The following is a 56,260-nucleotide window of genomic DNA, read 5'->3' as shown; positions in this document are numbered from 1 at the left end:
CGGCCATTTGCCGGGCCTGGGCCGCGACGCTCAGGTCCTGCGAAGAGGGCTGTGCCGGGGCGAGGGCCGCGCGCTGCACGGTCTCCGCCTTTTCCAGGGATGCCCGCGGGTCGCCCGGTACCGGCGAGGTGTCGATGGAGACCTCGCCACCCACCGCGTACATGCGCCCGGCCGGCCCGCGCTGGTAGTCGTAGCGCGCCCCGCCGCGGGCGGGGGGGCCGGCGGCTGCCAGATGGGCCCGCTCGTGATTGCGCACCTCCTGGTCACGGGCGCGCAGATATTGCAGCTGTTGCTGCTCCCGGCTGTTGTCGCGGGCCTCGCCCTGGCGGGCGGCGGCATTCTGCTCGGTATCCTCCACCGGTCGCGCACTGGCCACGGGGGCGGCCACACCGCCACCGCCCACCCGCGGGCCGGCGTAGCGCTTCGCGGGCGTGGTCTGCAGCGAGGGGGGGAAGCTGGGGCCGTCGAGCATCAGGAGACCTCCGGCGGGCGACGGGTCAGGCCTTGACGTCCAGCAGGCTGCCGAGCAGTCGGTCCTCGGCGGCCAGCACCTTGACCGAGGCCTCGACCTGTCGGGCGTTTGCACGGCTTTCCACCAGCGGGGCGGCCACGTCGCGGGTGCCGGCCGGCGGCGTGCCGTTCAGGCGCTCGGCACTGGCGATCTCGGCGGCGTTCTCGCGCAGCCCGTTCATGCCGCGCTGGATACCCAGCAGGGCGTTACCGGCGACCGGTGAGATCGTGGCCATGGTGGAACCTCCGTACACACAATAATGCTTCGATTCTAGCCGATCAGGCCGGTGTTTGCAGGGTCAGGGTGCCAGCAGGGCGAGGACCCGTCCACGGGCCCCCGTCTGCTCCCGCAGCCATTCCCGGCCCCGTGCCCCCAGGGCGGTGGCGGCCTCCGGGTCGTCGAACAGGGCCATGGCCTGCGCCGCGAGGCCGTCCACGTCCTCGCCGCCGGCCACCACGCCGGCGGCCAGCGCCGCCGCCGTCAGCGGGTCGCGTCGGTTGGGGCCGACCAGTACCGGGCGGCCGGCTTGCAGGGCGACGGCCAGGTCCGGGGCGGCCGTGGCCTCCGGCGAGAGGGTGCCGCCGGCCACCAGCAGGTCCGGGCAGACGTACAGGGGCTGGCGCACCTCGGCGCTCTCGATAAAGTACACCCGGTTCTTGCGCGGCACGAAGGAGGTGTAGAGCCGCGAGTGGCGGATGGTGGGCATGCTGTACTTGATGGCATCGTGATAGACCCGCTCGTGCTGGTCGGGATCGGCCAGCGAGAACAGCATGATGGCGGTCTTCTTGCGCAGGATCTCGAACAGCATGCCGTAGGCACTGGTCACCTCGACGGCGTCGGCCAGGGCCACGTAGAACACGGGGTGCTGGCGCTCGCGGTATTCGCGGAAGCGCTCACACAGCGCCGGGTCGAAGTCGGGCTGCGGCAGGGCCTCGAGGCCGGGCAGGGGGTCGCCGGTGGCCATGGCGCCGGGAATGGCGGCGGCCTCGGCCGCGCTAGCTGCGGTGACCACGCGGCAGCCGGTAGCGGCCGCCTGGGCGTCCCGGGCATTGAGCCAGAGCTTGTCGCCGCCGGCCGCGCGCACCAGATCGAAGCGTCCCCGGGCCTCGCCGAGCACGATCAGACGGGCCGGGCGCAGCTTCTTCAGACGCTTGCGATCGGCCCCGTGGTCCTCCGGCAGGTCGACGGCGGCGAAGCGGCCACGGTACGCACCCGGCCCCAGGTTGCCCACGCCGACGTTGCCGAGGCGGTCTGCCAGGTCGGTCAGGAAGCCGTCGGCACGGTGCAGGGTGTCGGTGTCGGCGATCACGAGTGTCGCGCCGACCAGCTCGCGCGGGATGCGTCCGGCGGTCAGGAAGTCGGTCAATGCCATGCGTCTGGGGTCTCCTCGTTGCGCGGGCGGATTATACCCGGCGTGGACGGGGAGCCAAACCTGATGCCGGACGGGATGGTATGATCTGGCTACCTGTAAATGGATGCTGTGGAGTGAACGAGATGAAAGGCACGCTGATGGCGCTCGGGTTGATGCTGCTGCTTGCAGCCTGTGACGACCCGCGCCAGCTGGCGACGCAGGACCTGCCCTGGGTGGTGGAGTCCCTGGCGGACGGGGGGTCGCGCGTGTTCGGCGTGACCCTGGGCGAGTCGGACCTGCGCACGGTGGCCCAGACCTTTCGCGCCCTGCCGGAGATCGCCCTGTTCCGCGAGGCCGACGGCGGGCTGTATCTCGAGGCCTATTTCGGCCGCATCACGCTGGGCGTGCTGGAGGCCCGCGTGATCGCGCGGCTGGCGGCCGACGAGGCGCAACTCGCGGCCATGGCCGACCGCGCGCCGAACAGCGAGCCCATGCCCAGCGGGGCGCGCAAGCTCGGTCTCACCGAGGCCGACATCCGTTCGGTGTACGACCTGCCGGTGGGGGCGCTCACCTATATCCCGACGGCGCAGTACGATGCCGCCATCGTGGAACAGCGCTTCGGCCCGCCGGCCGAGACCCTGCGCCTGAATAACACGCAGACCTACTGGCTCTATCCCGACAAGGGGCTGGCGCTGCTGCTGGGCGAGGAGGAGCGCGAGGTGCTGGAATACGTCCCGCCACGCGACTTCCCCGCACTGCGCGAGCGCCTGCAGCAGACGGTCGCAGGGGATACGGCCGCATGACACAGCCCTTCTGGCAGGCCAGGACGCTGGCAGAGATGACGCGGGCGGAATGGGAGTCGCTCTGCGACGGCTGCGCGCGCTGCTGCCTGCACAAGCTGCAGGACAGCGGCTCTGATGATGCCCATGTCTACTACACCGACATCGCCTGTCGCCTGCTGGATACCAACAGCTGTCGCTGTAGCGACTACGAGCACCGCCTGGAGCGCGTGGACGACTGCATCGACCTGTCGCAGGAGGACTTCGCGCAGTTCCACTGGCTGCCCTCGACCTGCGCCTACCGGCGACTGGCCGAGGGTGGCGACCTGCCGGTCTGGCACCCGCTGCTCACCGGCGACCCCGCCTCCGTGCATGCCGCCGGTCAGTCGGTGCGCGGGCGCGTCGTCTGCGAGAGCGCGGTGGTGGACGAGGACTACGAGGATCACATCGTGGCCTGGGCCGAATGACCCAGAGCATGAACACGACCCGGGGCAGCGCATGAACCGGCCGGACGGGTCCCCCTTCGCCCCGCTGGCCACGGCGCCCGAATCGGTGGCCATCGTCGGTGCCGGCATGGCAGGGCTGGCCTGCGCCACCTCGCTGGTCCTCGACATCCCCGAGGTGCGTGTCTTCGAGCGCGGCCTGCATGCCGGCGGGCGCATGGCCAGCTACCGTGCCCGGGGTTACGAATTCGACGCCGGCACCCAGTACTTCACCGCCCACGACGAGCAGTTCTGCGAGGCCCTGGAAGGCTGGCTGCTGGAGGGCGTGGTGCAGCCCTGGCAGGGCTGGGTGGTCGAGGTGGATCGCGGCAACTTCATGAGCCGCGACGCCATGCCCCGCTACGTGGGCACGCCCAACATGGGGGCCCTGGCGCGCCACCTGGGCGAACTCTGCGAGGTGCGGGTGGGTACCGAGGTGATGCGCCTGGTGCCCGAAGGCGAGGGCCTGCGCCTGATCGACCGCCTGGGGGAGGACCTGGGCCGTTACGACCTGGTCGTGCTGGCCCTGCCGCCGGCAGCGGCCCTGCGTCTGGTCGAGCCGCTGAGCCCGGATCTGGCGGGCCGGCTCGCCGGCGTGCAGATGACGCCCGGCTGGACCGTGCTGCTGGGCTTCGACGAGCCGCTGGATCTGCCGTACGATGCGGCCTATGTCGCGCGCTCGCCGCTCAACTGGGTCGCCCGCAACAGCAGCAAGCCGCGCCGCGCCGAGCGCGAGGCCTGGGTGCTGCATGCCACGCCCGAGTGGACGGAGACGCGTCAGGAGATGGCGCCGGAGGACGTCATCCAGGCGCTGCTCAAGGCCTTCGCCGAGGCCACCGGTCAGCGCCTGCCCAAGCCGCGCGTGCGCGCCGCCCGCTTCTGGCGCGAGGCCATGCCGCTGGGCGGGCAGGACACGCCCTTTCTGTTCGATGCCGGTGCGCGCCTCGGCCTGTGTGGCGACTGGTGCATCTCGCCGCGGCTGGAGGGGGCCTTCCGTTCGGGCTGGTCGCTGGCCAACTTCGTGCTGGATGGCTGCGGCTGATGGCGGGACGTGAGCCCCTGGCGGAGCTGCGCCTGGACAAGTGGCTCTGGGCGGCGCGCTTCTTCAAGACCCGCGCGGCCGCCACCGCGGCCATCGGGGGCGGCAAGGTGCATGTCAACGGCCAGCGTGTGAAGCCGGCCCGCACCGTGCGGCCGGGTGACCGGCTGGAGATCCTGCGGGGCGAGGAGCGCTACGAGGTCGTGGTGGAGGCCCTGAACGATCAGCGGCGTCCCGCCGCCGAGGCCGCCGGCCTCTACGAGGAGACGCCCGAGAGCCTGGCGAAGCGGGAGGCCCTGGCGGAGACCCGCCGGCTGGACCGCCTCGCGCGGGTCGAGACCGGCGGTCGGCCGAGCAAGCGCGACCGCCGCCGCCTGCGCGATGCGCTGGGCAAGCAACGAGGATAATCACGACGTGAGTACCACACCGGGAACCAACTGCAAGTCGTTGAAAGACTTGATACGATACCTGCTTCGTTACCCTTTCAGATTGGCCGGGGCCGTGTACAACAACAACCAGAACGCCGCCGAACCACGCGTCTACGCCCGGTCCGAGCACCCCATCTCCCGGGCCAACATCAGCCAGAATGCGCTCAAGGTCCTGTACCGCCTGCACGAGGCGGGCTACCAGGCCTTTCTCGTCGGCGGTGGCGTGCGCGACCTGCTGCTGGGACGCGAACCCAAGGACTTCGACATCGCCACCGACGCGCGTCCCGAACAGGTGCGCGAGCTGTTTCGCAACTGCCGCCTGATCGGCCGGCGCTTCCGCCTGGCCCATGTGCACTTCGGTCGCGAGATCATCGAGGTGGCGACCTTCCGTGCCCCGCACGAGGACGACGACGAGGCGAGCGAGGCCGCCGCCGTCACCAGCGACGACGGACGCATCCTGCGCGACAACGTCTACGGCACCCTGGACCAGGATGCCTGGCGCCGTGACTTCACCATCAACGCCCTTTACTACAACATCGCCGACTTCTCGGTGGTCGACTTCGTCGGCGGCATGAAGGACCTCGAGGCGGGTCGCTTGCGCCTGATCGGCGATCCCGACACCCGTTTTCGCGAGGACCCGGTGCGCATGCTGCGCGCCGTGCGTTTCGCCGCCAAGCTCGGTTTCCGCATCGACCCGGCGGTCGAGGCCGGCATGCACGAGTTCGCCGACCTGCTGGCCGAGATCAGCCCCGCGCGGCTGTTCGACGAGGTGCTCAAGCTGTTCCATGGCGGCAGTGCCGTGCAGACCTTCGAGATGCTGCGCCACTACGGCCTGTTCGAGCACCTCTTCCCGCTCACGGAAGAGGCCCTGGCCCACGAAGAGGAGGGCTTCCCCGTCACCTTCGTGCTGAATGCCCTGGCCAACACCGACGCCCGCATCAACGAGGACAGGCCGGTGACGCCGGCCTTCCTCTTCGCCGCCCTGCTGTGGGAGCCCCTGCGCCACGAGGCGGCGGCCATCATGGCCGAGGACGGCGTGCCGGAGATCCCGGCCCTGCAGCAGGCGGCGCACAACATCATGAGCCTGCAGCAGCGGGCCACCTCCATCCCCAAGCGCTTCGGCATTCCCATGCGCGAGATCTGGACCCTGCAGCCGCGCTTCCGCCACAAGTCCCGCGGACGGGCCCTGCGCCTGGCCGCCCACCCGCGCTTTCGTGCCGCCTACGACTTCCTCTGCCTGCGCAGCCGCTCGGGCGAGCTGCCGCCGGGGGACTGCCAGTGGTGGACCGAGTTCCAGGAGACCGACGCCGCCGGCCAGCAGAAGCTGCTGGCCGGTGCCGGCAACGAGGGCAAGGGCAGCGGCAAGCCCAGGCGCCGGCGGCGTCGTCGCCCGCCGAAGAAGGGCGGAGGGGGTGACTGAGGTGATGCAGGGCACGACCGCCTACATCGGCCTGGGCAGCAACCTCGACGACCCGGCCGCCCAGGTGGCCCGGGCGCTGGAGGAGCTCGGCGGGATCGAGGGGGTGACGCTCACCGCGGCCTCCCGGCTCTACCACAATCCGCCCATGGGCCCACAGGATCAGCCCGATTACGTCAATGCCGTGGCCTGTCTGCAGACGCGGCTGCCGGCCGAGGGCCTGCTGGAGGCGCTGCTCGCCATCGAGCAGGCGCATGGTCGCGTGCGCGGGGGTCAACACTGGGGGCCGCGCACCCTGGACCTGGACCTGCTCCTCTACGGCGATGCCGTGATCGAGAGCAAGCGGCTCACCGTGCCGCATCCCGGCCTGGCCGAGCGCGCCTTCGTGCTCTATCCCCTGCAGGAGATCGCGCCGGATCTCGTCATTCCGCGTCTCGGCGCCCTGGACGCGCTGTGCGCGCGCTGCCCGCGGGACGGCCTGCGGGTGCTGGAGACGGACGCCAGGGAGTCGGAGGCATGAGCCGCGACCTGCCCGGCTATATCGTCATCGAGGGGCCGATCGGCGTCGGCAAGACCAGCCTGGCGCGGCGACTCTCGGAGGATTTCGGCACCGAACTGCTGCTGGAGGGGCCGGAGGAGAACCCCTTTCTCGAGCGCTTCTATCAGGACCCGCGTGCCGGGGCCCTGCCCACCCAGCTCTTCTTCCTCATGCAACGGGTGCGCCAGATGCAGGCGCTGCGCCAGGCGGACATGTTCCGCCCGGTGCGCATCGCCGACTTCCTCATCGAGAAGGACCGCCTGTTTGCAGGGCTCACCCTGGACGCCGACGAGCTCGCGCTCTACGAGCAGGTCTACCAGCAGATGACCATCGACGCCCCGGTGCCGGACCTCGTCGTCTACCTGCAGGCCCCGGTGGACGTGCTCCTGCGACGCATCGCGGGGCGTGGCCGGCGCTACGAGCAGACCATCGACAGCGCCTACCTGCAGCGGCTGTGCGATGCATACACGGAATTCTTCTACCACTATAATGACGCGCCCCTGCTGATCGTGAACGCCAGCGAGATCGATCTGGTGAACCGCGAGCCGGACTACCAGGCCCTGCTGGAGCAGATCCGCACCCAGCGCAGCGGCCGCCACTATTTCAACCCGCTGCCCTTCGCGATGTAAGCGCCAGGCAGCGGGCCAATCGCACTGCCAGAGACTGCCCATGAGTCGACACCAGGACATCCGCCGCACGACCGTCACCCGCCTGCGCAAGCTCAAGGCCGAGGGGGAGAAGATCGCCTGCCTGACGGCCTACGAGGCAGGCTTTGCCCGCGTGCTCGATGCCGCCGGCATGGACGTGATCCTGGTCGGCGATTCGCTGGGCATGGTGGTGCAGGGGCACGAGACCACCCTGCCGGTGACGATGGAGGAGATGCTCTATCACACCCGTTGCGTGGCGCGTGGCTGCGAGCGGGCACTGCTCATGGCCGACATGCCGTTCATGAGCTATCCCACGCCCGAGCGGGCCCTGGACAACGCCGCCCGCTTCCTCAAGGAGGGCGGGGCGCAGATGGTCAAGCTCGAGGGCGGTGCCGCCCAGGAACAGACCGTGCGGCTGCTGGCACAAAACGGCATCCCGGTCTGTGCCCACCTGGGCCTCAAGCCACAGTCCATACACAAGCTGGGGGCCTATCGCGTGCAGGGCCGGGAGGCCGCCGCCGCCGATGCCATGGTGCGCGATGCGCTCTCGCTGGCCGAGGCGGGGGCCGACCTGCTGCTGCTGGAATGCGTGCCGGCGGCCCTGGCCGACCGTATCCGCGACGCCGTGGCCATCCCGGTGATCGGCATCGGCGCGGGGGCGGGCTGCGACGGGCAGATCCTGGTGCTGCACGACGTGTTGGGCCTCACCGGCAACATGCCGCGCTTTGCGAAGGACTTCCTCGCCGGTGCCGAGGGCATCGAGGCTGCCATCCGTGACTACGTCGACCAGGTGAAGACCGGCCGCTTCCCCACGGCCGAACACGCCTTCTGATGCAGCGCGAGGTGACCATCGCCGGCCTGCGCGCGGCCGTCGCCGACTGGCGTGGCCAGGGGGCGCGCATCGCCCTGGTGCCCACCATGGGCAACCTGCATGCCGGGCACCTGGCCCTGGTCGAGCGGGCCCGCGCACTTGCCGAGCGCGTGGTGGTCTCGATCTTCGTCAACCCCCTGCAGTTCGACCGCGCCGACGACCTGGCCGCCTACCCGCGCACCCTGGAGGCGGATGCCGCCGCGCTCGCCGCGGCCGGCGCCGACCTGTTGTTCGCCCCGCCGGAGGCCGAGGTCTACCCGGCCGGTGGCAGCCTCACGCGCGTGGAGGTGGCTGGGGTGACGGAGGTCCTGGAGGGGGCCTCCCGGCCCGGGCACTTCACCGGGGTGGCGACGGTGGTCGCCAAGCTCTTCAACATGGTGCAGCCGGACGTGGCCGTGTTCGGCGAGAAGGACTGGCAGCAGCTCCTGGTGATCCGGCGTCTGGTCGCCGATCTCGACTTCCCGGTGGCCATCGAGGGCCTGCCCACGGTGCGCGAGCCCGACGGCCTGGCCCTCAGTTCGCGCAACGGCTATCTCAGCCCCGAGGAGCGGGCCCGTGCGCCGCGGCTCCATGCCATCCTGCGCGAGCTGGTCGAGGCCCTAAAGGCCGGTGAGCCGGACCTTGCCGGGGCCGAGGCGCATGCCGCCCGGGCCCTTGAAAAGGCCGGCTTCCGCCCCGATTACATCAGCGTGCGCCGCGCGGCCGACCTGGCCCTGCCCGGACCCGGGGACCGCGAACTCATCGTGCTCGCCGCCGCCTGGCTCGGGCGCGCGCGCCTGATCGACAACCTCCCGTTCACGCGGCCCTAGGCGATCCCGATGGCCGCTCCCGGGCGGTGTGGCGGGGTTTGCCGCAGGCGGGCGAATCCCGCATAATTGCCAGCCCGGCCGATCGGTCCGGGTCTGACGTTCAACAGCGATACCGAGGTTTCACAGGCATGCATCTGACTCTGCTCAAGGCCAAGCTGCACCAGGCGCGCGTGACCCACGCGGAGCTGGAGTACGAGGGCTCCTGCGCGATCGATGGCCGCCTGCTCGACACCGCGGGTATCCACGAGTACGAGCAGATCCACATCTACAACATGAACAACGGCGAGCGCTTCACCACCTACGCCATCCGTGCCGAGGAAGGCAGTGGCGTGATCTCCGTGAACGGCGCCGCCGCGCATCTCGCCGCCCCTGGCGACCGCGTGATCATCTGCGCCTATGCCCAGCTCGACCAGGCCGAGGTCGCCGACTTCAAGCCCAACCTCGTCTACGTCAACGAGCGCAACCAGATCGCCCGCACCAGCCACGCGATCCCGGTGCAGGCCGCCTGATCCCCCGGCGGGCGCCCCGTCGCCCGCCATGCGTACCCCCGGCACCGGCCGTCCCGCCCTCGGGCGACCTGTGATCGTCATCACCTTTTGCACTTCTCCCCTGTGAACCCATTCAAGTTCCGCCCGTCCTGCCGTTGCCCGGCAGGCGCCCGTCATTACCATGACGATCAGGGGGGAGAACGCATGAGAGCAAAAGGGGAACGCGAATGACGAAAGTCATGATTGCTCTTGCCATGATGATGTGCGGCGTGCTGATGCTGGGCATGACCCAGCAGGCCGTCGCCAGCGATTCGGTCGCGCTCTACGAGCGCGGGCTGGATCAGCTCCACGGCAGCAACGGGGCAGAGCCGAATCCGCAGGAGGCCGTGCGCTGCCTCACACAGCTCGCCGAGGAGGGATGGGCCATCGCCCAGTTCAAGCTGGGCGAGATCTATCACCGCGGTATCGGGGTGGCGAGCGACCGGCTGGAGGCCTTCCGCTGGTACGCACGCGCCGCCCAGCAAGCCTATCCGCCGGCCGAGGAACGGCTGGTGGAGCTCAGGGAGGAGATGGACCACCGGGAGCGACGCGACGCCGAGCGTGTCGTCGCCGCCCTCGGCAAACGGACCTGAGGGTCGTGTTTAATGGGATTTAGCTTGTTTGCTTTGCATTGTCCGGCATTAGCCCCCTCGCCAGAGGGGGCATTTTTTTGCCCGCGATTCCTGTCCGCGGGGCGTTCTAGCCGGTGTTGCGCATGCCGGCGGCAATGGCGTTGATGCTGCGCAGCAGCGGGCTCAGCCAGGCCGCGTTCATGGTCGCGTCCAGATCGATGGCCCGCGTGCGGCGGATCAGGGTGATCTGCACGTGGTTCAGCGGGTCCAGGTAGGGATTGCGCCGCGACAGCGACAGGGCTAAGGCCTCGTTCTCCGCCAGCAGGTGATCCTCTTCCACCACCTCCAGCACGTTGCGCACCGTGCGTTCGTACTCGCTCCGTACCTTCTCGAAGATGCTCCTGGCCTGCTCCGGATTGCTGCTGAGCTGTGCATACTCGGCGGCGGTGCCCATGTCGGCCTTGAACAGCGACATCTGCACGTTGCTCAGCAGGGCGCGGAAGTAGGGCCAGTCGCAATACATCCGGCGCAGGCGTTCGAGGTTTTGCGGGTCGTCCGCGCGCACGCGCTCCAGGGCCGAACCAATGCCATACCAGGCGGGCAGGGTGTGGCGCGACTGCGCCCAGCCGAACACCCAGGGGATGGCGCGGATCGAGGCCTTGGAGCGGTCGGTCTGCTTGCGGTGCGAGGGGCGCGAGCCGATGTTGAGCTGGCCGATCTCCATCACCGGGGTGACCTCGTAGAAGTAGTCGAGGAAGCCCGGCGTGTGGTCGGTGAGGTCGCGGTAACTGTCCTCGCCGTACTGCGACATCCTTTCCATCAGCTGCAGGGAGCTGGCCGGCTGCTCGCTGGACTTTTCCACCAGGCCGCGGCTGGCCTTGAGCAGGCCGGTGGCACCCATCGTGAGTTCGTAGGCGGCCGTCTCCAGGTTGCTGTACTTGTAGGACAGCACCTCGCCCTGCTCGGTGAACTTGATCTGTCCATGCACCGTGCCGGCCGGCTGGGAAAGAATGGCCTCGTGGGTGGGGCCGCCGCCGCGGCCGACGGTGCCGCCGCGGCCATGGAAGAGGCGGCATTCCACGCCATGCGCATCGGTCAGGCGGATGATGTTCTGCTGTGCCTGGTACAGGTTCCAGGAGGAGGCGATGATGCCGCCGTCCTTGCAGGAATCCGAGTAGCCGAGCATGACCTCCTGCAGGTTGCCCGAGGCGCGCAGCAGGGCGGCATAGGTCGGGTTGCCGAGCAGGTCGGTGAGCACCTGCTCGACGTGCTTGAGATCCTCGATGGTCTCGAACAGCGGCGAGATCAGGATGTCGCAGAACCACTCGCCATCGCGGCGACCGGCCAGGCCCGCCAGGCGGGCCAGCAGCATCACCTCCAGCACGTGGCTGGCGGTGTGCGTCATGGAGATGACGTAGGTGCCGAAGGTCTCGGGACCGGCCTCCTCGCGCATGCCCGCCATTACGGCGAAGGTCGCGAGCGTCTCGCGGGCCTGCTCGCCCAGGGCCTCGGTATCGACCGCCGGCAGGCTGTCCTCGCTGATCAGCCGGCTGAGTGCCGCCAGGCGTCCGGCCTCGTCGAGCCGCCGGTAGTCGGTGTCAGGGGCGATCTGGGCCAGGATCTCGGTGACCGCGCTGGTATGCACGGTGGATTCCTGGCGGATGTCCAGATTGAGCAGGTGGAAGCCGAAGCTTTCCACTAGGCGGATCAGGTCCTTCAGCCGGCCGTTGGCGATATTGCCGTCGCCGTGGCTGGTGAGCGAGTCGCGCATCACGTGCAGATCGGCCAGGAGTTCGGCCGGCGAGGCATAGGCCACGGAGGGCAGTACCGCCCGTTCGCCATCCAGGCGACGGCGCACGGTCTTCAGCGTCTCGCGCAGGCGGTAGGCGATGAAATAGAGCTTGCGGCGGTAGGGCTCGGTGCGGAAGCGGTCGGGATAGCCGCCGAACACCAGGTTGCTGATGCCCTCGTCCTGTTCCAGGCTCTGCATGAAGGCCGCGGAGGGCTGGCAGAGCAGAATCGAGTGGGTGAGGATGTGGCGCAGGGCATCGATGTGGCGCAGGTATTCCTCCAGCACCTCCTGCATCTGCAGGCGCACGGCCAGCTCGGTGACCTCGGGGGTGACATTGGGATTGCCGTCGCGATCGCCGCCGATCCAGGAGCCGAAGCGGATGAAGCTCGGCACCTCGATCACCGGCGAGCCGTCCTCGCGCAGGCCGTAGGTGCGGCGGATGGCCTTCTCGAAGAAGCGGTAGGTGGTGGGTACGGCCTCGAACAGGCTTTCCTGGAAGTAGAACAGGCCGTACTTGATCTCGTCGCGCACCTGCGGCTTCTTGGTGCGTACCTCGTTGGTGCGCCATAGGATCTGGATCTGGCTCTGCAGCTCGTCGATGATGTCCTGACGCTCTTCCCTCGACAGCTTCGGGTTGTCGAGCTTGTTGCTGGTGAGGAAGATGCGGCGCTGCGCCTCCATGATGGAGCGGCGGCGTGCCTCGGTGGGGTGCGCCGTGAACACCGGCATGTAGCGCAGTTTCTCGATCAGCGTCTGTACCTGATCGGGGTCGATGCCCTGTTCATGGAATTCGCGCAGGGTGTGATCGAAGGAGCCGCGCCACAGCGGACCGCCGGCATGCAGCTGGCGACGGCGCCAGCGATGCGCCCAGGCTTCCTCGGCGAGATTGACCAGCATGAAGTAGATGCTGAAGGCGCGAATCACCTGTTCCAGGGTCTGCACGTCGAGGTCGTCGATGAGCTGCATCAGGCGCCGGCGTCTGGCCTGGTCGTCCTTCTTGCGCAGACCGATGTAGCCCTTGCGCAGTTTCTCCACCGCATCGTAGACCGCCTGTCCCGCGTGGTCGCGCAGCAGGTTGCCCAGCAGTGTCCCCAGCAGCTTCACGCGTGAGCGCAGCTCCTTGTCCTGCGGGCCGGTGTGCGTTCTCAGTGCAGCATTCATAGACAAAACAGTCCCCCGCGGCCTGTGGCCGGTGGTGTTCGCGATCGGAATGAAGTCCCCCGCCGGGGGCGTGGGTGATGCGTGCCCCGGGCAAAAACAGCCGCACATTATAGCTTGCCGGGCCATGGCGATGCCAATGCGGCCGCGGAGAGGAATGATCCGGGTATCCCCCGGAAAGGCTAATTCGTCTTTTTCATCAGTGACTTGTAGAGCGAGATGTAGTCGCGGGCACTGCGTTCCCAGCTGAAGTCGCGGGTCATGCCCTGTTGCGCCAGGCGGCGCCAGGCGGTGGGCCGGTCGTAGAGCGCGATGGCGCGCAGCAGGGCCTCGCGCAGGGCCAGGGGGTCGTCCTGTTCGAAGTGGAAGCCGGTGGCCGTGCCGTTTTTCAGTGTGGCGGCCGTGGCATCGACGACCGTGTCGGCCAGGCCGCCGGTGCGGCGCACCACGGGCGGGGTGCCGTAGCGCAGGCTGTACATCTGGTTGAGCCCGCAGGGCTCGAAGCGCGAGGGCATGACGAAGATGTCCGCGCCGGCCTCGATCAGGTGGGCATGGGCCTCGCTGTAGCCGATGTGCCCGGCCACGCGGTCGGGGAAGGTGGCGATGAGGTCGCGTACCCGCCGCTCCAGGCCGGCCTCGCCGGTACCGAGCAGCACCAACTGCAGGTCCTGCTGGGCGAGCAGCGGCAGCACGGCGTCCAGCAGCAGGTCGATGCCCTTCTGCTCCACCAGCCGGCCGATGAAGGCGAGCAGCGGCGTGCGCGGCCGCGGCTCCAGGCCGAAGGCCTCCTGCAGGGCATGCTTGTTGCTTGCCTTGTTGGCCAGGGTCTCGGCATCGAAGGGCGTATGGATATAGGGATCGCCGTGCGGATCCCACTCCCGGTAATCGATGCCGTTGAGGATGCCGGTCAGCTGGTCGCGCCGATGGGTCAGCAGGCCGGCCAGGCCATAGCCCTGGCGCGGCGTCTGGATCTCCTTGGCGTAGGTCGGGCTGACCGTGGTCAGGTGGTCGGCGAATACCAGCCCGCCCTTGATGAAGGAGAGCTGGCCGTAGAACTCCAGCGCCTCGCTGTGCCACAGTCGCGAGTCCAGGCCGAGTTCGGCCAGCGTCTGCGGCGGGAACAGGCCCTGGTAGGCGAGGTTGTGGATGGTGAACAGGGTGCGCGGGCGTTCCGCCTGCGCGGCCAGCAGGGCGGGCACCAGGCCGGTCTGCCAGTCGTTGCAGTGCACGATGTCGGGCTGCCAGTCCAGGTTCGCCTGGCCCAGCGCCGCGCGTACCACGGCCTGGGCGAACAGGCCGAAGCGCAGGTGGTTGTCCTGCCAGTCGCCCCCGTTGGGGGCACGGTAGGGGTCGCCTGCGCGATCGAAGAGCAGGGGGGCGTCGACGAGATACAGCGGCAGGCGCGTGGACGGCAGGCGGCCGCGCAGGATGCGCACCATCCCGGGGAACGGCGGCAGCTCGAATTCGGCCATCACGCGCAGGCGGGCGATGCGGCGACGCGCCTCGGGGTAGGCCGGCAGGATCAGACGCACATCCTGGCGCAGCGACTTGAGCGCGAGCGGCAGGCTGCCGCTGACGTCACCGAGCCCGCCGGTCTTGATGAGCGGAAAGGCCTCGCTGGTGGCGAACAGGATCTTCATGGGCGGGCGGTTGTTCGAAGCGGCTCGATGCAGGTTTCACCAAGGCGTTACACGCCTGTGTTACGACGGTCACCTGGACGGGCCGTTCGCGAAGGTGCTTTACTTTACGGAATTCTCAACGAGCAAGCGAGGGTAACATGCAGCTGGCAATGATCGGTCTGGGCCGTATGGGCGGCAACATGGCGCGGCGCCTGTCGCGCGCGGGCCACTCGGTGGTGGGCGTGGACCGTGATCCGGCGGTGGCGGCACAGCTGGAACGCGAGGACGGCATCATCCCGGCGGCCACGGTGGCGGAGGCCATTGGCCGGCTGGAGGCGCCGCGCGTCCTGTGGCTGATGCTGCCGGCCGGGGAGATCACCGAGCAGACGCTCAAGGAGGTGATCCCGCTGCTCGAGCCCGAGGACATCGTCATCGACGGCGGCAACGCCTGGTACCGTGACAGCATGCGCCGCGGGCAGATGCTCGCCGAGCACGGCATCCGTTATGCCGATGCCGGCACCTCGGGCGGCGTCTGGGGGCTGGACAACGGCTACTGCATGATGGTTGGTGCGGACGAGGCGGTGTTTCGCGTCATCGAGCCCGTCATCCGCGATCTCGCCCCTGGTGTGGATCGTGGCTGGGCACACGTGGGCCCGGTCGGAGCCGGCCACTTCACCAAGATGGTTCACAACGGCATCGAGTACGGCATGATGCAGGCGATGGCCGAGGGCCTGGCCATCCTCCGGGCGAAGGAGGAGTTCGCGCTGGACCTCGCCGAGATCACCGAGATGTGGCGCCATGGCTCGGTGGTGCGCAGCTGGCTGCTGGACCTCACCGCCGAGGCCTTCACCCAGGACCAGGCGCTGGCGGATATCGCCCCCGTGGTGGCCGATTCCGGCGAGGGCCGCTGGACGGTGCAGGAGGCGGTGGAACTCGGCGTGGCCGCGCCGGTGATCGCCGGCTCCCTGTGGACGCGCTTCGACAGCCAGGACGAGACCGCCTACGGCAACCGCGTGCTGTCCATCATGCGCCGCGCCTTCGGCGGCCATGCCATCACCCGGGCCAAATAGGCGCACGATGACCAACGAGCCCTGCACCTTCGTCATCTTCGGCGCCACCGGCAACCTCGCCGCGCTGAAGCTGCTGCCCGCGCTCTATCACCTGGAAGAGGACGGCCAGCTGCCGGACGGGCTCAGGGTGCTCGGGGTGGGGCGGCGCGACTGGCGCGACGAGCAGTGGCGCGAGGAGGTGAAGACGCAACTCGCCGCCCGGGCACGCAAGGGCCGGCTGGATGCCGAAGTCTTCGCGCGGTTTGCCGCGCGCCTGCACTTTCAGCGTGGCGACCTGCGCGAGGACGCCGATTACGCCGCCCTGCGCCAGCGTCTGGACGAGGACGCGGCCCTGCCCCCGAATGCCGTGTTCTACATGGCCATCCCGCCAGCCGAATATGCCGAGGTGGCACAGCGTCTGGCGGCCCAGGGATTGCACGCACAGGAGGGGGGCTGGCGCCGCCTGGTGGTGGAGAAGCCCTTCGGTTATGACCTGGAGAGCGCGCAGGCCCTGGAGCAGAGCCTGCACCGGCACTTCACCGAGCAGCAGATCTTTCGCATCGATCACTACCTGGGCAAGGGCACGATCCAGAACATCCTCGTGTTCCGCTTCGCCAACCTGCTGCTCGGGCCGCTGTGGAACCGCAACTACATCGACCACGTGCAGATCGTGCATGCCGAGTCGCGCGGCATCGAGGGGCGTGCGGCCTATTACGAGGACGCGGGTGCCCTGCGCGACATGATCCAGTCGCATCTGCTGCAGATGCTCACCCTGGTGGCCATGGAACCGCCTTCCTCGCTGGAGGGCGAGGCCCTGCGCGACGAGAAGGTGAAGGTGCTGCGTTCCATCCGTCCCATCGCGCCCTCGAACGTGCACGACCACGCCTTCCGCGCCCAGTATGCAGGCGGCACGGTGAACGGCGAGGCCGTGCGCGCCTACCGGGAAGAGGCGGGCGTGGCCGCCGACAGCCTCACCGAGACCTACGCCGCGCTCAAGCTCTACATCGACAACTGGCGCTGGCGCGGCGTGCCGTTCTACCTGCGTACCGGCAAGCGCATGGCCGCCGACAGCGCCATGGTGAGCATCCGCTTCAAGTACCCGCCGCAGCAGCTGTTTCGCGACACCGCGGTGGAGCGCATCCGGCCCAACTGGTTATTGCTCGGTATCCAGCCCGATGAATGCATACGCCTGGAGATGCAGGTGAAGCGCTCCGGACTGGAGATGAAGGCGCGTACCACCCAGCTCGATGCCAGCTACTGCGCACATGACGACGTGAAGATTGACGCCTACGAGGCCCTGCTGCTGGACGTGATACAGGGTGAGCGCTCGCTGTTTCTTCGTTATGATGAGGTCGAGTGGGCCTGGCGCGTGGTCGACCCCGTGCTCAGGGTCTGGGGTGAAGAAAACAGCTTTATCCATTATTATCCCGCGGGCAGCTGGGGGCCGGCCGAATCGGCGCGGCTGTTCGATGCCGAGGACCAGGCCTGGCGCAACAGCGTCGACAGGGAATAACGACCAGCACATGCAACCGCCGTCTCTGATCCGGCTCCAGTTACGGGGTGACGACGATCGATGACGATCCCGACGACCACATCCGGCTGGGCGCATCTCGCCGCGCATTACGACGCGATGAAGAGTCGCCACATGCGCGACCTGTTCCGCGACGATCCGCAGCGCTTCGAGCGCTATACGGCGCGCTTCGAGGACCTCCTGCTCGATTACTCCAAGAACCGCATCGTCGACGAGACGATGCAGTATCTGTTCGAGCTCGCGCGGGGCATGGAGCTCGAGGACTGGCGCGATGCCATGTTGCGTGGCGACCGGATCAACAACACCGAGCAGCGTGCCGTGCTGCATACGGCGCTGCGCCATCGCGGCAACACCCCCGTGCATGTCGATGGCGAGGACGTCATGCCGCTGGTGCGTGGCGTGCTCGCGCGGATGCGCGATTTCTCGACGCGCGTGCGCAGCGGGGAGTGGACGGGCTTCACCGGCGAGGTGGTCACCGACGTGGTCAACATCGGTATCGGTGGCTCCGACCTCGGCCCGCGCATGGTCTGCGAGGCGCTCAAGCCCTATGGGCACGAGCGCCTGCGCCTGCACTTCGTCTCCAATGTCGATGCCACCGATATCAGCGAGACCCTGAAGCGCGTCGATCCACGCACCACGCTCTTCATCATCGCCTCCAAGACCTTCACCACCCAGGAGACGCTGACCAACGCGCATACCGCGCGCGACTGGCTGCTCGCGGCCTGCGACGGCAACCAGGCGGCCGTCGCCCGCCACTTCGTCGCGGTGTCCACCAATCGCGAGGGGGTGGAGGCCTTTGGCATCGATCCCGCCAACATGTTCGAGTTCTGGGACTGGGTGGGCGGCCGCTACTCGCTGTGGTCGGCCATCGGGCTGCCCATCGTGCTGGCCGTGGGCATGGACCGTTTCGAGGAGCTGCTGGCCGGTGCGCATGCCATGGACCGGCACTTCCAGGAGGCCGAGCTCGAACAGAACCTGCCGGTGATCCTCGCCCTGCTCGGGGTCTGGTACAACAACTTCTTCGGCGCACAGGCCCACGCCATCCTGCCCTACGACCAGTACCTCTCGCTGCTGCCCCGCTACCTGCAGCAGGCGGACATGGAGAGCAACGGCAAGTACATCGACCGCGACGGCCGCCGCGTCGGTTATTCCACCGGTCCCATCATCTGGGGACAGGCCGGCACCAACGGCCAGCACGCCTTCTACCAGCTCATCCACCAGGGCACCAAGCTGATCCCGGCCGACTTCCTGGCTCCGGCCGAGTCACACAACCCGGTGGGCGATCACCACCGCATCCTGCTCTCCAACTTCTTCGCCCAGACCGAGGCACTGATGAAGGGGCGCAGCCTCGCCCAGGCACGCAAGGAGGTGAAGAAACTCGGCCTCTCCCCGGAGGACATGGACGTGCGCCTGCCGCACATGGTCTTCGAGGGCAACCGGCCGAGCAACAGCCTACTGTTCCGCCGCCTCACGCCACACACCCTTGGCGTACTCATCGCCCTGTACGAACACAAGATCTTCACCCAGGGCGTGATCTGGCACGTGAACTCCTTCGACCAGTGGGGTGTGGAACTCGGCAAGACGCTGGCGAAGAAGGTGCTGGCCGAACTGGCCGACGACACGCCGGTAGACAGCCACGACGCCTCCACCAACGGCCTCATCAACTACTACAAGTCCTTGAGGTGTGGGAGGTAAGTCGCAAGTCACATAGGAGCGCCGCGAGGCGCGATGCGAAGTCTGTGCCCTCTGTGGCATTCACGCATAGGGCGGGCCGCGCCCGCCGCTCCTGACTTGGGACTTCAGACTTGGAACTTACGACTGCTTGCCCCGTGCTGCGCCAGCGCCCATTGCACATGCTCGCGCACCAGTGCCGAGGGGTCATCGGCGCGCGATCGGAGTGCGCCGAGGACGGCCTCGCTGCTGGGGGCGTTGCCCAGGGCCACGGCGATGTTGCGCAGCCAACGCTCGTGGCCGATGCGCCGGATGGCCGAGCCTTCCATGCGTGAGAGGAATTCCGTCTCGTTCCAGGCGAACAGCTCGCAGAGGTCGGGCGCATCCAGGCCGTGGCGGGCGGCGAAGTCGGCGAGTTCCGCGGGGCGGGCGAAGCGGTTCCAGGGGCAGACCAGCTGGCAGTCGTCGCAGCCGTAGATGCGGTTGCCGATCAGCGGGCGGAACTCCTCGGGGATCGGGCCGTGCAGCTCGATGGTGTGGTAGGAGATGCAGCGCCGCGCATCCAGCTCGTAGGGACCGACGATGGCCTGCGTGGGGCAGGCCTCGATGCAGGCGCTGCAGGTGCCGCAATGCGCCTCGCCCGGGCTGTCCAGCGGCAGGGGCAGGTCGGTGTAGAGCTCGCCGAGGAAGTACCAGGAGCCGGCCTCGCGGCTCAGCAGGTTGGTGTGCTTGCCGATCCAGCCGAGCCCGGCCTTTTCCGCCAGGGCCTTCTCCAGCACCGGGGCGCTGTCGACGAAGGCGCGGTAGCCGAAGGGCCCGACGGCCGCCTCGATTCGCTCGGCCAGGCGCTGCAGCCGGTTGCGCATGAGCTTGTGATAATCGCGGCCCAGGGCATAGCGCGATACATAGGCCCGCTCCGGGTCGCCCAGCACGGCCTCGGCCGGGGTCGCGTCGGGCGGGAAGTAGTCCATGCGCACCGAGATCACGCGCAGCGTGCCCGGCACCAGCTCGGCCGGCCGGCTGCGGCGGGTGCCGTGCCGCGCCATGTAGTCCATCTCGCCATGGCGACCGCGATCCAGCCAGTCGAGCAGGCGCGCCTCGTGCTCGCCGAGCTCGGTGTCGGTGATGCCCACGGCGCCGAATCCCAGGTCACGTGCCCACTGCCGGATGTCGGCGGCCAGGGCGGCGCTCGGTCGGGGGGCAGGCATGGATGGGGGCTTGCTCACGGTGCGGACGGTCTTCGGTGGCTCGAGGTTTGGTAAAGTGTACCGTCTTCTGCATGCACACTTCATAATCCCGTGCCCGGTGACCGCATGACCGAATCCGAACAGCCACAGCCGCTCTATACCGCCGCGCAGGTGCGGGCGCTGGATCGTGCCGCCATCGCGGGCGGCATCGCCGGCCTCGAACTCATGTCGCGCGCGGGCGAGGCCGCCTACGCCGAGATCCGGCAGCGCTGGCCGGCGGCGCGCCGCTGGCTGGTGCTGTGCGGGGCGGGGAACAACGGCGGCGACGGCTACGTGATCGCGACCCTGGCCCGGGCAGAGGGCCTCGGGGTCAGCTTGCTGCAGCTGGCGGACGCGGCGCGCATCCAGGGCGATGCGGCACGTGCCCGGGCACGCTATCTCGCGGCCGGCGGCGTGGAGTCGGGCTTCGATGGCCGGCTGCCGGCGGCCGAGGTGGTGGTGGACGCCCTGCTCGGCACCGGCCTCGAGCGCCCCGTGAGCGGGGAGCTTGCCGCCGCCATCACGCAGGCCAATGCCCTGGATGCGCGACGGGTGGCCGTGGACATCCCCTCGGGGCTGGCCGCCGACACCGGCCGTATCCTCGGCGTGGCCCTGCGTGCCGACCTCACGGTGAGCTTCATCGGCCTCAAGCAGGGGCTGTACACCGGGCAGGGGCCGGACTGCTGCGGCGAGATCGTCTTCCGGGACCTGGATGTGCCGGCGGCGGCCTATGCCGGCGTCGAGCCGGGCGCCGAACGCCTGCCCGCCCATCCGGCCCGAGCCGCGCTGGCCCCGCGGCCGCGCAGCGCCCACAAGGGGGCCGCCGGGCGCCTGTTGGTGGTGGGGGGCGACCATGGCTACGCCGGCGCCCCGCGCCTGGCCGGAGAGGCGGCCCTGCGCAGCGGCGCCGGACTGGTCACGCTCGCCACGCGGGCCGAACACGCCCCCGCCCAGGCCGCGGCCCGCCCCGAGCTCATGTGCCACGGGGTGGCCGGGCGTCGCGAGCTGGCCGGGCTGTGCGCGCGCGCCGACGTCATCGCCATCGGGCCGGGCCTCGGCCAGGCCGCCTGGGGGCGGGAGCTGCTGGCCGAGGCCCTGCTGGCGACCTGTCCGCTGGTGCTTGATGCCGATGCGCTCAACCTCCTGGCACAGGACCCGCGGCCCCTACCGCAGGCCGTGCTCACACCCCACCCGGGCGAGGCCGCGCGCCTGCTCGCCTGCACGGTGGCGGAGGTGGAGGCCGACCGCTTTGCCGCCGTGCGCGAGCTGCAGCGCCGCTATGCCGGGGTGGTGGTGCTCAAGGGGGCCGGCACGCTGGTGGCGGCCCCGGGGCGCCCGGTCGCCGTCTGCCCCTACGGCAACCCCGGCATGGCCAGCGGCGGTATGGGCGACGTGCTCACGGGCGTGATCGGGGCCCTGCTCGCCCAGGGGCTGGCGCCGGCCGACGCCGCCCGTGCCAGCGTCTGCCTGCATGCCCGCGCGGGCGATGTGGCCGCCGCCCGGGGCGAGCGGGGCCTCATCGCCAGCGATCTCTTTGCCTGCCTGCGCGCGGGCGTCAATCCCGACCAGGACATCCCGTCATGAGCAGCAGACAGGCAGCGAGCCCCGAACGGCATCTGCGCATCGAATCCGCCGCGGCCATGGAGGCGCTGGGCGCGCAGCTGGCCGCCGCCGCCCGGGCGCCGCTGGTGGTCTTTCTCGAGGGCCAGCTGGGTGCCGGCAAGACCACGCTGGTGCGCGGCTGGCTGCACGGGCTGGGACACGAAGGGGCGGTCAAGAGCCCGACCTACACCCTGGTCGAGCCCTACGAACTCCCGGCCGGAGCGCTCTATCACTTTGATCTGTATCGACTCTCGGACCCGGAAGAGCTGGAGTACATGGGCATCCGCGACTACCTCGTGGGGGATGCGGTGGCCCTGATCGAGTGGCCCGAGCGCGGGGCCGGGATCCTCCCCGGGGCCGATCTGGCCGTGGCGATCGACTACCGCCCGGACGGGCGCGAAGTGCGGCTGCGTGCCCTGACCCCGGACGGGCAGGCGGTGCTGGATCGCCTCGAATCCTAGAAAGCTTCTAGGAAGCTTCTCTATCTATCTAAAAACATTGGATTTTGGTCTTGCATTTGCGCGTGGATTGCCTACACAATAGGTCAAGGGCACCAGAAACCCGCCCGGGGAGGCCGTGACCATGGGTAATACAACGCATAACGCACAGCGTCGCCTGTTCCTGCGCCGCCTGATCGCGCTGTCGGTCGGGGCCTCCGCCGCGCTCACCTCCCCCCGCCTGTTTGCCGGCCAGCCAGTGGTCGTCAGCGGGGTGCGTTTCTCCGCCGCCGACGGCGCGACGCGCGTGGTCTTCGACCTGAGCGGGGCCAGCGAGCACAGCATCTTCACCCTGCACGGCCCCGAGCGCGTGGTGCTGGACCTGCCCAATGCCCAGGTTCGCGACGCCCTCGACCTCTTCACCCTGCCCAACTCCGTGGTCCGGCAGATCCGCCACGCCCAGCGCAACACCAGTGACCTGCGCGTGGTGCTGGACCTCAAGTCCGCGGTCAAGCCGCGCAGCTTCCTGCTCAAGCCGGACCCCGCGTCGGGGGCGGGCTACCGCCTGGTGGTCGACCTCGAGACCGGCGCCGGCTCGCAGCAGCCGGTGCTCACGGCCAACGGCACCGAGACCACGGCCCTGCGCGACGTGGTGGTGGCCATCGATGCCGGCCATGGCGGCCGCGACCCGGGTGCCGTGGGCAAGCGCGGCACGCGCGAGAAGGACGTGGTGCTGGCCGTGGCGCGCAAGCTCGAGGCCCTGCTGAAGCAGCAGAAGGGCATCCAGCCCGTGCTGATCCGCAATGGCGACCAGTACCTCGCCCTGCGCGAGCGCATCCGCAAGGCCCGCCAGGCCAAGGCCGACCTCTTCATCTCCATCCACGCCGACGCCTCGCCGGATGCCCGCGTGCACGGCTCGTCCGTCTATGTCCTGTCCCAGAACGGGGCGACCAGCGAGGCCGCCCGCTGGCTGGCCGAGCGCGAGAACGCCGCCGACCTGGTCGGCGGGGTGAGCCTGGACGACAAGGACGAGCTGCTGGCCTCGATGGTCGCCGACTGGGAGAGGTCGAGCAGCACCGAGGCCAGCATGGACCTGGCCGGCGACGTGCTCGCCGAGCTCGACTCCGTGGGCCAGATCCGCCGCAAGCGTATCGAGCAGGCGGGCTTCGCCGTGCTCAAGTCGCCGGACATCCCCTCCGTGCTGGTGGAGACGGCCTTCATCAGCAACCCGGCGGAGGAAAAGCGCCTGCGCACCCCGGCGCATCAGCAGAAGCTGGCCGAGGCCCTGCGCAACGGCGTGATCCGCTACTTCCGCGGCCATGCGCCGCCCGGCACCTGGCTGGCCCAGGCCCGTGACAACCGCTACGTGATCCGCAACGGCGATACCCTGTCACACATCGCCGACCGCTTCCGCATCAGCGTGGGCGAGCTGCGTACCGTGAATGACCTGCGCAGCGACCGCCTGCAGGTCGGCCAGGTGCTGATGATCCCGGTCAGCGATACCTGATCCCCTGTCGCCGCCCCCGGCGGGCGCGGCGCTTTATGCCGGCGGCGCGAGCCGATATGCTTTGCGCATGCCGATCCGACAGCTCCCCCCGCAACTCATCAACCAGATCGCCGCCGGCGAGGTGGTCGAGCGCCCGGCCTCCGTGGTCAAGGAGCTGCTCGAGAACAGCCTGGACGCCGGCGCCACGCGCATCGTCATCGACGTGGAGCAGGGCGGGGTCAAGCGCATCCGCATCCGCGACGACGGCACGGGCATCCCGCGCGAGGAGCTGCACCTGGCGCTCAGCCGCCATGCCACCAGCAAGATCGGCAGCCTCGACGACCTCGAGCGGGTGCGCAGCCTCGGCTTCCGCGGCGAGGCCCTGCCGAGCATCGCCTCCGTCTCGCGCCTCACACTCACCTCGCGTACCGCGGACGACGACAGCGGCCACCGTCTGGCCAGCGACGGGGCCGAGGTCTTCGGCGAGCCCGAGCCGGCCGCCCATCCCCGGGGCACCACCATCGAGGTGGCCGATCTCTTCTTCAACGTGCCGGCCCGACGCAAGTTCCTGCGCAAGGAGGCCACCGAATACGGTCACCTGGAGCAGGTGGTCAAGCGCATCGCGCTGAGCCGCTTCGACATCGGCATCACGCTCTCCCACAACGGCCGTTCGGCCTTTGCCCTGCGCCCGGCCGAGACGCGCGAGCAGCAGGAGCGGCGCATCGGCGAGGTCTGCGGCCCGGCCTTCATCGAGAACGCGGTGCACGTCGACTATGCCTCGGGCGATCTGCGCATCCGCGGCTGGATGGGGCTGCCCACCTTCTCGCGCAGCCAGGCCGACCTGCAGTACTTCTACGTCAACGGCCGCATGGTGCGCGACAAGGTCATCACCCACGCCGTGCGCCAGGCCTACCAGGACGTGCTCTATCACGGCCGGCACCCGGCCTTCGTCCTGTTCTTCGAGCTGGACCCGGGGCTGGTGGACGTCAACGCCCATCCCACCAAGCATGAGGTGCGTTTTCGCGAGCAGCGCCTGGTGCACGACTTCCTCTACCGCACCCTGCACCAGGCCCTGGCCGATATCCGCCCGGCTGCCGCGGATACGCCCGTGCTAGCGGAGGCGCATGCCCCCGCCGTCGGCAGCGGTTCCGCTGACTGGTCGCCGCCGCGCCAGGGGGTGATGCCCGTGGCCGCCCCCGCGCTGGTGAAGGAGCAGATGGCCGCCTACGGCAGTCTGCACCAGGCGGCCGCGGCGCCGCCGCAGCCGATTGCGGCGGAGGACGAGGCCGGGGTGCCGCCGCTCGGCTACGCCCTGGCCCAGCTGCACGGGATCTACATCCTCGCCGAGAACGCCCAGGGCCTGGTGCTGGTGGACATGCACGCGGCCCACGAGCGCATCACCTACGAACACCTGAAGACGGCCTGGGACGGCCACCAGGTCACCGCCCAGCCCCTGCTGGTGCCCGTGACCGTGGCGGTGAGTCGGCGCGAGGCCGATGCCGCCGAGGCGCAGGCGGAGACCTTCCGTGAACTGGGCTTCGAGGTCGGGCGCATGGGGCCGGAGTCGCTGGTGATCCGGGCGGTCCCCGCCCTGCTGCGTCACGCCGACGTCGAGGCCCTGCTGCGCGACGTGCTGGCCGACCTCATGGAACACGGCCAGAGTGCACGGGTGCAGGAGTCCATCAACGAACTGCTGTCCACCATGGCCTGCCACGGGTCAGTGCGGGCCAACCGCCGCCTCACCCTGCCGGAGATGAATGCCCTGTTGCGCGACATGGAGCGCACCGAGCGCAGCGGCCAGTGCAACCACGGCCGCCCCACCTGGGTACAGCTCGGCATCGACCAGCTCGACCGCCTGTTCATGCGCGGGCAATAGGGGATGGCCGGGAGCGAGCAGGGTGTGGGCCCGCCGCCGTGCGTCTTCCTCATGGGACCCACGGCCTCGGGCAAGACCGACCTGGCCGTGGCCCTGGTCGAGGCACTGCCTTTGGATATCGTCAGTGTCGACTCGGCCCTGATCTACCGGGAGATGGCCATCGGCACCGCCCGGCCCGACGCCGCCACCCTGGCGCGCGCGCCGCACCGGCTGATCGATTTCCTCGATCCCGCCGAGGCCTATTCCGCCGCGCGCTTTCGCGCGGACGCCCTGCGCGAGATCGCCGCGATCCACGCCGCCGGTCGTGTCCCGCTGCTGGTGGGCGGCACCATGCTCTACTTCCGTGCCCTGCAGTACGGGCTTTCCGAGCTGCCCCCGGCCGATCCCGCGGTGCGTGCGCGCCTGGATGCCTGGGCCGCGCGCGAGGGCTGGGCGGCCCTGCATGCGCGGCTGGCCGAGGTGGACCCGGTCTCGGCCGCGCGCATCCACCCCAACGACCCGCAGCGCCTGCAGCGGGCGCTCGAGGTCTTCGAGCTCACCGGCCGGCCCCTGTCCGCCTTCCATGCCCGCGGCCGGGCGGGGGATTTCGACTGCCGCCTGCTCAAGCTCGGCCTGCTGCCGCAGGACCGCGCCCTGCTGCACACGCGCATCGCCGCGCGCTTTCAGCAGATGCTGGCGGCGGGGCTGATCGAGGAGGTGCAGCGGCTGCGCGCGCGTGGCGACCTCGACACCGGTCTGCCGTCCATGCGCTCGGTGGGGTATCGCCAGGTGTGGGAATACCTGGACGGGAACTATGACTACGACACCATGGTCAGCAAGGGCATTGCCGCCACGCGCCAGCTCGCCAAGCGCCAGCTCACTTGGCTGCGCTCGGAGGCGGACGTGGAGCCGCTGCACATCGAGACCCTCGACCCCGCGGCGGTGATCGCCAGGGTGGCGCGGTTCCTGGCGGACGGGGGCGCCTGAGCCCTGTGCTACAATGCCGAAAATAAATCGGTTTTTCCCTGCAATTGCAGTAAGCTACGGCCGATGGCCACCAAGCGCCCGCACATTCTATAAAACCAAGACAGGAGCCACAGGCAATGTCAAAAGGGCAGACCTTACAAGAACCCTTCCTGAACACGCTGCGCAAGGAGCGCATCCCGGTGTCGATCTATCTGGTCAACGGTATCAAGCTGCAGGGCCAGATCGAGTCCTTCGACCAGTTCGTGGTCCTGTTGCGCAACAGCGTCAGCCAGATGGTCTACAAGCACGCCATCTCGACCGTGGTCCCGGCGCGTCCGGTGAAGCTGTCGGGCGGTGACGACGCGGCTCAGGAATAACGCCGTTCGGATACCCGGCTTGAGTCACTCCCTTGTTTGAACGTCCGCAAACCGGCGAGCGGGCGGTACTGGTCCACATCGACTTCGACGCCGAGCGTGACCGGGAAGACCTCCACGAATTCATCGAGCTGGTACGTTCCGCCGGGGCGGAGGACGTGGGCCTGGTCACGGGCTCGCGCCATGCCCCGGACCCCCGCTATTTCGTCGGTTCCGGCAAGGCCGAGGAGGTGCGCGACGTGGTCGTCGCCAGCGAGGCCGAGCTGGTCATCTTCGATCATGCCCTGAGCCCCAGCCAGGAACGCAACCTCGAGCGCCTGTTCAAGTGCCGCGTGCTCGACCGCACCGGCCTCATCCTCGACATCTTCGCCCAGCGCGCCCGTTCCCACGAGGGCAAGCTGCAGGTCGAGCTCGCCCAGCTGCGGCACATGTCCACGCGCCTGGTGCGCGGCTGGACGCACCTGGAGCGGCAGAAGGGCGGCATCGGCCTGCGCGGGCCCGGCGAGACCCAGCTCGAAACCGACCGCCGCCTGCTGGCCGAGCGCATCAAGCAGATCAACCGGCGCCTGGAAAAGGTACGCAAGCAGCGCGACCAGGGGCGCCAGGCGCGCAAGAAGGCGGAACTTCCCGCCGTCTCGCTCGTCGGTTATACGAACGCCGGCAAGTCGACCCTGTTCAACCGGCTCACCGGCGCCGGCGTCTACTCGGCCGATCAGCTCTTCGCCACGCTCGACCCGACCCTGCGGCGCGTCGAGCTGGCCGATGGCCAGGGCATGGTGCTGGCCGACACCGTGGGCTTCATCCGCCACCTGCCGCACGACCTCGTCGCCGCCTTCCATGCCACGCTGCAGGAGGCGGCCGAGGCCGATGTGCTGCTGCACGTGGTGGATGCCGCCGACGAGGAGCGCGACGAGTACATCGCGCAGGTCAACGACGTGCTGGCACAGATCGGCGCCGACGGGGTGCCGCAGATCATGGTCTACAACAAGATCGATCTGCTGGAGCAGGCCGTCGCGCACGTGGACGAGCCACGCGGCGAGGAGCCGTCGCGGGTGTGGCTGTCGGCGCAGACCGGCGCAGGTGTCGAGGCCCTGCTCGAGTACCTCGGCCGCTATCTCGAACGCGACATGGTACATGGCTGGATCGCGCTCGGTCCGGCGCAGGGGCGCACGCGCGCGCTGCTGTTCGAGGAGGGCGCGGTGCAACAGGAACAGATCGATGCGCAGGGGCAGTGGCGGCTGGAGATCCGCCTGCCGCGCCGACGCTATGACTCGCTGCGCAAGCAGCATGTACTGCCGGAGACGCCGGACCGGGCCTGAACGGACCCGAATGGACCTGAACGGGACGCGCCTTGCGGGTCACGCAGGGGCCCCCTAGAATGGGCCGACCGATTTCCTGGTAAAGACCATATTAAATAACGGAGCAATCGCATGCCCTGGAACGAACCGGGTGGGAACAAGAAGGATCCCTGGAGCGGCAATCGCGGCGATCAGGGTCCGCCGGACCTCGACGAGTTGCTCAGAAAGCTCTCCGGCGGCATCGGCCGCATCTTCGGCGGTGGCCGCAGCGGCGGCAGTTCCGGCGGCTCGGCCTCCGGCATCGTCCTCATCCTGGTGGTGCTGGTGGGCCTGTGGTTCGCCTCCGGCTTCTACGTGGTATCGGAAGGTGAGCGCGGCGTGGTGCAGCGTTTCGGTGCCCATACCGAGCTGACCCTGCCGGGGCTGCGCTGGCACCTGCCGTACCCCATCGAGAAGACCACCATCGTGGACGTGCAGAACGTGCGCAACGCCCAGCACGCCGGCAGCATGCTCACCCAGGACGAGAACATCGTCGATATCGAGATCATGGTGCAGTACCGCGTGAAGGACCCGGTGGCCTATCTGTTCAACGTGGCCAATCCGGACGCCCCCGAGTTCGCGGCCTCCACGGGCACCCTGGGGCAGGTGATGGAGAGCGCCCTGCGCGAGGTGGTGGGCAGGAACGACATGGACTTCATCCTGCTCGAGGGGCGCGAGGCGATTGCCGCCGATACCCAGACCCTGATGCAGGAAACCGTCGACAGCTATGGGGCTGGTCTGGACGTGGTGAAGGTCAACCTGCAGCGTGCCCAGGCCCCGCAGGCCGTGCAGGGCGCCTTTGCCGACGCCGTGCGCGCCCGCGAGGACGAGGCCCGCTTCCGCAACGAGGCCGAGGCCTATGCCAATACCGTGATCCCCGAGGCGCGCGGTCAGGCGGCGCGCCTGGTCGAGGAGGCCGCCGGTTATCGCGACCAGGTCATCGCCCGGTCCGAGGGTGAGGCCGAGCGCTTCGAGAAGCTGCTGGCCGAGTACCGCAAGGCCCCGGACGTCACCCGCGAGCGTCTCTACCTCGATACCATCCAGGAGGTGATGTCCCGTTCCAGCAAGGTGATGGTGGACGTCGAGGGCGGCAACAACCTGCTGTACCTCCCGCTGGACAAGATCATGCAGGGCCGCAGCGGCCAGGGTGCACCGGTGAATCCGGCGCCCGTGAGCATGCCCAGCAGCGGTTCCTCTTCCAGTCAAACCGATGACCCCCGCAGCGGCCTGCGCAGCCGGGAGGTGCGTTGATCATGAAATCCAAACTCATTATTGGTCTGCTTGTTGCCGCCGTCATCATCGCGATGATGTCCCTGTACACCGTGGATGAGCGCGAGAAGGCCATCCTGTTCCGCTTCGGCAAGATCGAGCAGGCCGATATCGGCCCGGGTCTGCACGTCAAGATCCCGATCGCCAACACGGTGATGAAGTTCGACACCCGCATCCTCACCCTGGATGCCGAGCCGGCGCCGGTGCTCACCGAGGAAAAGAAGAACATGACGGTCGACTTCTTCGTGAAGTGGCGCATCGTCGATGTCTCCAAGTTCTTCGTCGCCACCCGTGGCGATGCGGCCCAGGCCCGCGCCCGTCTGGGTTCGATCATGCGCGAGGTGATCTACAACGAATTCGGCAAGCGCACCATCCAGGAGGCAGTATCCGGCGAGCGCGGCCAGATCATGGAGATCGCGCGCGTGAAGGCCAACGAGGTCGCCCAGGAATTCGGCATCGAGGCCGTGGACGTGCGTATCAGCCGCATCGACCTGCAGGAAGAGGTCAGCGAGTCGGTGTATCGGCGCATGCGCGCCGAGCGTGCCCGCGTCGCACAGGATTTCCGTGCCCGTGGTCAGGAGGCCGCCGAGCGCATCCGCGCCGAGGCCGACCGCCAGTCCACGGTCATCCTGGCGAATGCCTACCGCGACGCCGAAAAGCTGCGCGGTGAGGGCGACGCCGTGGCCGCCGACATCTACGCCCGTGCCTACAAGCGCGATCCGGAGTTCTACTCCTTCTACCGCAGCCTCAACGCCTACCGCGAGAGCTTCAAGGGACCGGAGGACGTGCTGGTGCTGCAGCCGGATTCGGACTTCTTCCAGTACTTCGGCGGGCCGACGCGCAAGTAAGTCTGTCGCATGTGGCAGGATCTGCTGGCGGCGTTGGCCCGGGTGCTCGTCATCGAGGGGCTGACGCCGTTTCTCAATCCGAAGGGCTCGCGCCGCATGATGCAGATGGTCGCGCAGCTGCCGGACCGGCAGCTGCGCATCGCCGGGCTCACGGCGATGGTGATCGGTGCCCTGCTGCTCTGGTTCGTCCGCCATGCCTGAGGCGGTCCGCCCCTGATCCGGCCTACCTAGCGCCTGGTCTTTCAGGCATAATGGCGCGTCCGTGTCGCTGACCTGATTGATTTCCTGGATTCATGACCCATCTCGACCATTGGCTGCTGCCCGAGGGTATCGACGAAGCGTTGCCCGACGAGGCCGAGCGCCTGGAAGCCTACCGCCGCCGGCTGATCGACCTCTACCACGCGTGGGGGTACGAGCTGGTGATGCCCCCGTTCATCGAATACCTCGAGTCCCTGCTCACGGGCACGGGGCACGATCTCGATCTCAAGACCTTCAAGCTCACCGACCAGCTCACCGGCCGGATGATGGGCGTGCGTGCCGACATGACGCCGCAGGTTGCGCGCATCGATGCGCACCGCCTGGGCCGCAGCACGCCCACGCGCCTGTGCTACCTCGGCACGGTGCTCAACACCCGCTCTGACGGTTTTGGCGGTACGCGCAGCCCCCTGCAGGTGGGCGCCGAGCTCTACGGTCATGCCGGCATCGACAGTGACGTCGAGGTCATCACCCTGATGCTGGAGACGCTGCGCGTCACCGGCGTGCGCGACGTCTATGTCGATCTGGGGCACGTCGGCATCTTCCGCGCCCTGGTGCAGGACGCCGGCCTCTCCGACGAGGAGGAGGCGGCCTTCTTCGACATGCTGCAGCGCAAGTCGATGCCCGAGATCAACGACTTCCTCGGCGGCCTTGCCATCAACGCCGCCGGCAGCGAGCGCCTGCGCCGCCTGGCCGAGCTCAACGGCGAGGCCGAGGTGATCGCCAGCGCGCGTGAACTGTTCGCCGGTGCCGCGGACGCGGTGGGGGAGGCGCTGGACTATCTGGGTGCCGTGGTCGCCGCCGTGCAGGCGCGCTTCCCGGACACCGCCCTGCACGTGGACCTCGCCGAACTGCGCGGATACCACTACCATACCGGCGTCGTCTTCACGGCCTATGTGCCGGGCGAGGGTCAGGAGGTGGCGCGCGGCGGGCGCTACGACGAGATCGGCAAGGTCTTCGGCCGCGCACGGCCGGCCACCGGGTTCAGCGCCGACCTCAAGACCCTGGCACGCCTCAGCGACGAGTCGCAGGCGTCGGCCACGCCGGCCATCTCACGCATCTTTGCGCCGGCCGGTGCAGATGCCGGGGTGGTGGCCGGGCTGCGTGCGCAGGGCGAACGTGTGGTACAGGGGCTCTCGGGGCAGACGGGCGACGCCCGCTCGATGGGCTGTGATCGTGAACTGGTTGAATCGAACGGTCAGTGGACCGTGGTGGACTGTAAATAATGGGCAAGAGCGTCGTCATTCTGGGCACCCAGTGGGGTGATGAGGGCAAGGGCAAGATCGTCGACCTGCTCACCGACCGCGCCTCCGCGGTGGTGCGCTTCCAGGGCGGGCACAATGCCGGCCATACGCTGGTGATCGGCGGCGAGAAGACCGTGCTGCACCTCATCCCCTCCGGCATCCTGCGCGACAACGTCGAGTGCATGATCGGCAACGGCGTGGTGCTGTCGCCGGACGCACTGATGGACGAGATGAAGATGCTGGAGGACCGCGACGTGCCGGTGCGCGAGCGCCTGCGCATCTCCGAGGCCTGCCAGCTCATCCTGCCCTACCACGTGGCGCTGGACCTGGCGCGCGAACAGGCGCGCGGCAGGGCCGCCATCGGCACCACCGGCCGCGGCATCGGCCCGGCCTATGAAGACAAGGTGGCGCGTCGCGGCCTGCGCCTGGGCGACCTGTTCCACCGCGAGCGTTTCGCCGCCAAGCTCGGTGAGGTGCTCGACTACCACAACTTCGTGCTGAAGAACTACTTCAAGACCGACGTCATCGACTTCCAGAAGACCCTGGACGATGCGCTGGCCCTGGCCGAGATCCTGCAGCCGATGGTGAGCGACGTCACCCAGCGCCTGGCGGAGCTGCGCGCCGAGGGCGCGAACATCCTCTACGAGGGCGCGCAGGGCAGCCTGCTCGACATCGATCACGGCACCTATCCCTTCGTGACCTCCTCCAACACCACGGCCGGCGGCGCCTGCACCGGCAGCGGCGTGGGCCCGCTCAATCTCGACTACGTGCTCGGCATCACCAAGGCCTACACCACCCGCGTGGGCGCCGGCCCGTTCCCCACCGAGCTGTTCGACGAGATGGGCGAGCACCTGGCCAAGCGCGGCCACGAATTCGGTTCCACCACCGGCCGCGCGCGCCGCTGCGGCTGGTTCGATGCCGTGGCCCTGCGCCGTTCGGTGCAGATCAACAGCGTTTCCGGCCTGTGCGTGACCAAGCTGGACGTGCTGGACGGCCTCGACACCCTGCGCATCTGCGTGGGCTATCGCTGCGATGGCCAGGAGAGCGCGGTGCCGCCGGTGGGCGCCGAGAACTTCGCCACCTGCGAACCGATCTACGAAGACCTGCCGGGCTGGAAGGAATCCACCATCGGCATCACCCGCTATGAGGATCTGCCGGAGGCCGCCAGGGCCTACCTCAAGCGTATCGAGGAAGTGGTGGGCACGCCGGTGGACATGATCTCCACCGGGCCGGACCGCGACCAGAACATCCTGCTGCAGCATCCCTTTGCCTGAGGTGACGGGCGGGGCAGGGAGGCCCCGGGTGCGCGCAGCGGTGACCGCAACGGCGCGCACGACGATGCGACGCCATGGCGTCTGCCATGTCGTTCGGGCTGTGCTACAGGGAGTCTTGCAGGAACAGGGAAGGATAAAGATGGTGCCGAGGAGAGGACTTGAACCTCCACGGGGTTACCCCCACTAGCACCTGAAGCTAGCGCGTCTACCAATTCCGCCACCTCGGCACGAGGTCTGGGCCGCAGGGCCCGTACTTCAGGAAGCGCGCAATTTAACGTCCCCATCCGGTGTTGTCAATCATCCCGGACGGAATGCAATCAAAAAAATCCGCCCGCCCGCACGAATCCGTGCCGGAGGGCCAGACTGGAAAACGCATGACCAAACGAAACAGCAACAATCTCCCCGCCGATCCGAACTTCGAGCGCGAGGCCACCAAGTACGAGCGCCCCATCGCCAGCCGCGAGCTGATCCTCGAGGTCATCGAGGACGCCGGCCCGGTCGACTACGAAGGCCTGGTCGAGCTCCTCACCATCGAGGACGAGGACGGTCGCGAGGCCCTGCGCCGCCGCCTGCGCGCCATGGAGCGCGACGGCCAGCTGGTGCGCAACCGCCGCCGCTGTTACCTGCCTGCCGCCCGTGCGCAGATGGTGGCCGGCCGCGTCATCGGCCATCCGGACGGCTTCGGCTTCCTGGTGCCGGACGAGGGCGGCGACGACGTCTTCCTCTCCGCGCGCGAGATGCGCTCCATCCTGCACGGCGACCGCGTGGTGGTGCGGGTGGTCGGGCTCGATCGCCGCGGCCGCCGCGAAGGCGCGCTGGTCGAGGTGCTGGAACGCAGCCACGAGGAGATCGTCGGGCGCTACTTTCACGAGCGCGGCATCGGCTTCGTCGTGCCGGACAACAAGCGCATCAGTCAGGATGTGCTGATCCCGGCCGGCGAGCAGGGCGAGGCGAAGGACGGCCAGATCGTCATCGCCGCCATCACCGAGCAGCCCTCGCGCCGCAACCAGCCCATCGGGCGCGTCATCGAGGTGCTGGGCGAGCACATGGCCCCCGGCATGGAGATCGACGTGGCAATCCGCGCCCACGACCTGCCGCACGAGTGGCCGCACGACGTGGAAAAGGAGGCGCTGGGCTTCGGCGACGAGGTGCCGGAGTCGGCCAAGCAGGGCCGCACCGACCTGCGCGACACACCGCTGGTCACCATCGACGGCGAGGACGCGCGCGACTTCGACGATGCCGTGTTCTGCGAACCCACCGCCGACGGCTGGCGCCTGCTGGTGGCCATCGCCGACGTCTCCCATTACGTGCTGCCGGGCAGCGCCCTGGATACCGAGGCCTTCAAGCGCGGCACCTCGGTGTACTTCCCCGAGCGCGTGATCCCCATGCTGCCCGAGGTGCTGTCCAACGGGCTGTGCTCCATCAACCCGCAGGTCGATCGCCTGTGCATGGTCTGCGAAATGCAGATCAATCGCGACGGCACCATCGCCTCGCACCGCTTCTTCGATGCGGTGATGCGCTCGCACGCGCGCCTCATCTACGACGAGGTGGCGCAGATCGTGGTCGACAAGGACGCCGCCACGCGCGAGCGCCATGCCCACGTGGTGCCGCACCTCGATCACCTGTACACGCTCTATCATGCCCTGCGCAAGGCGCGTGACGAACGCGGCGCCATCGACTTCGAGACCACCGAGACGAAGATCGTCTTCGGCGAGGGGCGCAAGATCGAGCGCATCGTGCCCTACGAGCGCAACGACGCGCACAAGGTCATCGAGGAGTGCATGATCGCGGCCAACGTCTGCGCCGCCAGGTTCCTCAGCGACCACAAGATCCCCGCCCTGCACCGCGTACACGAGGGCCCCAACGCCGACAAGCTCGAGGCCCTGCGCGAGTTCCTGGGCGAGGTGGGCCTGAGTCTGGGCGGCGGCGACGAGCCGGAGCCCGGCCACTACACGGCGCTGCTGGAGCAGATCCGCAAGCGCCCGGATGCGCACCTCATCCAGACCGTGCTGCTGCGCTCGCTGCGCCAGGCCGTATACAGCCCCGATCCCACCGGACACTTCGGGCTGGCGCACGACTACTACACCCACTTCACCTCGCCCATCCGCCGCTACCCGGACCTGCTGGTGCATCGCGCCATCCGCCACCTCATCAAGGGCGGCCGGCCCGAGCAATTCCGCTACGACCACCAGGACATGGTCACCATGGGCGAACACTGCTCCATGACCGAGCGGCGCGCCGACGAGGCCACCCGTGACGCGGTCGACTGGCTCAAGTGCGAGTACATGCTCGACAAGGTGGGCGAGGAGTTCGACGGCTACGTCACCTCCGTCACCGGCTTTGGTCTGTTCGTCGAGCTCAGGGACATCTACGTCGAGGGCCTGGTGCACGTCACCTCCCTGGCCAACGACTACTACAACTTCGACCCCATCGGCCACCGCATGACCGGCGAGCGCAGCGGCCGTGTCTACCGCATCGGCGACCCGATCCGCGTGCAGGTCGCGCGGGTGGATCTCGACGAGCGCAAGATCGACTTCATGCCGGCCGCCGAGGAGATGGGCGACGGCGGTCGCGCCGAGGGCGAGGGGAAGAAACCGGGCCGGAAGAAGACCGGCCAGAAGAAGTCGGGGAAGAAGGCCGACGGCAAGCGCTCCGGCAAGAAGGAGGGCGGCAAGCAGGGCGAGGACGCCTCGCCCGACGGGGACCGGCCGCGGGCCAAGAGCAAGAAGAAGCGTCGCCGCAAGCCGGCCGGCAAGAAGGCGGACGGCGGTAACGCCTGAGTAAGCCATGAGTCGAGACAGCCGCATCTTCGGCCTGCACGCCGTCACCGCTGCCCTGCGCAACGACCCCGAGAACATCACCCGGCTGCTGGTCGACCGCGGCCGGCACGACCGGCGCCTCAAGGAGGTGCTGGACCTGGCCCGCGAGCGGGGCATCCGCGTCGAACAGGCCGATGCCCGCCAGCTCGAGCGCGAGGCCGGCGGCGACCGCCACCAGGGCGTGGTTGCCCACTACCAGGCCCCCGAGGCCCTGGGCGAGGAGGCGCTGGACGACATCCTCGCCGCCAACCCGCAGCCGCTGCTGCTGGTGCTCGACGGTGTCACAGACCCGCACAACCTCGGCGCCTGCCTGCGCACCGCCGATGCCGCCGGCGTGGCGGCCGTCATCGTGCCGCGCGACAAGGCCGTGGGCCTCACGCCCACCGTGCGCAAGGTCGCCTGCGGGGCCGCCGAGTCCGTGCCCTTCATCCAGGTCACCAACCTCGCCCGCACCCTCGAAACCCTGAAACAGCAGGGCCTGTGGGTGGTCGGCGCGGCCGGTGAGGGCGCCGCCGAGCTCTACGACGTCGACCTCACCGGCGGCTGCGTCCTGGCCATGGGCGCCGAAGGCAGCGGCCTGCGCCGCCTCACCCGCGAACACTGCGACCACCTCGTCCGCATCCCCATGCGCGGCCAGGTCGAAAGCCTCAACGTCTCCGTCGCCACCGGCGTCTGCCTGTACGAGGCCCTGCGGCAGCGGCAAGTTGCGAATTCCAAGTGACAAGTCGCAAGTGGCAAGCCAGCCATAGGGCGGGCCACGCCCGCCGCATCCGCCCTCCCGGGGGCAGCAGGGTGCCGGCTACCGCTGCAGGAGCTGCGCCAGCTGCGATGGCCATGCCGGAAGGAGGCCACCACCCCCAATCGCGCCTCGCGGCGCTCCTACGGTGGGGGGATGCCTGCTCCTGACCCCCCACCTCACGGCAGGTGCCGGCTACCGCTGTAGGAGCTGCGCCAGCTGCGATGGCCATGCCGGAACGAAGCCGCCACCCCCCCAATCGCGCCTCGCGGCGCTCCTACGGTGGGGGGATGCCTGCTCCTGACCCCCCACCTCACGGCAGGTGCCGGCTACCGCTGTAGGAGCTGCGCCAGCTGCGATGGCCATGCCGGAACGAAGCCGCCACCCCCGCAATCGCGCCTCGCGGCGCTCCTACGGGGCCCGATCGGGGGGGGGCTTGTAACTTGTGACTCCCGACTTGCCACTTGCGACTTGTAACTCGCGGCTTGCAACTGTAGAATCACGCGCCTTTCATGGACCGGAAACGGTTCTTTTTCCTTGCCTCACCGCTCGCATGGCGGGAGGCTATGATCCGCAAGGAGTACAACATGCGTCACTACGAGATCGTCTTCCTGGTCCATCCGGACCAGAGCGAGCAGGTCCCGGCGATGATCGAGCGCTATCGCGGCATTATCGAGGCCGCCGAGGGCAAGGTGCATCGCCTGGAAGACTGGGGCCGCCGTCAGCTCGCCTACCCCATCAACAAGATCCACAAGGCCCACTACGTCATGATGAACGTGGAATGCGGCCAGGAGCCCATCGAGGAGCTGGAGAGCGCGTTCCGTTTCAACGACGCCGTGATCCGCAACCTGGTGATGCGCATGAACAAGGCGCATACCGAGGCCTCTCCGCTGGCCAAGGGTTCCGACGACAGCGATGAGCGTCCGCGTTCGCGTCAGGACGACAACGAGGACAGCGACGACGAGTAAGTCGATGACCGCGGGGGTCAACCGGTTGCGGCGCGACGGCCAGCTCCATGGCCAGGTCGAGTCCCGGATCACCCCGGCGGGCATTCCCATCCACCGCTTCACGCTGGCCCATGAGTCCAGCCAGGTGGAGGCCGGGATGCCGCGCGAAGCGCGTTGTCAGATCGCCGTCGTCGCCAGCGGCGAGACCCTGGCCCCGGTGGCCGGCTCGCTGCAGGAAGGGGATCGCGTTGTTGTCGAGGGTTTTGTATCCCGCAGCAGTTACCGCGATGAAAGTTACCGGATTGTGCTGCATGCGCAGACAATCGAATTGTTGAGATGAGGTAAGAGCAATGGCTCGTTATTTCCGTCGCAGGAAGTATTGCCGTTTCACGGCCGAAGGCGTCGAAGAGATCGATTACAAGGATCTCGCCACGCTGAAGAACTACATCACCGAAACCGGCAAGATCGTGCCCAGCCGCATCACCGGCACCAAGGCACGCTACCAGCGCCAGCTCGCCACCGCCGTCAAGCGTGCGCGTTTCCTGGCCCTGCTGCCGTACACGGATCGTCACGAACCGTAACGGATCTGACGGTCCGGGGAGACCCGGGCCGCCGGTGAACGGATATGCGTGGGCTCGCGGATTTCATCATGGCGGGCCGCATCCAGGCCGTGACCGCGGCCGTCGGGTTCGCGGTCCTGGCCCTGTTTCTGCCGCCGGTGGCGCTGCTCAGCGGTGCCGCGGTGGTCCTGGTCACGCTGCGACTCGGCCTGGCGGCCGGCGCCAGCGTGGCGCTGCTGAGCGGCCTGGCCCTCACGATCCTGGGCTGGGTGATGGCCGGTGTGCCGCAGCTCGGCCTGCTGTTCGCGCTGGGGCAGTGGCTCGCGCCGCTGCTCTTCGCCGAGCTGCTGCGCCGCACCGTCTCCTGGCGGCTGACGCTGCAGGCCCTGCTGCTGCTCACCCTGGGGCTGCTGCTCCTGGCGCAGCTGCTGTGGCCGGAGATGACGGCCACCTGGCGTGAGGCGCTGGCAGAGGGCATGGCGCCCCTGCTCGCCGAGGGTGGCATGCCGCCGGCGCAGGTCGACGAGGTGCTGGATCGCCTGGCCGGGCTCATGAGCGCCGTGCTGGCCGTGGCGCTGATGCTGGGCACGGCCTTCATGCTGGTGATCGGCCGCTACTGGCAGGCCGCGCTCTACAACCCGGGCGGCTTTGGCGAGGAGTTTCGCGCGTTGCGGCTCGGGCTCTGGCCGGCGGGCCTGGTCATCGGCCTGGTGCTCGGCATGCTGCTGCTCGACAGCCGGCTGCTGGGTCAGCTGGCGCTGGTGACGGCGGCGATGTTTCTGCTCCAGGGCCTGGCCCTGGCGCACGGCCTGGCCCGGCTGTACAAGTGGCATATGGGCTGGATGGTGGCGCTGTACGTGCTGTTGCTGCTGCCGCCGTTTTCGACCTACGCGGTGGCGATGCTCACCGCGTTCGGGGTCATCGACTGTTTCGCGGACTTTCGCGCCCGGGCGGGCGCCGGGGCGCGGGGCAACGAGTAAATCGGCGTCTACGCCGACATTGACGTTTCAAAGGTGAGTGCGATGGAAGTCATTCTGCTGGAAAAGATCGAAAACCTGGGTGGTCTCGGTGACAAGGTCAAGGTGCGTGCCGGTTATGCGCGCAACTTCCTGATCCCGCAGGCCAAGGCCAAGTATGCCACCGCGGAGAACGTGGCCGAGTTCGAGGCGCGCCGCGCCGAGCTCGAGAAGGCCGCCGCCGAGGCCCTGGCCGCCGCCGAGGCCCGCAAGGCCAAGATCGACGGCCTGGAAGTCACCATCACCGCCGCGGCCGGCGGCGAAGGCAAGCTGTTCGGCTCCGTCGGCACCCAGGACATCGCCGAGGCGATCTCCGCCGCGGCCGGTGTGGAAGTCGAAAAGCGCGAAGTGCGCATGCCCGAAGGCCCGGTCCGCGCGGCCGGCGAGTACGAGTTCGAAGTGCACCTGCACAGCGACGTCGACGCCCTGGTCAAGGTCATCGTCGTCGGCGAAGAACAGGCCTGAGGCCGCACCCCATCGCACGTTCCGCCGGCCCCCCGGGGCCGGCGGTCACGGTCCGTGTCAGCGGCGTCCGCCGTTGCGCACATGCTATCCACAGCTTTTCACCTCCCTGTCCCGTGACTTGTCCCTCTCCGCCACCGGGCCTGACGGGGTACACTAGCCTTTTTGCCACATCCGCCCGGCGTCCTGCCGGGGACGTCGACCGCGTTGAGGTGTTCGCATGATCGAAGTCGCCAGCAGAAGCAACCGCCATCAGCGTTCCGTCGAGGACCTCAAGGTCCCGCCGCATTCCATCGAGGCCGAGCAGGCCGTGCTCGGCGGCCTCATGCTGGAAAACAGCGCCTGGGACCAGATCGCCGACCGCGTGGGCGAGGAGGACTTCTACCGCCACGACCACCGCCTGATCTTCCGCGCCATCGCCGACCTGGCCGAGCGCAGCAGCCCCTTCGACGTCGTCACCCTCTCCGAGTGGTTCCAGAGCCGCGGCGAGCTGGAGACGGTGGGCGGGCTGGCCTACCTCGGCACCCTGGCCAAGGACACCCCCAGCGCGGCCAACATCCGCGCCTATGCCGACATCGTGCGCGAGCGCGCCATCCTGCGGCGCATGATCGAGGTGGGCACCGCCATCGCGGACAACGGCTACAACGCCGACGGGCGCGACAGCAAGGAGCTGCTGGACGACGCCGAGCGCCGCGTCTTCGAGATCGCCGAGCGCGGGGCCCGTGCCCAGCAGGGCTTTCGCAGCATCAAGTCGCTGCTGAAGAACACCGTCGAGCACATCGACAGCCTGTTCGAGCGCGACGACCCCATCACCGGCCTGCCCACCGGTTACAACGACTTCGACGAGATGACCTCAGGCCTGCAGGCGGGTGACCTGGTCATCGTGGCCGGCCGCCCGTCCATGGGGAAGACCACCTTCGCCATGAACATCGCCGAATACGCGGCCATCAAGCGCAAGACGCCGGTGGCTATCTTCAGCATGGAAATGCCGGGCGAGCAGCTCGCCATGCGCATGCTCTCCTCCATGGGGCGCATCAACCAGCAGCGCCTGCGCACCGGCCGGCTGGAGGAGGAGGACTGGCCGCGGCTCACCAGCGCCGTGTCCATGTTCACCGAGGTGCCGCTGTTCATCGACGACAGCCCCGCCCTGAGCCCCACCGAGATCCGCGCCCGCGCCCGGCGCCTGATGCGCGAGCACGGCGAGCTCGGCCTCATCGTCATCGACTACCTGCAGCTGATGCAGGCCGGCAGCCGCGCCGGCGAGAACCGCGCCACCGAGATATCCGAGATCTCCCGCGGCCTCAAGGCCCTGGCCAAGGAACTCAGCGTGCCGGTGATCGCACTCTCCCAGCTCAACCGCTCGCTGGAGCAGCGCCCCAACAAGCGCCCGGTCATGTCGGACCTGCGCGAATCCGGCGCCATCGAGCAGGATGCGGACGTCATCGTCTTCATCTACCGCGACGAGGTCTACAACCCCGAGAGCCCCGACAAGGGCACGGCCGAGATCATCATCGGCAAGCAGCGTAACGGCCCCATCGGCACCGTGCGCCTCACCTTCCTCGGCCAGTACACCAAGTTCGAGAACTTCACCCCCGAGATCTATTCCAACGAGGGCTTCTGATGCGCCGCCACGCCCGCGCGCAGTTCGATCTCGCCGCCCTGCGCCACAACCTCGGTCGCGTGCGCGCCGCCGCCCCCGGCGCGCGGGTGATGGCCGCGGTGAAGGCCGACGCCTACGGTCATGGCATGCTGCGCGTGGCCGAGGCCCTGGCGGCAGGGGGGGCAGGGGAGGCCGCCGACGGCCTGGCCGTGGCCTGCGTGGACGAGGCCCTGGCCCTGCGCGAGGCCGGCATCCGGCTGCCCGTGCTCGCCCTGCAGGGCCCGCGGGACGCGGACGAACTGCGCGCGGCCGCCGACAGGGGCATCAGCCTGTGCCTGCACCAGGCCTGGCAATGCGCCCTGCTGGATGCCGTCCGCCTGCCGCAGCCGTTGGCCGTCTGGCTCAAGATCGATACCGGCATGCACCGCATGGGAGTGGCGATGGAGGAGGTGGCCGGGCTCTACCAGGCGCTCAGTGCCCACGCCAATGTCGCCGGCCCGCCCGGCCTCATGACCCACTTCGCCCGCGCCGACGAGCCGGGCTCCCCCGTCACCGACGAACAGATCGCCGCCTTCGACCGGGCCACCGGCGGCCTGGCCGGCCCGCAAAGCCTCGCCAATTCGGCCGCCATCCTCAGCCGTCCCGACAGCCATCGCGACTGGGTACGCCCGGGCATCATGCTCTACGGCGGCTCGCCCTTCGCCGAGACCCCCGCCGCCGACCTCGGCCTGCGCCCGGTGATGACCCTCACCGCCCCGCTCATCGCCATCCGCCAGGCCCGGCGGGGCGATGCCATCGGCTACGGCGGCGACTGGACCTGCCCCGAAGACATGCCCATCGGCTGCGTCGCCATCGGCTACGGCGATGGCTACCCCCGCCACGCCCCCTCCGGCACCCCCGTCGCCGTGGCCGGCCGGCGCACCGCCCTCGCCGGCCGCGTCTCCATGGACGTGGTCACCATCGACCTGCGCGGCATCGACGCCCGCGTCGGCGACCCCGTCGAACTCTGGGGCCCCACCATCCCCATGGACGAAGTCGCCACCCACGCCGGCACCATCAGCTACGAACTCACCTGCTCGACAGGCCCGTTCGTCTGACGCCTCATTCCCCACCCCGTAGGAGGCCAGCCCCCTGGCCGATGGGGTTCTGATGCGAGGGATAATCGCCGAGAGGGCCCGGTTCCCACGGTGCGCCACCTGGTGTAGGAGGCCAGCCCCCTGGCCGATGGGGTTCTGATGCGAGGGATAATCGCCGAAAGGGCCCGGCTCCCACCGTGCGCTGCCTGGTGTAGGAGGCCAGCCTAATGTTCTGGCACGAGGGATAATCGCCGAGAGGGCTCGGCTCCTACGCCGATGGCCACGAAATCTGCGACCATCTGCAACAATTTACTGACAAAAAGGCTCAAAAACGACGTTGTAATTCGGTAACATGCAGTCACCCTTTCAATGGGGGTATGTGCTGGCTAGGCGAGGTCGTTTCGGGCAGGGCAATGCGTGTGGCAAACCGAAGCCGTAACTGTTCTACGAAATAGATAGATAAGGCTGCAAGTCCCGTCGACGAGCCCTCGTACGATTGGCTAAATGCCAAATGGAGTCTTTATCAATGAAGGTTATTGTTACCGGCGGGGCTGGTTTCATCGGCTCCGCCGTGATTCGGCATGCGATCGAACATATGGATGCCGAGATCGTCAACCTAGACAAGCTCACCTATGCGGGTAATCTCGAATCGCTTGCGAGCATTTCTGAGCACCCGCGCTATCGTTTTGAACAGGTGGATATCTGCGACCGTAAGTCGCTGGATCGCGTCTTTGGCGAGCATCAGCCGGACGCTGTTATGCATCTGGCTGCCGAATCGCATGTGGACCGCTCCATCGACGGCCCTGCTGCGTTCATCGAGACCAACATCGTTGGTACCTACACGTTACTGGAGGCTGCCCGCGACTACTGGAACGGGCTCGTAGGTGAAAGAAAGAAAGCGTTCCGCTTTCACCATGTCTCTACCGACGAAGTGTATGGCAGCCTGGGTGAGACCGGCTACTTCACGGAAGAGACGGCCTATCAGCCCAATTCACCCTACTCGGCCAGCAAGGCCTCCAGCGATCACCTCGTGCGTGCCTGGCATCATACCTATGGTTTTCCGGTCGTCACGACCAATTGCTCCAATAACTACGGCCCGTATCAGTTCCCGGAAAAGCTCATCCCACGGATGATTCTCAATGCCCTGGATGGAAAGCCGTTGCCCATCTATGGCAGGGGCGACAATGTGCGTGACTGGCTACACGTAGAGGATCATGCCCGAGCCCTATGGTTGGTATTGGAACAAGGCCGCCTTGGTGAGACCTATAACATCGGTGGTCACAACGAGAAGACCAATCTCGAAGTGGTCAAAGCCATCTGTTCCATTCTTCAAGAATTGGTCCCGATCCAGTCTACAGACCTGAACGTGTCGTGTTACGAAGATCTCATGACCTTTGTCGCCGACCGCCCGGGTCATGACCAACGATATGCCATCGATGCCACAAAAATCGAGCAGGAGCTTGGGTGGGTGCCGGAAGAAACCTTCGACACCGGGTTAAAGAAAACCATCAGCTGGTATCTGGACAACGCAGAATGGTGTCGTCATGTCCAGGACGGGACTTATCAGGGCGAGCGGCTGGGTATGGGCCTGCTGAAAACTCATTGATATAAGAAGACAGATGAATAATGACTAAAGGAATCATTCTCGCTGGTGGCTCTGGCACTCGGTTGTATCCGATCACGCATTCGATCTCGAAGCAATTGCTGCCAATCTATGACAAGCCGATGGTTTACTATCCGCTGAGTACGTTGATGCTGGCAGGTATCCGGGATGTGCTCCTGATCTCCACGCCACAAGACACGCCGCGTTTCGAGCAGTTGCTGGGTGATGGTAGTCAATGGGGGATGAATATCCAATATGCCGTGCAGCCCTCACCGGATGGACTGGCTCAGGCGTTCATTATCGGCAAGGATTTCATCGGTTCTGATAACTGCGCACTGGTACTGGGTGACAACATCTTCTATGGACATGATCTTGCGCCGCAGTTGCAGCGGGCGGCCCAAAAGGATGCTGGCGGAACGGTCTTTGCCTATCCGGTAACCGACCCGGAACGTTATGGCGTAGTGGAGTTCGACTCGAACGGTCGGGTGGTCAGTCTGGAGGAAAAGCCTGTGCAACCCAAGTCGCGTTACGCCGTCACAGGACTTTATTTTTATGATAACCAGGTCATCGACATTGCTGCGTCGCTAAAGCCATCTCCTCGTGGTGAACTGGAAATCACAGACGTAAACAAGCAGTACCTGCAACAGGAACAGCTCACCGTCGAAATCATGGGTCGAGGCATGGCCTGGCTCGATACGGGGACTCATGACTCTCTTCTTGAGGCTGCCACGTTCATTGAGACTATCGAGAAGCGCCAGGGCCTCAAGGTCGCGTGCCCGGAAGAGATCGCGTATCGCATGGGATATATTACCGCCGACCATCTTGAGCAGCTGGCCTTGCCGCTCCAAAAGAACGGGTACGGGCAGTATCTGCTGCGCCTGCTTACCGAGCAGGTGTTCTGATGCAGGTCAAGGAGACAAAACTGCCCGGCGTCCTGCTCGTCGAGCCAGCAGTGTTCGGCGACGACCGCGGCTTCTTCATGGAAACCTACCAGGCCGAGCGCTACGCCGAGGCCGGTATCCCCGGGCCCTTCGTGCAGGACAATCTGTCCTTCTCGCAACGCGGGGTGCTGCGTGGTCTACATTTTCAACAGCCCAACGCGCAGGGCAAACTCGTTTACGTGCTGCAAGGGGAAGTGTTTGACGTGGCTGTGGATATCCGCGTCGGTTCGCCGACTTTCGGGCAGTGGGTGGGCTACATGCTTTCGGCCGAGAACAAGCGCCAGCTGTGGGTTCCCGAGGGCTTTGCGCACGGCTTCTGCGTCACAAGCGACACAGCACTGTTCGCCTACAAGTGCACCGGATATTACGCGCCCGACTGCGAGCATTCCCTGCTCTGGAACGATGCCGCCATCGGCATCGACTGGCCGGTTGGCTCACCCTCGTTGTCCAGCAAGGACGGTAAGGCCCGGCTGCTGGCCGAGATACCGCCTGAACAGCTGCCCGTGTACACGGGAGCAGTCGCATGAATGCCATCAACCTGCAGGAGGCGTTGGCAGGGCACCGTATCCTGCTGGCCGGGGCGGGCGGCCAGGTGGGTGTCGCCCTGCAACAGGTCATGCCCGAGGGTGTGAAGCTGCTGGCGCTGGATCGTAATGCGCTGGACATCACGGATCGAAAGGCCGTCGCCGAGGCGGTTAATCGCATCAGACCCGATTGGGTGATCAACGCGGCGGCTTATACGGCTGTGGATAAGGCCGAGTCCGAGCCGGAATTGGCCTTTGCCATCAATCGTGATGGCGCGAAACACTTGGCCCAGGCGGCGGCTGATATCAATGCCCGAATGGTTCAGATTTCGACGGACTATGTGTTCGATGGTGAGCAAGCACGCCCCTATGCTCCAGGTGATCCGGTAAATCCGATTAACGTATACGGCGAGAGCAAGCTTGCTGGCGAGGTCGTCACGCGAGAGGCGTTAGGTGATCGGGCACTGATCCTGCGTACCGCATGGGTCTATGCCCCCCATGGTCACAACTTCCTGCTCACGATGCTACGGCTCATGAGGGAGCGAGACGAGCTGCGAATCGTGGAGGACCAAGTGGGAACTCCCACGAGCGCACACTCACTGGCGAACGCCATCGTGGCGGCGATGGCCCGCAATGTGACTGGTACGCAACACTGGACCGATGCGGGGGCTGCTAGCTGGTATGACTTTGCCTGCGCGATCGGGGAATTGGCCGAGATTGCAGGCTTTACATTCGGTGCATGTCGTGTGACACCAATACCGACATCCAGTTATCCGACTCCTGCGCGCCGCCCTGTCTCTTCGCTGCTTGACAAGCAAACGATGCGGAATGCGATCGGTGACGATGGTGTTCATTGGAAAAAGGCATTGAGGCAAGCGGTGACTCGCGTGATTGATTTGTCTTAACCCTTCCTGATGGTAAAAACTGCTAGAACACATGCTTCCGGTGGGCAACTCGTCAGGAGCATGGTTTGGAATTTCACCGGTTTACTGGCCCCGTTGTTGGTTGGTCTGATTTCTATCCCGCTTCTAATCGATGGGATGGGGAAGGAGCGCTTTGGGCTCCTGGCGATTATCTGGATGGGTGTCGGTTACTTCAGTCTTTTCGACATGGGGATGGGGCGAGCCTTGACGAAGCTCGTATCCGAGCGACTGGGTAGCGGCAAGCAGGGCGACATGGGGTCGCTGCTCTGGAGCGCCCTTTTTCTGATTCTGGCTTTCGGCTCTCTAGGCGCCGCGCTCCTATTATGGGGGGCTGGTCCCCTCATCCGTGAGATATTCAATGTTCCGGCATCGCTGGAAGATGAGGCGGTTCTCGCGTTCCGTGTGCTCTCGCTCGGCTTGCCCCTCGTTGTCGTGACCTCGGCGTTGGTTGGTATTCTGGAGGCGCATCAGCGCTTCGGTCGAATCATGGTTGTTCGGATCCCGATGGGCGTGCTGACGTTCGTGCTGCCGCTGATAACGCTTCAGTTCTCGCCGAGTTTGGTCTGGGCGACCAGTGCCATTCTCGGTGCGCGCGTTATCGCGAGCGGGTTCTACTTTTGGATGGCGGCCGGTTCCCGGCCTGAGCTTCTAAGCCTGAAAGGGCCACAAAGGCACTTGATAAAAGCTTTATTCAACTTCGGTGGTTGGCTAACAGTCACGAATGTCATTGGCCCGTTGATGGTGTACTTCGATCGCTTCCTGATCGGGGCCCTCTTGTCCATGACGGCAGTTACCTTTTATGTGACGCCGTATGAAGTGCTTTCTCGGGTGCAGCTAGTATCGGTTGCCGTGATGGGGGTCCTTTTCCCCGCGATGGCGGCGGCTATAGTCTCGGATCGCGAACGCCTCGGTCGGCTGTTCCACACGGGGGTGTCGGCATTGTTTATCCTCATGCTGCCGATTACCGCGCTCTTCTTCTTTTTTGCTCCGGAAGGATTGGAGATATGGATCGGTCCGGAGTTTCGTGAGCAGTCGACCGTGGTGGTGAAATGGCTGGCTCTGGGGTGGTTGGTTAACGTCCTTGCGCAGGGGCCATTTACGCTGTTACAAAGCGGGGGTCGTCCCGATCTTGTAGCGAAAGCCCACCTTGCGGAGTTGGTCCCCTATATCATCCTGCTTTGGTTCATGACCGATCAATTCGGAATCGCCGGAACTGCCGCTGCGTGGGCGCTGCGAGTGATGTTCGATACGCTGCTGTTGACCCTGCTGGCGGCCCTACAATTCCCTGATCTAAGAAACACGTTTCGCCGCATATTGTTGCTGTTGGTGGCAACGCTTTCCAGCGCGGCGATGGCGTGGTGGCTGGAGAGTATTATACTACGGGCTTTTGGATTATTCGTCGCTATTGCTATTGCGGTAGTCCCTGCGATAAGACTGGCGCGGGACTACTTTGCAGTTGAGCGGAATCGTGCGAACACATGGTAAAGAGATGTATAGGGTGGTCAGGTGAAAGATAGTCATTTTGAAGAGAATAGTCTCGCAAGCTGTGGCGAAAGAGCCTGGCCAGAAGATGGGATCGAGGAGGTGTCCGCCTGCCCTGTGTGCGGGGGGCAACGGCGACGGTTGTTGTACGAGGACCTCACCGATCGCATCTTTTTTTGCGCGCCGGGAAAGTGGAGTATGTATGCGTGTGGCGAGTGCGGCACAGTCTATCTAGACCCGAGGCCAAATCAGGCGGCAATCGGATTGGCGTACTCCGTCTACTTTACGCATCAACAGGGTAACGATGTCGACGTCATGCCGAAAGGATTGGTCGCGCGACTTAGAAGATTGGTCGGTAATAGTTACCGAAACTGGCGTTACGGGACATCGACACGTCCTTCGTTTCCGCTGGGATTTCTCCTCGCGTTGCTAATGCCAGAGAAAAGGCGTGCCATTGATGCCTCAATGCGGCATATGCCCAAGCCAAATTCTGGTGCACGCTTATTGGACTTCGGTTGCGGGAATGGTGAGTTTCTTGAAGTGATAAAAAACGCGGGCTGGGAAGTTCGGGGTATCGACTTCGATCTGGAGGCGGTCAAAGCGGCGAAGCATAAAGGGCTCGATGTAATCCAGGGCGGGGTCGATGAGCTCGCGCAATTCGATGGCATGTTTGACCAAATCACCTTGTCCCATGTCATCGAGCATGTGCATCAACCCGAACGTCTTCTATCGCTTTGCTACCGGGCGCTAAAGCCCGATGGTCGTCTATGGCTGGAAACCCCTAATATCAATGCTCAGGGGCATGAGAAGTATGGGGTTAATTGGCGTGGCCTAGAGCCGCCCCGGCATCTCATGTTGTTTAATCAACAGAGTCTGACATTGCTGTTGAATAAGGCTGGCTTCCAGAGGATCGAAATCATGCCCCACAATCCAGTGATCCCAACCGTGTTCGGTGCTAGCGAGGCTATTGAGGCTGGCGAGGATCCGTGGACGCAAGCTGGAAAATGGGCGTCGTTGCTTCAGCATCAATGGAAGACTTATCGTGAGGCTGCAGCGAAAGATCCAATGAAGCGCGAATTCCTTACCGTGGCGGCCATAAAATAATATCGTAACGCAGTATCGCCTGCTCGGTGCTTACTGAGGAGTGGGTTATTAATAGGCATTGGTTATTCATGCTAATTATTCGTATTGCTGAGGTCGCAAGAGTCGTTTCTTGGTTTCGTTCGTGCAGCCCTCAAATATAAAACAAAATTCAAGAGCGGGTTCTGGCGCCGGATGCGGTATTTTACGAGGAATAGAATTCGTCTCCACCAGGGAGAAAACTTTAGGACTGTGCAGTAGTTGCGGGCTATTTCTTGTTCCCGTGTGTCTGTGTATGTAAATCGATTGGCGAGTGCGCAAGCTTGTCCTATCGATTGAATATAGTTTCTTTCGTTTTTGGAGAGCTTTTGAGCTAGTCGAGTGGTGAAGGGGTTTATCCTTGACCAGTAATTGCTGGCCCCGATTGTGTTGTGCCCGTGCTGCCGATATAGCAGTGTCGGCACGGGTATATAATCGATAATTCCTGTGTGTGCGGCCACAAGGGCATACCACCAATCATGCATAAGGGCTTCGGTAGGCACCGGCTCGGCTATCTTTACAAGATGCTTGTTGGCGATGCAGGTGCAGCCTGTGACAAAATTCTGTACAAGTAATGTTTCGAGGGGATGGCGCGCTTCATGTCTGATGTGTTGCATCTTGAGAAACGAGCTATGAATGAGGCAGAGTTTTTCATCAGTTACGGTCAGGTCGCTATGAACCAGCACGGGTGTGTTGGGTTTTGCCGCGGATTCAGCTTGCTTGATCTTATTGAGAGACACGAAAACTTTATCATGCATCCAGATGTCATCTTGATCGCAAAACATGACATAGTCAGCGTCTTGGCGAAGTGCTTCCTGTGCCAACAGGGAAAAGTTACGTGATGCGCCGACGTTACCGTGCTCGTCGTCCAGGATGGTTATCCGTGGATCGTCCTGGGCGAGAGCGTCGACAAGCTCGACCGTCTCGTCGGATGAGCCGTCATCACGTACCAATAAGACCCAATCTTCGTGCGTCTGATATTGAATGCTCTTGATTTGTTCTCGAACGTATTTTGATCCGTTATACGTGCCGAGAAGTATGAAGAGTTTCTTTTTCATTGGTCGACCTATGATTGGGTGTGGATCATATCGCTTTTGGCTTTGAATGGGTGTTTGGCTGCGTTTAGTCATCCAGAATACTAAAGCGGTGTTTCAAATCCCAGTAGAAAATATATGTACTGTTTGAATAGAGATCGTCATCTATCTTCAAGCCTTGTGTTGAGGTGTGGTTTTCTAAAGCAGAGAGCAGTCGAGAGAGGGGGTCGCTTGATGCTTCTGATGGTTAAGCCACAGCAAATCCTTTGGCTGGTGCCGATAATGCTGGTCATCGATTTAATTCTCATGGGGCCTAGGGGAGTAGCCCCAGATAATCATGTTCGATATTTGCTGTTCTTCGCAACACTAGTGGTGTTGGGGTATTTTGCGCTCAGGAATCGACGCATTTGGGGTGATTCAATTCGCCTTCCATTGCTTCTGGTTTCCGTCTTTTTGATATGTAACGCTGTCTGGGTGTTGCTGATACCGATGTTTGCAGGTGGGTCAGTAATGACGGCCTGGTCTGATGCGAAATCCCTTGTTTTTATGGTTGTGCCCATTGTGTTCGTGTTGGCAAGTAGCGATAGTGATAAGCCTCATGTCTATCTTATATCAATGATTGTCACTCTGGCGACACTGCTTGGATGGTTTCAATTGGCGATCTGGTTTGTCGGTAATATATTTCCGGATATTCGTGCGCTCATTGGTGATGCTCTAAACGATCTGTTTCAAGCAAAATCAATTTACGTAGGAACCATGGGCGATGGCTTCTTTCGGGTCTTCTGGATTTCATCGATCTGGTTGTTGCCTGCGATATTTTATCTTCCCCTCGTTGCGCGTAATAATGCTTTGCGGCTTGTTTGCCTCATTGGTCTTGTGGGTGGTGTTTATGTTTCGTACTCACGTGGAATCTGGATTGGGCTGATTATTGGTGTGTTTGCCCTTTTGGCTCTTGTACTAAAGCAGCGTTCGCTCGAAATTAAGCCCGATGCCTTCGTGATATGGCTCATGATTGTTATTGCTGGGTTTTTGGCTGTCGATAGCTTGCAAGGCGGTAGTGCCGCGCAACGTGCAGCGGCCTTGGGATCAGAAAATGATATTAGCATGAATGTTCGTATTCAGCAGGTCCGCCAGCTTCTGGAGGCTTGGGTAGCTCGTCCATGGTTTGGCTGGGGCTATGGGGCGAGCATCGCAGATATACGTGATCCGTCGGTGCCTTATTCATATGAAATGGTGCCATTTGCACTGCTGATGAAATTGGGTGTTATAGGCACCCTGAGTTGGGTGATTTTCTTTCTGTCAATATTCGTCACTTCATATCGCTTGCTGAATAATACGCCGAATGAAGTGTCGGCTCTCCTCCCTGCATTAAGTGCGTTCTTGCCGGCGTCAATGACGAATCCGATGCTGTTCAATTTCGTGGGAATGGGGATTCTTTCTGTTCTTGTTATCCATTGGATAGGTATCGTGTCGTATGATGGGTTATTAGAGTCTGGTGTTAACAGATGATATGGCCATCCAGTCTTTCGGTGTCAATCGTCGCATATGCGCCATCGAAGAGAGAGTTGGCGAATACCTTGCGAAGTCTGTCTGTGGCTGTTTCAAAAGCCAAAGAAACGGGGGCGCTTTCTGCGTCCAGGTTGACACTGGTCGATAATGGGCCAACGCAGAGCGACTATGAACTGCTTGTTGGGCTGGTCGACTCGCCGGAGGTGGTCTCTGCATTCGAGCGTCGCGATGTTATAACTGGACATGGTAATATCGGGTTCGGTGCTGGGCATAATCTCGCTATAGCCGCGAGTGATGCAGAAGTTCATTTGATTCTGAATCCAGATGTGTCATTGCATTCGGAATCGATTGGCAAGGGGCTGGAGTGCCTGGCTAGAAACAGGGATGTGGTTCTGGTCTCTCCAAAAGCATTCTGGCCAGGTGGTAATCAGCAATACCTGTGTAAGCGTTATCCTTCTATCTTCGATCTTTTCCTGCGAGGGTTCGCTCCTGAATGGCTGCGAAAGGTTTTCCGTGAACGTCTCTCAAACTATGAAATGAGAGACGTCTGTCGTGATGAGGTGGAAATCGGCATTCCTATCGCGAGCGGGTGTTTCATGTTGGCTCGACGTGAGCCGCTCGTTGGTATTGGTGGGTTTTCGGAACGGTTCTTTATGTATTTCGAAGACTTTGACCTGTCGATCAGGATTCGCGAGATCGGCGAGATCGCCTATTGTCCGGAAGTGGAGATCGTGCATTCTGGCGGACGCGCGGCACGTAAGGGTTGGCGGCATATTAGAATGTTCTTGCGTTCGGCATGGATATTCTTTCGGCGGCATGGCTTCAGATGGTTTTGATCACATCGATTGTTGGTGTGATTGAAGATTTAAAATCATATCTGTTTCGATATGGTTGTGAGTGCGCTTGGATGTTTCATGTGAACTTGCGGAGATTGATTACTGTTGCATCACAATGTCTTGATTACAGGTGGCACTGGGTTCGTCGGGCGTGCCTTGTCTTCGCGGATTCTATTAGATGGGAAGTGGAACCCACGCGTCGCGACCCGCATCGGTAGCATGGGGGTTACCCGTGATATTGCAACGGTGTTGGTCCCGGGGCTCACGCCGGACTCTGATTGGCGCGGGGCGCTTTCTGGTGTTTCTGTAGTGGTTCATGCGGCGGCTCGCGTGCATATAATGAAGGAGGAGGCTCCAGACCCGTTGGGACAGTTCCGCTTCACGAATGTTCACGGAACCCTCAATCTGGCGCGACAGGCTGCAGAAGCTGGAGTTCGTCGTTTTGTCTTTATCAGTTCGATTAAGGTGAATGGCGAGCAAACAGAAAGCGGGCGCCCGTTTCATGCGGATGACCCGCCGACTCCAGAAGATGCCTATGGACTCTCGAAATGGGAGGCGGAGCAGGGATTGCTCGAGCTGGCAAGGGAAACCGGCATGGAGGTGGTGATCATCCGCCCGCCGCTGGTGTACGGTCCGGGCGTGAAGGGAAATTTCGCTACGCTGCTACGCTGGGTGGCCAAGGGTGTGCCCTTGCCCCTGGGGGCAGTGCGGCAGAATCGGCGCAGCCTGGTGGGGTTGGACAACCTCATGGATCTCATTGTGACTTGTCTTGACCATCCGGCGGCTGCCAATCAGGTGTTTCTGGCTTCTGATGGCGAGGATTTGTCTACGACTGAGTTGCTTGAGCGGATTGGCAGGGCAATGGGCAAGCCGACGCGATTGTTGCCTGTGCCGGTATGGGCCTTGCAGGCCGGTGCTATCCTGTTGGGTAAACGGGATGTGGCAAGACGGCTGCTGGGGTCGTTGCAGGTGGATATCTCCAAGACGCGGGATCTGCTGGGTTGGGAGCCGCCGGTGAGCGTGGACGAGGGTCTGAGACGGGCGGTGGCGCCGTTTGGCGTAGGAGGCCAGCCCTCTGTTTGATAGGGTTTGGCGCCGGGGCTAATCGCCGAGAGGGCTCGGCTCCTACAGTGTCGGTGTTTGGTGCATTGGATCTTCTTACCCTGACGGCGGCCGTGGGCCGCCCTATGTGTTGCCCTTGTAGGAGGCCAGCCCCCTGGCCGATAGGGTTTTGGCACCGGGGTATTAATCGCCGAGAGGGCTCGGCTCCTACATTCGCCGCGGGGGCTCGGTGCCCGCGGTGCTGCCTGGCGCCTCTCGGCCCTGGCGTCTATGGGGTGTGTTTGGAGGTTTCCTTGATTCGTTTCTTCGATGTGCTCTTCGCGCTGCTGGGGCTGGTCGTAGGTCTGCCGGTGTTGGCGCTGCTGTGGCTTATCGGGTTGCTTGATACCGGCTCGCCGTTGTTTCGTCAGGAGCGTGTGGGGCGGCATCAGAAGCCCTTTGTGCTGGTGAAGTTTCGCACCATGCGCCCGGATACGGCATCGGTGGCGACGCATCTGGCGGATGCGGGTGCTGTTACCCGGTTCGGGCGGTTTTTGCGTCGTACCAAGCTGGACGAGCTGCCCCAGCTGTGGAACGTGCTGAAGGGCGAGATGAGCCTGGTAGGCCCCAGACCCTGTCTCTTCAGCCAGGACGAATTGATCGAGGAGCGTGCGCGTCGGGGTGTCTTTGGTGCGCGGCCAGGGATTACCGGGCTGGCGCAGGTGAAGGGCATCGATATGTCCACCCCGGTGTTGTTGGCTGAAACTGACCAGGCGATGCTGGCGAATCTCACACTCAAGTCCTATTTCGGCTACATCATCATGACTGTGATTGGAAAGGGTTCTGGTGACCGTATCGTACGGTAACTATAATCTTCCTTTTCAGGGCAAGGCGATCATGGATAACAGGAAATGCGCAAACAAAAGCAACGCTGGGCTACTCTGAAGCGATTCTTGGCCTTGCTCCATGATGCGGCCTGGGTTCCGCTGGCGTTATTGCTGGCCTACCTGGTTCGTTTCAATTTTGAGGTGATGCCACAGGGCCAGGTTGCTGGTGTCTTGTTGATCATGTCGATTGCCTTGCCTGTGCAGCTTGCCTGTTTCTGGCTGTTCGGTCTTTATCGCGGCATCTGGCGCTTCGCCTCCATCCCGGACCTGGTGCGCATATTGAAGGCGGTGGCGGTGGGTGCAGGCGCAACCTTTGCTGTGCATTTTCTGCTGTTGCATCTGCAAGGCGTACCGCGTTCAGTGATTCTGCTCTATCCGGTGTTTCTCTTGATGGGGCTGACGGGGCCGCGCCTGCTCTATCGCTGGTTCAAGGATCATCAGCTGAAGTTGACGCGCGAGGCGACGAATCGTGCGCTGATACTTGGAGCGGGTTCTGCTGGAGAGATGCTGGTCCGCGACCTGTTGCGTCGAGATGGATACCATCCGGTAGGGTTTCTAGACGACGATCCGGGCAAGAAAGGCAAGGAATTGCAGGGAGTGCGCGTTCTGGGTGCATTGCGTGATCTGGAGGCAGTGGCCCGGCGTGAGGGTGTGGATGTGGTGCTGATCGCCATGCCATCTGCCAGTTCGGCCCTGATCCGCCCCGTGGTGGCGACCTGTGCCAGCCTCGAGTTGCGCTGTGTGACCTTGCCCTCACTGGCCGAGCTGGCCCATGGCGATATCGATGTCACGCGTCTGCGCGAGATCCGTATCGACGACCTGCTGGGGCGCCAGGCCATTCAGCTGGATGATTCCAGTATCCATGGTTTTCTGGATGGTATGCGCGTGCTGGTGACGGGTGCCGGTGGCTCGATCGGTTCGGAGCTGTGTCGGCAGGTGTGTGGCTACGAGATCGCGCAGCTGATCATGGTGGATCACGGTGAGTTCAATCTGTACCAGATCGACCAGGAGATTAATCAGTACAAGGGTGATCGGCAGGTCACGGCCCTGCTGGGCGACGTGCGTGACGAGGCGCGCATGCGCTGGATCTTCGAGACCTTCCGTCCGGACGTAGTGCTGCATGCGGCGGCCTACAAGCATGTGCCGCTGGTGGAGGAGAATCCGGCCGAGGGGCTGAAGACGAATGTCTTCGGCACCCGCGTGGTGGCGGACCTGGCGGTGGAATACGGGGTGCGCAAGTTCCTGCTGGTGTCCACCGACAAGGCGGTGAACCCCACCAACGTGATGGGTGCCAGCAAGCGTACGGCCGAGATCTATTGTCAGACGCTGAACGAGCGTGCGAGTACGGCCTTCATCACCACGCGGTTTGGCAACGTGCTGGGCTCGGCGGGCTCGGTGGTGCCGCTCTTCCGCAAGCAGATCGAGGCGGGCGGGCCGATCACCGTCACGCATCCGGAGATCACCCGCTATTTCATGACCATCCCCGAGGCCGTGAGCCTGATCCTGCAGGCGGCGGCCATGGGCAAGGGTGGCGAGATCTTCGTGCTGGACATGGGTGAGCCGGTGAAGATCGTGGACCTGGCCCGGCAGATGATCCGCCTGGCCGGCCGTGAGCCGGAGGTGGACATCGCCATCGAGTACATCGGCCTGCGGCCCGGTGAGAAGCTCTACGAGGAGCTGTTCCACGGCTCGGAGAACCTCATCGGCACCAGCCATCCCAAGATTCTGCTCGCCGAGGCCCGCAAGACCGAGTGGACGGTGCTGCGCGAGGAGCTGGCCGAGCTGCTCGGCGCCTGCCAGGAGCGTGACGTGGACACCCTCAAGGCACGGCTGCGGACGCTGGTGCCGGAATACCAGGAACCCCCGCAGGCAGTATCGGCAGAGGTGGTGCCCGGGGTGGTTCATTGATGTAGGAGGCCAGCCCTCTGGCCGATGGGGTTCTGGCGCGCTAGATAATCGCCGAGGGGGCTCGGCTCCTACGCCTAACGCTGCTGCGCGAGCTGCGATGGCCATGTTTGGGCGGAGTGCCGCCCCTGATCGCGCCTCGCGGCGCTCCTACGAAACTTGGTATTGGCTGTAGGAGATTCTATGTCGCAAGACAAGGTTTTCGCGGCACATAGTCGGCTCCGTTTTTGAGGATGGCGAAGGCGATACGGGCGAGCTTGCGGGCGAGGATGGTGA

At 65.5% G+C, this 56,260-nt stretch carries 53 protein-coding genes and 1 tRNA gene (1 of these 54 cut by a window edge); 46 read left to right on the top strand and 8 right to left on the bottom strand.

The genetic code is table 11. From position 1 onward, the window contains the following. The 3 genes from HUJ28_07135 to HUJ28_07125 form a co-directional block, all read right to left on the bottom strand. A protein-coding gene (locus HUJ28_07135; GenBank protein MBD3619227.1) for a hypothetical protein crosses the window boundary here: on the bottom strand, positions 1 to 472 show its 5' portion. It extends 170 nt beyond the left edge of the window; only the first 472 of its 642 coding nucleotides appear in the window; the start codon lies at positions 470 to 472; its stop codon lies beyond the left edge, outside the window. Positions 473 to 497: 25 nt separating this feature from the next. Next, complete coding sequence (locus HUJ28_07130; GenBank protein MBD3619226.1) at positions 498 to 746, bottom strand: hypothetical protein; 249 nt, start codon at positions 744 to 746, stop codon at positions 498 to 500. Positions 747 to 809: 63 nt separating this feature from the next. Continuing rightward, positions 810 to 1,733, bottom strand: coding sequence for a 3-deoxy-D-manno-octulosonic acid transferase (locus HUJ28_07125; GenBank protein MBD3619225.1), 924 nt, complete (start codon positions 1,731 to 1,733; stop codon positions 810 to 812). Positions 1,734 to 2,005: 272 nt separating this feature from the next. Here HUJ28_07125 and HUJ28_07120 point away from each other — a divergent pair, with 272 nt between their 5' ends. From HUJ28_07120 to HUJ28_07070, 11 genes are all read left to right on the top strand, one after another. Next, on the top strand, positions 2,006 to 2,665 hold the full coding sequence (locus HUJ28_07120) for a hypothetical protein (GenBank protein ID MBD3619224.1): 660 nt from the start codon (positions 2,006 to 2,008) through the stop codon (positions 2,663 to 2,665). Next, the gene (locus HUJ28_07115) at positions 2,662 to 3,108 is read left to right on the top strand and encodes a YcgN family cysteine cluster protein (protein MBD3619223.1); all 447 of its coding nucleotides are present in this window, start codon (positions 2,662 to 2,664) and stop codon (positions 3,106 to 3,108) included. Before HUJ28_07120 ends, HUJ28_07115 begins: the two co-directional genes overlap by 4 nt. Positions 3,109 to 3,139: 31 nt before the next feature. Further along, positions 3,140 to 4,165 carry an FAD-dependent oxidoreductase gene (locus HUJ28_07110; protein ID MBD3619222.1) on the top strand — a complete coding sequence of 342 codons (1,026 nt, stop codon included), beginning with the start codon at positions 3,140 to 3,142 and terminating at the stop codon, positions 4,163 to 4,165. Beyond that, positions 4,165 to 4,569 (top strand): RNA-binding protein, encoded by a 405-nt coding sequence (locus HUJ28_07105; GenBank protein MBD3619221.1) that lies wholly within the window; start codon positions 4,165 to 4,167, stop codon positions 4,567 to 4,569. Before HUJ28_07110 ends, HUJ28_07105 begins: the two co-directional genes overlap by 1 nt. Further along, a complete protein-coding gene (gene pcnB / locus HUJ28_07100; GenBank protein ID MBD3619220.1) occupies positions 4,544 to 6,010 on the top strand; it encodes a polynucleotide adenylyltransferase PcnB in 1,467 nt (488 codons plus the stop codon). The genes HUJ28_07105 and pcnB overlap by 26 nt, the downstream gene beginning before the upstream one ends. A gap of 4 nt (positions 6,011 to 6,014) precedes the next feature. Continuing rightward, a complete protein-coding gene (gene folK, locus HUJ28_07095; protein MBD3619219.1) occupies positions 6,015 to 6,527 on the top strand; it encodes a 2-amino-4-hydroxy-6-hydroxymethyldihydropteridine diphosphokinase in 513 nt (170 codons plus the stop codon). After that, positions 6,524 to 7,174: a deoxynucleoside kinase gene (locus HUJ28_07090; GenBank protein MBD3619218.1), complete on the top strand. Its 651-nt coding sequence runs from the start codon at positions 6,524 to 6,526 to the stop codon at positions 7,172 to 7,174. Before folK ends, HUJ28_07090 begins: the two co-directional genes overlap by 4 nt. A gap of 40 nt (positions 7,175 to 7,214) precedes the next feature. Then, positions 7,215 to 8,024 carry a 3-methyl-2-oxobutanoate hydroxymethyltransferase gene (gene panB / locus HUJ28_07085; GenBank protein ID MBD3619217.1) on the top strand — a complete coding sequence of 270 codons (810 nt, stop codon included), beginning with the start codon at positions 7,215 to 7,217 and terminating at the stop codon, positions 8,022 to 8,024. Further along, positions 8,024 to 8,872 carry a pantoate--beta-alanine ligase gene (locus tag HUJ28_07080; protein MBD3619216.1) on the top strand — a complete coding sequence of 283 codons (849 nt, stop codon included), beginning with the start codon at positions 8,024 to 8,026 and terminating at the stop codon, positions 8,870 to 8,872. Before panB ends, HUJ28_07080 begins: the two co-directional genes overlap by 1 nt. Positions 8,873 to 9,000: 128 nt before the next feature. After that, positions 9,001 to 9,381, top strand: coding sequence for an aspartate 1-decarboxylase (locus HUJ28_07075; protein MBD3619215.1), 381 nt, complete (start codon positions 9,001 to 9,003; stop codon positions 9,379 to 9,381). A gap of 206 nt (positions 9,382 to 9,587) precedes the next feature. Further along, positions 9,588 to 9,992 carry a sel1 repeat family protein gene (locus tag HUJ28_07070; GenBank protein ID MBD3619214.1) on the top strand — a complete coding sequence of 135 codons (405 nt, stop codon included), beginning with the start codon at positions 9,588 to 9,590 and terminating at the stop codon, positions 9,990 to 9,992. A 106-nt stretch (positions 9,993 to 10,098) separates the two neighbouring features. Here HUJ28_07070 and ppc read toward each other — a convergent pair whose 3' ends face one another. Together ppc and glgA are read right to left on the bottom strand one after the other, a co-directional pair. After that, on the bottom strand, positions 10,099 to 12,924 hold the full coding sequence (gene ppc / locus HUJ28_07065; GenBank protein MBD3619213.1) for a phosphoenolpyruvate carboxylase: 2,826 nt from the start codon (positions 12,922 to 12,924) through the stop codon (positions 10,099 to 10,101). Positions 12,925 to 13,103: 179 nt separating this feature from the next. Continuing rightward, positions 13,104 to 14,561 carry a glycogen synthase GlgA gene (gene glgA, locus HUJ28_07060; GenBank protein ID MBD3619212.1) on the bottom strand — a complete coding sequence of 486 codons (1,458 nt, stop codon included), beginning with the start codon at positions 14,559 to 14,561 and terminating at the stop codon, positions 13,104 to 13,106. Between the two features lie 137 nt (positions 14,562 to 14,698). Here glgA and gnd point away from each other — a divergent pair, with 137 nt between their 5' ends. From gnd to pgi, 3 genes are read left to right on the top strand one after another with little or no spacing between them, the layout of a single operon-like run. Next, complete coding sequence (gnd, locus tag HUJ28_07055; GenBank protein ID MBD3619211.1) at positions 14,699 to 15,610, top strand: decarboxylating 6-phosphogluconate dehydrogenase; 912 nt, start codon at positions 14,699 to 14,701, stop codon at positions 15,608 to 15,610. Positions 15,611 to 15,617: 7 nt separating this feature from the next. Beyond that, a complete protein-coding gene (locus HUJ28_07050; GenBank protein ID MBD3619210.1) occupies positions 15,618 to 17,102 on the top strand; it encodes a glucose-6-phosphate dehydrogenase in 1,485 nt (494 codons plus the stop codon). 60 nt (positions 17,103 to 17,162) lie between these two features. Then, positions 17,163 to 18,815: a glucose-6-phosphate isomerase gene (pgi, locus tag HUJ28_07045; GenBank protein MBD3619209.1), complete on the top strand. Its 1,653-nt coding sequence runs from the start codon at positions 17,163 to 17,165 to the stop codon at positions 18,813 to 18,815. A 104-nt stretch (positions 18,816 to 18,919) separates the two neighbouring features. Here pgi and queG read toward each other — a convergent pair whose 3' ends face one another. Then, positions 18,920 to 19,999: a tRNA epoxyqueuosine(34) reductase QueG gene (gene queG, locus HUJ28_07040; GenBank protein ID MBD3619208.1), complete on the bottom strand. Its 1,080-nt coding sequence runs from the start codon at positions 19,997 to 19,999 to the stop codon at positions 18,920 to 18,922. Positions 20,000 to 20,104: 105 nt separating this feature from the next. On the opposite strand from queG, the gene HUJ28_07035 reads away from it, so the two are divergent. From HUJ28_07035 to HUJ28_06980, 12 genes are all read left to right on the top strand, one after another. Beyond that, complete coding sequence (locus HUJ28_07035; protein ID MBD3619207.1) at positions 20,105 to 21,601, top strand: NAD(P)H-hydrate dehydratase; 1,497 nt, start codon at positions 20,105 to 20,107, stop codon at positions 21,599 to 21,601. Then, positions 21,598 to 22,080, top strand: coding sequence for a tRNA (adenosine(37)-N6)-threonylcarbamoyltransferase complex ATPase subunit type 1 TsaE (gene tsaE, locus HUJ28_07030; protein ID MBD3619206.1), 483 nt, complete (start codon positions 21,598 to 21,600; stop codon positions 22,078 to 22,080). Before HUJ28_07035 ends, tsaE begins: the two co-directional genes overlap by 4 nt. A 121-nt stretch (positions 22,081 to 22,201) precedes the next feature. Continuing rightward, the gene (locus HUJ28_07025; GenBank protein ID MBD3619205.1) at positions 22,202 to 23,563 is read left to right on the top strand and encodes an N-acetylmuramoyl-L-alanine amidase; all 1,362 of its coding nucleotides are present in this window, start codon (positions 22,202 to 22,204) and stop codon (positions 23,561 to 23,563) included. Positions 23,564 to 23,630: 67 nt separating this feature from the next. After that, positions 23,631 to 25,418, top strand: coding sequence for a DNA mismatch repair endonuclease MutL (gene mutL / locus HUJ28_07020; protein ID MBD3619204.1), 1,788 nt, complete (start codon positions 23,631 to 23,633; stop codon positions 25,416 to 25,418). 3 nt (positions 25,419 to 25,421) lie between these two features. Continuing rightward, on the top strand, positions 25,422 to 26,384 hold the full coding sequence (miaA, locus tag HUJ28_07015) for a tRNA (adenosine(37)-N6)-dimethylallyltransferase MiaA (protein MBD3619203.1): 963 nt from the start codon (positions 25,422 to 25,424) through the stop codon (positions 26,382 to 26,384). 116 nt (positions 26,385 to 26,500) lie between these two features. Continuing rightward, complete coding sequence (gene hfq / locus HUJ28_07010) at positions 26,501 to 26,740, top strand: RNA chaperone Hfq (GenBank protein MBD3619202.1); 240 nt, start codon at positions 26,501 to 26,503, stop codon at positions 26,738 to 26,740. 32 nt (positions 26,741 to 26,772) lie between these two features. Further along, complete coding sequence (hflX, locus tag HUJ28_07005; GenBank protein MBD3619201.1) at positions 26,773 to 28,056, top strand: GTPase HflX; 1,284 nt, start codon at positions 26,773 to 26,775, stop codon at positions 28,054 to 28,056. Between the two features lie 111 nt (positions 28,057 to 28,167). Then, positions 28,168 to 29,325, top strand: coding sequence for an FtsH protease activity modulator HflK (gene hflK, locus HUJ28_07000; protein ID MBD3619200.1), 1,158 nt, complete (start codon positions 28,168 to 28,170; stop codon positions 29,323 to 29,325). 2 nt (positions 29,326 to 29,327) lie between these two features. Beyond that, a complete protein-coding gene (hflC, locus tag HUJ28_06995; GenBank protein MBD3619199.1) occupies positions 29,328 to 30,191 on the top strand; it encodes a protease modulator HflC in 864 nt (287 codons plus the stop codon). Positions 30,192 to 30,200: 9 nt separating this feature from the next. Further along, a complete protein-coding gene (locus tag HUJ28_06990; protein MBD3619198.1) occupies positions 30,201 to 30,392 on the top strand; it encodes a DUF2065 domain-containing protein in 192 nt (63 codons plus the stop codon). A gap of 92 nt (positions 30,393 to 30,484) precedes the next feature. Continuing rightward, a complete protein-coding gene (locus HUJ28_06985; GenBank protein MBD3619197.1) occupies positions 30,485 to 31,672 on the top strand; it encodes an ATP phosphoribosyltransferase regulatory subunit in 1,188 nt (395 codons plus the stop codon). Further along, positions 31,672 to 32,964 carry an adenylosuccinate synthase gene (locus tag HUJ28_06980; protein MBD3619196.1) on the top strand — a complete coding sequence of 431 codons (1,293 nt, stop codon included), beginning with the start codon at positions 31,672 to 31,674 and terminating at the stop codon, positions 32,962 to 32,964. The genes HUJ28_06985 and HUJ28_06980 overlap by 1 nt, the downstream gene beginning before the upstream one ends. A gap of 140 nt (positions 32,965 to 33,104) precedes the next feature. Here HUJ28_06980 and HUJ28_06975 read toward each other — a convergent pair. Continuing rightward, positions 33,105 to 33,191, bottom strand: a tRNA-Leu gene (locus HUJ28_06975). A 147-nt stretch (positions 33,192 to 33,338) separates the two neighbouring features. On the opposite strand from HUJ28_06975, the gene rnr reads away from it, so the two are divergent. The 15 genes from rnr (at position 33,339) to HUJ28_06900 (ending at position 48,757) form a co-directional block, all read left to right on the top strand. Further along, complete coding sequence (gene rnr / locus HUJ28_06970) at positions 33,339 to 35,744, top strand: ribonuclease R (protein MBD3619195.1); 2,406 nt, start codon at positions 33,339 to 33,341, stop codon at positions 35,742 to 35,744. A 7-nt stretch (positions 35,745 to 35,751) separates the two neighbouring features. Next, entirely contained in the window at positions 35,752 to 36,504 is a 753-nt protein-coding gene (gene rlmB, locus HUJ28_06965) for a 23S rRNA (guanosine(2251)-2'-O)-methyltransferase RlmB (GenBank protein MBD3619194.1), read from the top strand. Positions 36,505 to 37,106: 602 nt separating this feature from the next. Further along, a complete protein-coding gene (gene rpsF, locus HUJ28_06960; protein MBD3619193.1) occupies positions 37,107 to 37,487 on the top strand; it encodes a 30S ribosomal protein S6 in 381 nt (126 codons plus the stop codon). Between the two features lie 4 nt (positions 37,488 to 37,491). Then, the gene (priB, locus tag HUJ28_06955) at positions 37,492 to 37,806 is read left to right on the top strand and encodes a primosomal replication protein N (GenBank protein MBD3619192.1); all 315 of its coding nucleotides are present in this window, start codon (positions 37,492 to 37,494) and stop codon (positions 37,804 to 37,806) included. A 10-nt stretch (positions 37,807 to 37,816) separates the two neighbouring features. Further along, positions 37,817 to 38,047: a 30S ribosomal protein S18 gene (gene rpsR / locus HUJ28_06950; protein MBD3619191.1), complete on the top strand. Its 231-nt coding sequence runs from the start codon at positions 37,817 to 37,819 to the stop codon at positions 38,045 to 38,047. 44 nt (positions 38,048 to 38,091) lie between these two features. Continuing rightward, the gene (locus HUJ28_06945; protein MBD3619190.1) at positions 38,092 to 39,006 is read left to right on the top strand and encodes a DUF2232 domain-containing protein; all 915 of its coding nucleotides are present in this window, start codon (positions 38,092 to 38,094) and stop codon (positions 39,004 to 39,006) included. A gap of 42 nt (positions 39,007 to 39,048) precedes the next feature. Further along, a complete protein-coding gene (gene rplI, locus HUJ28_06940) occupies positions 39,049 to 39,507 on the top strand; it encodes a 50S ribosomal protein L9 (GenBank protein ID MBD3619189.1) in 459 nt (152 codons plus the stop codon). Positions 39,508 to 39,724: 217 nt separating this feature from the next. Continuing rightward, the gene (gene dnaB, locus HUJ28_06935; GenBank protein ID MBD3619188.1) at positions 39,725 to 41,125 is read left to right on the top strand and encodes a replicative DNA helicase; all 1,401 of its coding nucleotides are present in this window, start codon (positions 39,725 to 39,727) and stop codon (positions 41,123 to 41,125) included. After that, the gene (gene alr, locus HUJ28_06930) at positions 41,125 to 42,201 is read left to right on the top strand and encodes an alanine racemase (protein ID MBD3619187.1); all 1,077 of its coding nucleotides are present in this window, start codon (positions 41,125 to 41,127) and stop codon (positions 42,199 to 42,201) included. Before dnaB ends, alr begins: the two co-directional genes overlap by 1 nt. A gap of 505 nt (positions 42,202 to 42,706) precedes the next feature. Then, positions 42,707 to 43,786: a dTDP-glucose 4,6-dehydratase gene (gene rfbB / locus HUJ28_06925; protein ID MBD3619186.1), complete on the top strand. Its 1,080-nt coding sequence runs from the start codon at positions 42,707 to 42,709 to the stop codon at positions 43,784 to 43,786. Between the two features lie 20 nt (positions 43,787 to 43,806). Beyond that, the gene (gene rfbA / locus HUJ28_06920) at positions 43,807 to 44,685 is read left to right on the top strand and encodes a glucose-1-phosphate thymidylyltransferase RfbA (GenBank protein MBD3619185.1); all 879 of its coding nucleotides are present in this window, start codon (positions 43,807 to 43,809) and stop codon (positions 44,683 to 44,685) included. Then, on the top strand, positions 44,685 to 45,251 hold the full coding sequence (gene rfbC / locus HUJ28_06915) for a dTDP-4-dehydrorhamnose 3,5-epimerase (GenBank protein MBD3619184.1): 567 nt from the start codon (positions 44,685 to 44,687) through the stop codon (positions 45,249 to 45,251). The genes rfbA and rfbC overlap by 1 nt, the downstream gene beginning before the upstream one ends. Continuing rightward, the gene (rfbD, locus tag HUJ28_06910) at positions 45,248 to 46,153 is read left to right on the top strand and encodes a dTDP-4-dehydrorhamnose reductase (protein ID MBD3619183.1); all 906 of its coding nucleotides are present in this window, start codon (positions 45,248 to 45,250) and stop codon (positions 46,151 to 46,153) included. The genes rfbC and rfbD overlap by 4 nt, the downstream gene beginning before the upstream one ends. Positions 46,154 to 46,213: 60 nt before the next feature. Next, the gene (locus tag HUJ28_06905) at positions 46,214 to 47,656 is read left to right on the top strand and encodes a flippase (protein ID MBD3619182.1); all 1,443 of its coding nucleotides are present in this window, start codon (positions 46,214 to 46,216) and stop codon (positions 47,654 to 47,656) included. A 312-nt stretch (positions 47,657 to 47,968) separates the two neighbouring features. Further along, on the top strand, positions 47,969 to 48,757 hold the full coding sequence (locus HUJ28_06900; GenBank protein MBD3619181.1) for a class I SAM-dependent methyltransferase: 789 nt from the start codon (positions 47,969 to 47,971) through the stop codon (positions 48,755 to 48,757). A gap of 71 nt (positions 48,758 to 48,828) precedes the next feature. On the opposite strand, the gene HUJ28_06895 is transcribed toward HUJ28_06900, so the two are convergent. Further along, the gene (locus tag HUJ28_06895) at positions 48,829 to 49,830 is read right to left on the bottom strand and encodes a glycosyltransferase family 2 protein (GenBank protein MBD3619180.1); all 1,002 of its coding nucleotides are present in this window, start codon (positions 49,828 to 49,830) and stop codon (positions 48,829 to 48,831) included. 210 nt (positions 49,831 to 50,040) lie between these two features. On the opposite strand from HUJ28_06895, the gene HUJ28_06890 reads away from it, so the two are divergent. The 5 genes from HUJ28_06890 to HUJ28_06870 all read left to right on the top strand — a co-directional run bounded on the left by HUJ28_06890 (position 50,041) and on the right by HUJ28_06870 (position 55,987). After that, positions 50,041 to 51,315 carry an O-antigen ligase family protein gene (locus HUJ28_06890; GenBank protein ID MBD3619179.1) on the top strand — a complete coding sequence of 425 codons (1,275 nt, stop codon included), beginning with the start codon at positions 50,041 to 50,043 and terminating at the stop codon, positions 51,313 to 51,315. Between the two features lie 20 nt (positions 51,316 to 51,335). After that, positions 51,336 to 52,151, top strand: coding sequence for a glycosyltransferase family 2 protein (locus tag HUJ28_06885; protein MBD3619178.1), 816 nt, complete (start codon positions 51,336 to 51,338; stop codon positions 52,149 to 52,151). Between the two features lie 105 nt (positions 52,152 to 52,256). Then, positions 52,257 to 53,234 carry an SDR family oxidoreductase gene (locus HUJ28_06880; GenBank protein MBD3619177.1) on the top strand — a complete coding sequence of 326 codons (978 nt, stop codon included), beginning with the start codon at positions 52,257 to 52,259 and terminating at the stop codon, positions 53,232 to 53,234. 272 nt (positions 53,235 to 53,506) lie between these two features. Then, a complete protein-coding gene (locus HUJ28_06875) occupies positions 53,507 to 54,058 on the top strand; it encodes a sugar transferase (GenBank protein MBD3619176.1) in 552 nt (183 codons plus the stop codon). A 45-nt stretch (positions 54,059 to 54,103) separates the two neighbouring features. Further along, positions 54,104 to 55,987: a polysaccharide biosynthesis protein gene (locus HUJ28_06870; GenBank protein MBD3619175.1), complete on the top strand. Its 1,884-nt coding sequence runs from the start codon at positions 54,104 to 54,106 to the stop codon at positions 55,985 to 55,987. Positions 55,988 to 56,260 lie beyond the last annotated feature (273 nt).

This window comes from Chromatiales bacterium (assembly GCA_014762505.1).
In the GTDB taxonomy this organism is placed as follows: Bacteria; Pseudomonadota; Gammaproteobacteria; order SpSt-1174; family SpSt-1174; genus SpSt-1174.
The sequence above is the reverse complement of the archived record's forward strand: the minus strand, read 5'-3'. Positions and strand labels throughout refer to the sequence as shown.

Excerpts from the sequence above, each read along its gene's own strand:
- tsaE (MBD3619206.1), top strand. The coding sequence starts at position 21,598 with ATGAGCAGCAGACAGGCAGCGAGCCCCGAACGGCATCTGCGCATCGAA.
- hflK (MBD3619200.1), top strand. The coding sequence starts at position 28,168 with ATGCCCTGGAACGAACCGGGTGGGAACAAGAAGGATCCCTGGAGCGGC.
- HUJ28_07105 (MBD3619221.1), top strand. The coding sequence starts at position 4,165 with ATGGCGGGACGTGAGCCCCTGGCGGAGCTGCGCCTGGACAAGTGGCTC.
- HUJ28_06945 (MBD3619190.1), top strand. The coding sequence starts at position 38,092 with ATGCGTGGGCTCGCGGATTTCATCATGGCGGGCCGCATCCAGGCCGTG.
- HUJ28_06895 (MBD3619180.1), bottom strand. The coding sequence starts at position 49,830 with ATGAAAAAGAAACTCTTCATACTTCTCGGCACGTATAACGGATCAAAA.
- HUJ28_07070 (MBD3619214.1), top strand. The coding sequence starts at position 9,588 with ATGACGAAAGTCATGATTGCTCTTGCCATGATGATGTGCGGCGTGCTG.
- HUJ28_07035 (MBD3619207.1), top strand. The coding sequence starts at position 20,105 with ATGACCGAATCCGAACAGCCACAGCCGCTCTATACCGCCGCGCAGGTG.
- HUJ28_07120 (MBD3619224.1), top strand. The coding sequence starts at position 2,006 with ATGAAAGGCACGCTGATGGCGCTCGGGTTGATGCTGCTGCTTGCAGCC.
- alr (MBD3619187.1), top strand. The coding sequence starts at position 41,125 with ATGCGCCGCCACGCCCGCGCGCAGTTCGATCTCGCCGCCCTGCGCCAC.
- rnr (MBD3619195.1), top strand. The coding sequence starts at position 33,339 with ATGACCAAACGAAACAGCAACAATCTCCCCGCCGATCCGAACTTCGAG.
- HUJ28_06985 (MBD3619197.1), top strand. The coding sequence starts at position 30,485 with ATGACCCATCTCGACCATTGGCTGCTGCCCGAGGGTATCGACGAAGCG.
- glgA (MBD3619212.1), bottom strand. The coding sequence starts at position 14,561 with ATGAAGATCCTGTTCGCCACCAGCGAGGCCTTTCCGCTCATCAAGACC.
- HUJ28_06870 (MBD3619175.1), top strand. The coding sequence starts at position 54,104 with ATGCGCAAACAAAAGCAACGCTGGGCTACTCTGAAGCGATTCTTGGCC.
- HUJ28_06990 (MBD3619198.1), top strand. The coding sequence starts at position 30,201 with ATGTGGCAGGATCTGCTGGCGGCGTTGGCCCGGGTGCTCGTCATCGAG.
- panB (MBD3619217.1), top strand. The coding sequence starts at position 7,215 with ATGAGTCGACACCAGGACATCCGCCGCACGACCGTCACCCGCCTGCGC.
- rpsF (MBD3619193.1), top strand. The coding sequence starts at position 37,107 with ATGCGTCACTACGAGATCGTCTTCCTGGTCCATCCGGACCAGAGCGAG.
- HUJ28_07080 (MBD3619216.1), top strand. The coding sequence starts at position 8,024 with ATGCAGCGCGAGGTGACCATCGCCGGCCTGCGCGCGGCCGTCGCCGAC.
- HUJ28_07130 (MBD3619226.1), bottom strand. The coding sequence starts at position 746 with ATGGCCACGATCTCACCGGTCGCCGGTAACGCCCTGCTGGGTATCCAG.
- rfbD (MBD3619183.1), top strand. The coding sequence starts at position 45,248 with ATGAATGCCATCAACCTGCAGGAGGCGTTGGCAGGGCACCGTATCCTG.
- HUJ28_07115 (MBD3619223.1), top strand. The coding sequence starts at position 2,662 with ATGACACAGCCCTTCTGGCAGGCCAGGACGCTGGCAGAGATGACGCGG.
- HUJ28_06980 (MBD3619196.1), top strand. The coding sequence starts at position 31,672 with ATGGGCAAGAGCGTCGTCATTCTGGGCACCCAGTGGGGTGATGAGGGC.
- HUJ28_07025 (MBD3619205.1), top strand. The coding sequence starts at position 22,202 with ATGGGTAATACAACGCATAACGCACAGCGTCGCCTGTTCCTGCGCCGC.
- HUJ28_07050 (MBD3619210.1), top strand. The coding sequence starts at position 15,618 with ATGACCAACGAGCCCTGCACCTTCGTCATCTTCGGCGCCACCGGCAAC.
- rplI (MBD3619189.1), top strand. The coding sequence starts at position 39,049 with ATGGAAGTCATTCTGCTGGAAAAGATCGAAAACCTGGGTGGTCTCGGT.
- ppc (MBD3619213.1), bottom strand. The coding sequence starts at position 12,924 with ATGAATGCTGCACTGAGAACGCACACCGGCCCGCAGGACAAGGAGCTG.
- hfq (MBD3619202.1), top strand. The coding sequence starts at position 26,501 with ATGTCAAAAGGGCAGACCTTACAAGAACCCTTCCTGAACACGCTGCGC.
- rpsR (MBD3619191.1), top strand. The coding sequence starts at position 37,817 with ATGGCTCGTTATTTCCGTCGCAGGAAGTATTGCCGTTTCACGGCCGAA.
- HUJ28_07075 (MBD3619215.1), top strand. The coding sequence starts at position 9,001 with ATGCATCTGACTCTGCTCAAGGCCAAGCTGCACCAGGCGCGCGTGACC.
- rlmB (MBD3619194.1), top strand. The coding sequence starts at position 35,752 with ATGAGTCGAGACAGCCGCATCTTCGGCCTGCACGCCGTCACCGCTGCC.
- HUJ28_06900 (MBD3619181.1), top strand. The coding sequence starts at position 47,969 with ATGCCGAAAGGATTGGTCGCGCGACTTAGAAGATTGGTCGGTAATAGT.
- HUJ28_06890 (MBD3619179.1), top strand. The coding sequence starts at position 50,041 with ATGCTTCTGATGGTTAAGCCACAGCAAATCCTTTGGCTGGTGCCGATA.
- gnd (MBD3619211.1), top strand. The coding sequence starts at position 14,699 with ATGCAGCTGGCAATGATCGGTCTGGGCCGTATGGGCGGCAACATGGCG.
- rfbC (MBD3619184.1), top strand. The coding sequence starts at position 44,685 with ATGCAGGTCAAGGAGACAAAACTGCCCGGCGTCCTGCTCGTCGAGCCA.
- hflC (MBD3619199.1), top strand. The coding sequence starts at position 29,328 with ATGAAATCCAAACTCATTATTGGTCTGCTTGTTGCCGCCGTCATCATC.
- folK (MBD3619219.1), top strand. The coding sequence starts at position 6,015 with ATGCAGGGCACGACCGCCTACATCGGCCTGGGCAGCAACCTCGACGAC.
- pcnB (MBD3619220.1), top strand. The coding sequence starts at position 4,544 with ATGCGCTGGGCAAGCAACGAGGATAATCACGACGTGAGTACCACACCG.
- rfbB (MBD3619186.1), top strand. The coding sequence starts at position 42,707 with ATGAAGGTTATTGTTACCGGCGGGGCTGGTTTCATCGGCTCCGCCGTG.
- miaA (MBD3619203.1), top strand. The coding sequence starts at position 25,422 with ATGGCCGGGAGCGAGCAGGGTGTGGGCCCGCCGCCGTGCGTCTTCCTC.
- dnaB (MBD3619188.1), top strand. The coding sequence starts at position 39,725 with ATGATCGAAGTCGCCAGCAGAAGCAACCGCCATCAGCGTTCCGTCGAG.
- mutL (MBD3619204.1), top strand. The coding sequence starts at position 23,631 with ATGCCGATCCGACAGCTCCCCCCGCAACTCATCAACCAGATCGCCGCC.
- pgi (MBD3619209.1), top strand. The coding sequence starts at position 17,163 with ATGACGATCCCGACGACCACATCCGGCTGGGCGCATCTCGCCGCGCAT.
- queG (MBD3619208.1), bottom strand. The coding sequence starts at position 19,999 with ATGCCTGCCCCCCGACCGAGCGCCGCCCTGGCCGCCGACATCCGGCAG.
- priB (MBD3619192.1), top strand. The coding sequence starts at position 37,492 with ATGACCGCGGGGGTCAACCGGTTGCGGCGCGACGGCCAGCTCCATGGC.
- rfbA (MBD3619185.1), top strand. The coding sequence starts at position 43,807 with ATGACTAAAGGAATCATTCTCGCTGGTGGCTCTGGCACTCGGTTGTAT.
- HUJ28_06905 (MBD3619182.1), top strand. The coding sequence starts at position 46,214 with ATGGTTTGGAATTTCACCGGTTTACTGGCCCCGTTGTTGGTTGGTCTG.
- HUJ28_07090 (MBD3619218.1), top strand. The coding sequence starts at position 6,524 with ATGAGCCGCGACCTGCCCGGCTATATCGTCATCGAGGGGCCGATCGGC.
- HUJ28_07110 (MBD3619222.1), top strand. The coding sequence starts at position 3,140 with ATGAACCGGCCGGACGGGTCCCCCTTCGCCCCGCTGGCCACGGCGCCC.